Below are 56,978 nucleotides of genomic sequence, written 5' to 3'. Positions count from 1 at the left end.
TCTGCTCTTGGGCCTTTGGGATGACCATCAGCAATAGCGCCCCCGCCAGCGGCAGGAAAACCATGAGGGTCAGGCCCCATTCGGTGAGGAATTCGTTGTTGTCCATGGTCCCGTTCGGTCCTCGGATTGCGCTCGGCTAGATGACGATGATGAAAATGCCGGCCAGGATGGCGGCACCGGCAAAAAGGAGGGCGGCGTATTGCTGTACCCGCCCGGTTTGGATTCTGCGTAGACGTTGACCACTACCACCTGCGGCACTTCCGGAGGCGTTGACAATCGTGTCGACCACACCCTGATCGATGCGCTCGTACACGAACTTGCCGCTCTTCACAGCGGCCACCCCGGCGCCGTTGACCACACCATCGATCCCCTTCTGGTTGAACCAGTAAGCACCATGGGCGATCGGCCCCTTCACCGCGCCCACGATGATCCCGGTGTAGAGATGATCGAGGTAGTACTTCTCCACCAGCACCGTGTATCCGGCCTTGGCGAACTTGTTGCGACTGGTGAGACCGTGGGGTCCGCGGCCCTTCCAGTACCAGGCGTAGGCCAGGCTGATTCCGAGTAACCCGATGACCGTGGACCCAAGAGCGATGAGCACGTTGAACTCGGGGTGGTCGAACGTTTCGAAGACGGCCGGGAAATAGGACCCCTTCGGCTCGTAGAAGTGCTCGAAACGCAACGAGGCCCCATCGGGGGAACCGGAGAGCACCCCCGAATTGGGAAGGTTGGCGAAGCCGGTGATGATCGCCATGCCGCTGAGGATGTACAGGGGAACCAGAATGCGTCGCCCTGATTCATGCGGCGGGTGTTCGGCGTCGGCGGCATGTCCTTTCGCCTCTCCGAAGAACGTCAGGTAGATGCAACGGGTCATGTAGAGCGACGTGAGAAAGGCTCCAACCAGGCCCACCACCATGAAGGCCAGATAGCCGCCCTCGCCACCGAGTTGCTGGGCCCCCGAGAGGACCTCGTCCTTCGACCAGAACCCTGCCAACGGGAACAGGCCGATGAGCGCAGCCGTGCAGATGAGGAAGGTCACGAAGGTCTTGGGCATGAACTTTCGCATACCCCCCATGTGCTCGGTCATGTCGAAGGAGTGCACGGAGTGAGCCACCGAGCCGGCCCCCAGGAAGAGCCCCGCCTTGAACATGGCGTGCGTGAAGAGATGGAACAGAGCGGCGGTCCAGGCCCCCACCCCAAGCGCCATCACCATGTACCCGAGTTGGGAGACCGTGGAGTAGGCCAACACCTTCTTGATGTCCTTCTGCACGAAGGCGAGGCTCGCTCCGCCGATCACCGTGATGGCACCGATCACCGCCAGCGGATTCACCGATGACGTACCGATAGAGAATCCCTGGAAGAACACGCCATAGAGGCGCGCCACCATGAACACGCCCGCTACCACCATGGTGGCGGCGTGGATGAGCGCCGAAACCGGCGTGGGGCCGGCCATGGCGTCGGGGAGCCAGGTGTGCAAGACGAACTGTCCGGACTTGGACATGACCGCCGCCATGAGCGAGCAGGATGCCACCAGCAAGGCGAGGTGGCTGATCTCGCCGTTGAGGGCCATCTCGTTGATCGTCACGATGTCGAAACTCTGATCGGCGGCAAAGAAGAGGATGATCACACCGCAGATGAGGCCCACGTCGCCCACGCGGTTGGTGATGAACGCCTTGAGGGCCGCGTCGGAATTCGGCTTTTCCTCCCACCAGTGGCCGATCAGCGCAAAAGAACAGAGCCCCACCAGTTCCCAGCAGGTGAGGAGCTGGAGGGTGGTCTCGCTCATGACCAGACCGAGCATTGACGCGCTGAACAGCGACAGGAAGGCGAAGTAATGGGTGTAACGCCGGTCGCCTCCGATGTAGTCGGTGCTGTAGATGTGCACCAACAACGAGATCAGGGTGACGACGAAGAGCATCATCACCCCTGGGCCGTCGAGCAACATACCCACGCTGAAGGTCACGTCGCCGCTCTGCCACCAGGTCCAACTGGCCCGCGACGGTTCCACCTCAAACTCGATGGGCTCGGTAGCCGACCCGGTGGATTCCGACTCCACCACCGCCCCGGATGCCTCGCCCTCCTCCTGGGCCACTTCGGCCTCATGCTCGGCCGAATTGACGTGCGAGAACCATTGGACGTTGGTGGCCAGCGCCATCACGAAGCAGATACTCAGCGCCGTGATGCCGATCTCGGCACCCTTCTTGGGCATCCGCTTGCCAAACAGCAAGATGAGCACGAACGAAGCCGCCGCGATCAGCGGAATCAGGTAGGCATGGTCGGGGAACCACATGGTGGTCAGCCCTACCCCTTCATCTCAGCCACGTCGTCGAGGTCGACGCTCCGGCGGTTGCGATAGATGAGCAGGACGATGGCCAACCCGACCCCAACCTCGGCCGCCGCGATGGCGATGACGAAGAGCGCGAAGACCGACCCTGTGATCGAACCCCAGAAGGCCCCGAAAGCGATGAGGTTGATGTTGACGGCATTCAGGATCAACTCGATCGACATGAGCACCAACACTGCATTACGCCGAGCCAGCACCCCGTACACGCCGATGCAAAAGAGCACCGCACCGAGGAGCAAGAACTGGTTGAGGAGCAGATCGTCCACGGTCAGTCCTTCCGAGCCAGGACAATGGCGCCCACGAGGGCCGCCAGGAGGAGCACCGAAACGACCTCGAACGGTACGAGATAGGCGGTAAACACTGAGTCGCTCACCGTGGCGCTGTTCGACCCGGCCACCAAGATCAGCCTTGTGTCGGCCGGCAGGGGCGTGGCGGTCCAGTGAAACTGATCGACCAAGGCATAGCTCATCACCCCGAACATCAACACGGCCGTGGCGGCGCTGAGGGCCCAATGGGGGTGGGTGAGGTCCTGATCGCTACCCAGCTTGGCCCGGGTGAGCATGATGCCGAAAAGAAACAGCACGATGATGGCGCCGATGTACACCAGGACCTGCGTGGCCGCCACGAACTCGGCGGCCAGCAGCACATACTCCGCCGCTACCGCGGCCAACACGGCGACAAGGTAGAGGGCGGCATGCACCACGTTGTTCGAGGTGACTACTCGGAACGCGCTGAACAAGATGATGCCCGCGAACAGATAGAAGAAGACGTTCTGCGCCACCATTAGCGCGGCACCTTTCGCACCTTGGCATCCGAACCCGCTTCGTAGGGCTCGAAGTCCGGCACCGTCTCCATCCACTCGGTCAGACGGTCCATGTCGTGGAGGAGATCGGCCAGTCGGGGCTCGGAGTACTCGTATTCCGGGCTCCAAAACAGGGCATCGAACGGGCAGACCTCAACGCAGATTCCGCAGTACATACAAAGCGCGTAATCGATATCAAAGCGGTCGAGGGCGCTGACCGTACGTTCCTTGCCGCCCGGTCGACGCGGAGGGGCTTTGGTCTTATGGCCCTCAATGTAGATACACCAATCCGGGCAACTGCGCGAGCACAACATGCAGGCGGTGCAGTTCTCCTCCTTGAGGGCGATGACCCCCCGGGCCCGAGGGGCCGGCGTCTCACTCTCGTGGGGGTACTGCACGGTGACCGCCCCGAGGGAAGGGGCGGGGATCAGCGTGCGGATACCCCGCCGGGGGAACAGCGTCTTCAGAAGTTCCTTGAGGGTGATCGTGAGGCCGGTGAACAGACCGGGTAGCCGCGGCTTCGGAATGGGCACCTAGAACGCCACCTTCAGAATCATGGTGACCAGGATGTTGACCAGCGCGATGGGAATCAGGTATTTCCAGGCAAAGGCCTGGAGCTGGTCCTCCCGGAATCGGGGGAACGTGAAGCGAGCCCAGAAAATGAGGAAGCCCACCATGAGCATCTTTGCGAAGAGCACCAGCGGGCCAATGAAGTTCATCGCGTTGTCTTCAAGGGAGACGAAGGGCAACGCCCACCCGCCCAGGAACAGCGTGGCGGCAATGGCGGCGAACGCCCCGGCAGTGGCGAACTCACCGATGAAAAAAAGTAGGAAGCGCAGACCGGAATACTCAGTCATGTAGCCCGTGACAATCTCCGACTCCGCCACGGGCATGTCAAAGGGCGTCTGGGTGAGCTCGGCCTGGGTGGCCACCAAGAACACCCCGAAGGCCACGAACTGAGTGAGCAAAAAGGGGTTACCGATGCCGGAGAAACCGAAGATCTCGCCTTGATGTTGGGCGGCCACGATCCCTTGGAGGTTCAGCGTGCCGGCCTGGATGACCACTCCCACCACGGCGAGCACCATCGGCAGCTCGTAGGCAATGAGCTGCCCCGCCGCCCGGATACCGCCGATGAGGGAGTACTTGTTGGCCGAAGCCCACCCCGCGATCAGAATGCCGATCACCGAAACTGACGAGAGCCCGAGGGCCAAGAAGACGCCCGTATCGAGGTTGGTGAAGTAGACGTCCGGGCCGAAGGGCATCACCGAAAAGAGCAGGAACGTGCTCGCCAGCACGACGTACGGAGCGATGAAAAAAAGCCGCCGGTCGGCCCGCTCGGGAACGATGTCTTCCTTCTGTAGGAACTTGCCGACCTCGGCGAGGAGCTGCATCGAGCCAAACGGCCCTGCTTCCATCGGACCCAGGCGGCTCTGCATGAAACTCATCATCTTGAACAGAAAGAGATAGACAAACGCTCCGGCCGGCAGGACCACCGCCAACAGCACCCCGAGCACGCGCAGCGAGGTGACCTGCCAATAGGCAAGCTCCACCCCCAGCACCGACAAAGAAATCATCGGTCAATATCTCCCAGAATGAAGTAGAGGCTGGCGAGAATCGTGATGATGTCGGGCACGTAGACGCCGCGCAGGAGCCACGGGGCGATGGAGATGTTGTTGAAACTCGCCGAGCGGATCTTTACTCGGAACGGGCCGGTGTCGCCCTTGGACACCACGTAGTAGCCCATCTGGCCGAGCGGATTCTCCGTGGCAATGTACGCCTCCCCGGCCGGCACCTTGATGATGCGCGGCACCTTGGCCATGATGGCCCCGCTGGGCAGGCCATCGCAGATCTGGTCGACAATTTTGGTGGCTTCCCGCACTTCCTGCAGCCGCACCCAACAACGCGAGTAACTGTCGCCGTCGGGGTGGGTCCAGACCTTCCAATCCAGTTGGTCATAGACCAGCCCCACATTGGCATCACGGCGGAGATCCCAGTCCACGCCTGAGCCCCGCAGATTGGCGCCACTCAACCCGTAGGACTGCGCCACCGCGGCCGGAATAACCCCCACCCCACGAGTACGAGATTGGAAGATCTCGTTGCCGTAGACAAGGCCTTCCATCTCGTCACAGAACGCCCGTAGGCGCACCATGGCAGCTTTGGTCTCGGCGATCCACCCCTTCGGGAGGTCGTCTTTGAGGCCGCCAATGCGGTCGAAGTTGGGGTGGAAACGCCCTCCGGTGACCGACTCGATCTGATTGAGCACGAACTCGCGGTCGCGGAAGGCATAGAAAGCGGGAGTTTGGGCACCGAGCTGCAAGGCGAGGTCACCGATGAAGAGGCTGACGTTGGCGATGCGGGAGAGCTCGAAGAGCAAAGTGCGAATCCACTGCGCTCGCGGCGGAGCTTCAACCTCCATCAACTGCTCGGCGGCCAGGATGAAGGGCACCTCGTTGGCAAAGCTGCCCAGCCAGTCGATTCGGTTCACCAACGTGGTGACCTGCGGGTACGAGCGAACCTCGCACAGCTTCTCGTAGCCACGATGCATGTAGCCGCACATCACATCGGCGGAGGTCACCTGCTCCCCGTCGAGGCGGGCCACCAGGCGCAGAGTGCCGTGGGTAGCGGGATGTTGGGGCCCCATGTTGAGGACCATGCCGTCATCGGTCTCGAGCTCGACGTTCACGCGGCCGTCGGCGGCCTGCGCGTTGATGTAGCCGAGTTGCTGGGCATCGGTGAGTGTCATTCTTCGGTCCCTTCCCCCTCGGACGACTCGTCGTCGCCCGGCATGGGTTCAACATCAATAATCCCGGGCCAGGGCTTCACAACCCGAGCGAGCAGAGGGAACTCCTTGCGCAGCGGATAGCCCTCAAACTCAGAGGGCAGGTAGAGGTTCCGCATGTCGGCGTTGCCATCGAAGGAGATCCCGAACATCTCGTGCGTCTCCCGCTCATGCCAAGCCGCCCCGGCATAGGTGCGAATCCAGGTGGCCAGGCGCGGATCGTCGTCGGGCACATCAACCTTCAGCAACACGCGCAGGTCGGTTCCGGTTTTCGCCACCGATGCCAGAACCTGCAGCCGAGACTCGCCCCCTGCGTACCCCGGCACTGCCGCCGAACGCTCCGGCATCGGCGGAGGGAAGGGCACATCAAGGGCGGAGTCTTCGTAGCGCCCGTAGGGCGACGGCAACCAATCGATTGCCGAGAGGAAGTCGAAATATTTACAGTCCGCCTTGTCCTGGGCTACGCGGCCCGCCTCGGCCCACGCGTCGGTAGCCACGCGAATCCACAAACCGTCACCGGGTTTGATGACGCTGTCGAGCACCGCATCGCCCAGGTGCGCGACGAACACGGCCCGCAACTCCTCGCGGCGCTCGTCGACCACGATCTCGGGAGCCTCCGCCGACGCGGTGGCGGTGTCCTCAGCCAACGATGATCGGCTCCTGGCGGTCCTGCTCACCCCTCCAGCGCGCTGCCATATCTTCGTTCTGGATCCGTTCCTGTAACAACACGACACCTTCGAGCAGAGCTTCGGGACGGGGCGGGCAACCAGGGACGTACACATCGACGGGGATGATCTGGTCGACACCCTTCGTGACGGAATAACTATCCCAGTACGGGCCGCCGCAGTTCGTGCAACTGCCCATGGAGATGACGTACTTCGGGTCGGGCATCTGCTCATAGAGGCGCTTGATGGCCGGCACGATCTTGTCGGTAACCGTTCCCGAGATCACCACGAGGTCGGCCTGGCGAGGGCTGGCCGGGAACGGGATCACCCCGAGGCGCATCACGTCGTAGCGCGGCGACGCAAAGGCGGCCCCCATTTCGATGGCACAACAGGCAAGACCCCACTGGTACGCCCAAATGGAGTACTTGCGGCTGAGGTTCAACAGTTTGGTCAGCGGCTTGGGCATCTTGCCGCTCTCGACGAGGCCCATCAGCCCTCCACCCTCTTGCTCATACCCATCGCAGGACCTTCTTCTTCCAGGCGTAGAGAAGGCCCAAGGCCAACACAACGATGAAGATGCCCATTTCGATCAGGCCGAACCACCCGTAGGCATCCACGCGAGTGGCGAAGGGGAAGATGAATACGGCTTCCACATCGAACATGACGAAGAGGAGAGCAAAGATGTAGTAGCGGACGTTGCTCTGTCCCCAACCCGTGCCCACCGGATCCACCCCGGACTCGTAGTTGATGTATTTCTGAGGCTGCGGGCGGGTGGGCCGCAACAGGCTTCCGAGGCCGAGAAGTAAGCCCACCAGTGCCACCCCAGTGAGACCAAAAATGCCTACCGTGAGGTAGTCGCGGAGGAAGTCAGACACGAGGGCTGAGCCTAGTGAACCCCCCTCGGGCCGACCAAGACCGCCCCCCAGCGTGGATCGCGGCCGCTACTCGGTCCGCAACGGTGCCACCCCGACGGTACCCATTTCGCCCGATACCAGTGGGAAATCGACCGCAAGCCGGGCCTGTGCGGGAACGATTCGCAGCGGCCCCGCCAGCGTCGTGGCGGTGGAACCGGTGACCGATGGCCGCCCCGGTTCCGAGCGGCCGGCCACCAACGATCGGGCCGCGACCAGCACAACCACCAACGCAAGGACCACCAACGCCACGATCGCCACGTTGCCGCGATGGCGCATGGCATTCGGTAACAGAGCCCGGTCATCGTTGGTGGCCGCCACCGGGACCGACGACCCCGGCAGGGGCCGCTCCCTCGTGGGATCGGGCCGCCCCGGGGGGACCCGGGCCATGGCCCGCTCGAGGTCATCCCAAAATCGGGTCTCATGCGGAGGGATGGCGAGGCGTCGCAACAAGTCCTGGGTGAAAAGGTCGGGCCCGCCGGGCGCGTCGGGTGCGCTCACGCCTCCCCCTCGCTCAGCGCCAGACCGAGGTCGGCTCGGGCCACACGGAGACGCTCATCCAGCGTGGCGGGGTCCACCCCCAGTATCTGCTCCACCACCGACCGGTCGAAACCTTCGCCATCCACCAGCACCACTGCGACGCGCTCGTCCAATCGCAGGGCGATGAGGGCCTGACCCACGGCCTCTGACGCCGTCATGATCTTCGACCCCGGCTTCCGGGCCCGGTGCCGGGGCGTCGGTGCGGGAGTGGCGACGCCCTCGATACAGCGGTTGTAGACGATCCGATAGAGCCAGGATGCGAAATCCCCGCCGGCCCGGAACCTCCGCAGGCCGGCAAAGGCCTCCCCATAGGCCGCATGAAGAACCGCCTCCATCCGGTAGTGATCCACGAGAATCCGATACACCACGGTGCGCATGCGAGGGTCGTGGCGGCGCAACAAGGTGACAAACGCATCCCCGTCCCCCGCCTGGGCGAGTTCGATGAGATCGCTATCGGAGAGGGACGTGGGGCCTGGCGTCATGAGGAGGGAGACGACCGCCGCGCCGACATCGGGGCACGCCAGCGCATCAGGGGCCGGGCGGAACGCTGCTGGGATCGACCGCCGCCGGATCCACCGCCGCCGGAACGGACTCCTGAATCAACACGGGCGTGGCGTGTTCGGCAAGGGAGGCCAGGGTGCCCGGGAAGACGCCCACGCTCATGGTCACCGTGAGGCTCACCACCAGCGCCAACCCAGCGGCGGCGGGCAGTGGAATCGTACGGGGCGCCGGGACGTCATCACCGGCCACGTACATCGCCACGATGATGCGGAGATAGACGTAGGACGAGATCACCGCCGTGACCATGGCGATGATCGCCAGGGTGGAGGAACCCGCCTCGATGGCCGCGGTGATCACGTAGAACTTGGCGAAGAAACCCGAGGTGAGTGGCACGCCCGCCTGGGCGAGGAGGAGCACCGCAAAGGCGAACGCCAACGCGGGTCGATCACGCGACAACCCCCGGTAATCATCCAGGCTCGTGCCGATGTCGCCCTTGCGGCTCACCACTGCGATCACGCCGAAACTGCCCGCCACCATGAATGTGTAGGCGGCCAGATAGAAGAGAGCGGCTTGCACACCGGCGGCGGTAGCCGCCTGCACGGCCACCAGAATGAAGCCAGCATGGTTGATCGACGAGTACGCCAACATGCGCTTCACATCGGTCTGAACCACCGCCAACACCGAACCCACCAGCATGGTGAGGACCGCCAACACAAAGATCACGGGCTGCCAGTCGAGCCGATAGGTGGAAAAGGCCAGGTAGAAGACTCGCAGCAGGCCGGCAAACGCCGCCACCTTCACCCCACTGGCCATCCAAGCCACACTCGGCGTGGGGGCACCCTGGTACACGTCAGGCGCCCAAAAGTGGAACGGGGCAGCGGCCACTTTGAAGCCAAAGCCCACCAGCAGCAGTGCCAAACCAGCCAGCACCAGGCCGCTATCGCCCAGAACCGTGGCGGACAGATAGTTCGAGATGTGGACGAGGTTGGTCGACCCGGTGCCACCGTAAATAAGGGCAATGCCGTAGAGGAAAAAGGCCGACGAAAAGGCCCCCAGCACGAAGTACTTCACCCCCGCTTCCTGCGAGGTGATCTTGCGCAAGTGCATCGCCGCCAGCACGTACACGGCAATCGACAGGATCTCGAGACCGAGGAACATCACGATGAGATCGTTGGCCGATGCCATCATCACGCCACCCGAGGCCGACAGCAGCATGAGCACGTAGGGCTCGGCACCGTCCATCTCCTCCCGTCGCAGCCAGCCGTCAAAGGACAAGGCGGCCAGGATCACCGCCGAGAGGATCACGAACGTAGCGAAAACCGAAAACCCGTCGACCACGATGGCACCCGCCGCCGCCGAGAACGGGCCGCGCTCGGCGTCCTGAACTCGTTGCCACAGCGGGACCGCCGCCGCCATCGCGCTCGCCGCCAGGAGCACGGTAGCCAGGGCATAACTCCCCGCTCGCAGCTGACGCGGCACGAGGGAATCCACCGCCAGGATCAGCAGCGCACCCCCGATGAGGATCATGATCGGAGCCAAACCAGACCAGGCCAGGTCGACGGTGTCGATCGGCACGGGACTGTCGAGGATTTGTTGCCAGAGGCTGGCCAGCATCACTCACCATCCTCGTCGGGGGCGTCAACGCCCACCCCCCTAGTGGCCACGGCCGGCTCGGTGTAGTCGGAGTAATTCTCCACGTGGCTCACCAGACGGGCGACGGCCGGCTCGATACGGTCGAGCATCGGCTTCGGGTACACCCCCAGGAACACGATGAGCACCAGCAAGGGAGCCATTACCAGGCCCTCCCGCCAGTTCATGTCGGCCATATCGGCGTTTTCCTCATCCGGTTCGCCGTGAAACACCCGCTGGAAAGCCCAAAGGAGGTAGAGCGCCGCCAACACAACCCCGGCGGCGGCCACCACGGTGAACCATCGCCGGGTGAGGAACGACCCGACGAGGATAAGGAACTCACCCACGAATCCGTTGAGACCAGGCAGACCGATCGAACTCAGCATGACGAGGGTGAAAACGGCGGCGAGGATCGGTGCCGATTTCTGCAAGCCCTTGAGGGAGGAGATGTCACGGGTGTGACGGCGTTCGTAAATCATCCCCACCAACAAAAAGAGGGCGCCGGTGGAAATTCCGTGGTTGAACATCTGCACCACGCCGCCCTCGATGCTCACCGTGGTGAGAGCGAAAATGCCCAGGATGATGAACCCAAGATGGGCCACCGACGAATAGGCCACCAGACGTTTGAGATCTTTCTGCATCGTGGCCACCACGGCGCCGTAGATGATGCCGATGACCCCCAGCGTCACGAGCGCAGGGGCAAAAAAGACCGACGGTTCCGGCAACAGGTAGAGGCCAAAGCGGACGAAGCCGTAGGTCCCCAGCTTCAACATCACCCCGGCGAGAATCACCGATCCCGCCGTGGGGGCCTGCGTATGGGCATCGGGAAGCCACGTATGCAGCGGGAACAGCGGCACCTTCACGGCGAAGGCCAACGCGAAGGCCAGGAAGATCCACCGAGCCGCCCCCCAGTCGAAGGGACTGGCCCCGGTGGAGGTATCCGTGACGGTCTGGCTCTCGGCAATGGTGACGAGATCGAAGTTGAGCTTCGGGTTCAGCAGTCGCTCGATCCGAACTTCGCCGGCCGCCAGGCTGGCCGCAGTGGCTGGGTCCACAGGGGTATCGGGCCCGGAGAGCACCTGGCTGGCCTGCACCGTGGCCATCTCGGATTGGATGGTGGCCACCCGGGCTTGGTTGGCCTCCACCACTCCGTCTCGGTTCAAAAACGCCAACGCCACGATGCCCACCAGCATGAGCGCCGAGCCGAACATCGTGAAGATGAAGAACTTCAAGGCGGCGTACACGCGGTCGGCGTAACCCCACCCGAGGATGAGGAAGTACATCGGCACCAGCACGATCTCGAACATCACAAAGAACACAAAGAGATCGAGCGCACAGAACACCCCGATGCAGCCACCCTGAAGCACGAGGAGCCAGGCGTAATAGGGCTTGGGGTCATGGGCCGGGGTCACCGCCACCATGGCGAGCGGGAACAGGAACCCCGACAGCACCACCAGGAACAACGAAATACCGTCGATACCGAGGTGCCACGAAATACCGAAATCGCTGATCCACACGCGATTAACCTGGAACTGGAACCCGCTGTCCTGGCGATCGAACCCAGCCAACAACGCCAGCGTGAGCGCACCGGTAGCCACCGCGAACAGCAGGGCCACCACCCGATGCAGTTCGGCGCGACCACGAGGAATCAACGACACGACGATGGCCCCCAGGAAGGGCAACACCACCGCCTGCGTCAACGGCGTGGTGACCACGTTGTTGGCGCTGACCTCCGCCAGCAGGGTGGTGAGCATCAGAACGTCACCCGAGACAGGAAGTAGGCCAGCAAGGCCACCACACCCACCGCCACGCCGAGAGCGTACGTTCGCACGAACCCGTTCTGGACCTTTCGCAGATGCACCCCACTGCGGCGCACCAGCGTGGCCACGCCGTTCACGGCCCCGTCGATGACGGTGCCATCGAAGGCGGCGGTGGCCTCAAACGCCTTGCGACCCGGTCCCCCCATGAAGGCCGCGATGGACGTGTCGTACTTCCACCCCTCCGCCATGATCGCCGGCTCGATCGGCTCCATCTTGCGCTGGTAATAGATCCGATAGGCCACCGCGATACCCACTAGTGAGCACAACACCGCCAGCACCCCCAGGCCGATCTGCGCGGAGGTGGCGACGGTGACCGCTTGCTCGTTTTCCCCCACCACTGGCTCGAGCCAGCGCTCGAGGAAGTCGGAGCGGCTACCGAAGGGCGAGTCCAGAGCGCCGGCCACCGTGGCCAGACCAGCCAGCACGACGAGGGGGAGCGTCATCTTCCACGGCGACTCATGCGGCTCAGGGGCAGCGGCATGGTCGGAGTCCCTCCATCGCTCCTCGCCGAAGAAGACCATGAACACCTGACGGCTCATGTACAAGGCCGTGAGAAGCGCCGTCACCAGACCCACGAACCACAGGGCCGGGTTTTTCTCGTAGGCGTTCAGAAGAATCTCGTCTTTCGACCAAAAACCGGCAAAGGGGGGCACCCCGGCGATGGCCAGCCACCCCACGATGAAGGTGGCCGCCGTAATCGGCATGTACTTCTTGAGATTGCCCATGCGTCGCATGTCCTGCTCGTCGTGCAATCCGTGAATGACCGAGCCGGCCCCCAAGAAGAGCAATGCCTTGAAGAACGCATGGGTGATCATGTGAAAAATGGCGGCCACGTAGCCGCCGGAGCCAATCGCCAGGAACATGAAACCAAGTTGGCTCACGGTGGAATAGGCCAGCACCTTTTTGATATCCGTCTGGGCCAACGCGATGGTGGCGGCGAAGAGCGCCGTGATGACCCCCACCCAGGCAATGATGCTCGGCGCCCAGTCGTAGCTCTGCGTGAGAATGGGGCTCACGCGGGTCATCAGGTACACGCCGGCGGTCACCATGGTGGCGGCGTGGATCAGAGCCGACACCGGCGTGGGGCCCGCCATGGCGTCGGGCAGCCACACGAAGAGCGGCAACTGGGCCGACTTGCCGCACGCGCCCAGGAACAACAAAAGCGCGATAGCCGTGGCCGTGGCGGGTGCGATGCGGGGCGCCTGTTCCAGCACCACTGAGTAGTCCAGCGAACCCACCGCGGCGAAGGTGAGGAACATGGCGCACATGAAGCCCCAGTCGCCGATGCGGTTCGTCACGAAGGCTTTCTTGCCCGCCGATGCATTGGCGTCCTTGCTGAACCAGAACGCGATCAGCAGGTACGAGCACGCCCCCACCCCTTCCCAACCCAAGAAGGTCACGAGCATGTTGCTTCCCAACACGAGCATCAGCATCGAGAACACAAAGAGGTTCATGTAGATGAAGAACTTCGAGAACTTCGGATCCCCGTGCATGTAGGAGATCGAGTACAGATGGATCAGCGTTCCGATGCCCGTAATGAACAGGGCCATCGTGATCGAGAGCGGATCAGCCAGGAAGCCCACCTCAACGCGGAAACCCCCCACCTTGATCCACTCGAACAAGGTGAGCAGGTGACGACGGTCCTCTCCCTGCTCGCCGATCATCCCGGCCAACACGATGGCCGTGGCCACGAAAGCCCCGCCACACATCGCCGTCGCCAGCCAGCCGGCGCCGGGCTCGCCCATCCGACGACCCAGAACCACCAGGATGAGGAACCCGGCTAGCGGCAACGCCGGGACGAGCCACACGAGATCAAGCATCTACGCCGCTATCCCTTCAGAACCGTCAAGTCATCGGCGGTAGCCGAGGGCTGCTTGCGGAGAAGGGCCACGATGATGCCCAGGCCCACCACGACCTCGGCGGCAGCCACCACGAGGACGAACACCACCACCGTCTGCCCGTTCACGTCGTTGAGCATGCGAGAGAACGTGACAAAGGTGAGCGTCACGGCGTTCAGCATCAACTCGACGCACATGAACATGACCAGCGGATTTCGGCGCACCAACAGGCCTACCGCGCCGATAGCGAACACCACCGAGGCGAGGATGAGATACCACACAGGGGTGACCTGAGCGATGGCGATCACGTCGATACCTCGCTCACCGTCGACGCCAACGGATCCTCTACGTAGTCGGCTCGCTTCACCTTGCGGGCCAGCACCACCGCACCAACCACGGCGATGACCAGGAGGACGGAGGTCACCTCGAAAGCAAAGATATAGGTGGTGAACAGAGACTCACCGAGTTGGGCGATGTCGGGAATCGTCTTGTTGATGGCGTTGGCGGCGGTGGCGGGGGGACGGGCTCCGGTGGCCTCGCCCCCGGTGGAGGCAAAGGCCAACAACGGCAGCGCCAGTATTCCGAGACCCACGATGCACGCGGCCACCCGCTGGCCCCCGCCGAGGGCATCGACGGAGAGGTCCTCGGCCCGATCTACCCCCAGCAGCATCAGCACGAAGAGGAACAGCACCACGATGGCGCCGGCGTACACAATGATCTGCACGGCCGCCAGAAAATTCGCTTCCTGGGCCAGGAACAACACCGCCACACCGAACAGCGTGGCTACCAGCGACAGGGCGGAGTGGACCGGATTCGCATTGAGCACGACGCCCAGCGCTCCCACGATGCACACCGAGCCAGCCAGGACGAACACCACCAGTTCAGGAGTGAGGCCTTCCAAGACGTGCATCAGTGGTGCCCGCCAGTCGGCTCGGGGGCATCCGCGTTGCCCTCCAGCGGCGCCGGTGGCACAGCCTCGGGCTCGCTCTGGCCAACCTCGGGGGGTTTCACGCCAAAGCCCAACTCACCGGACCAGGCCACGACGCCCTCGTAGAGGGCATTGCCCGAAGGAGAAGTGGCGCGTACCCAGGCGGAAGATTGGGCGGCCACCTTGTCGAGGTCGCTCCAGTCTTCCCAGGGCAGTTGCTGCGGAAGGCCGTCGTCGTCCACTACGAGTTCGGCCTTCGTGTAGATGGCGTCCTGGCGATTGGTAAACGAGAACTCAAAAAGTTTCGACTCGGTGATGGCCTCGGTCGGGCAGGCCTCCACACAGAGGTCGCAGTGGATGCAGCGCAGGTAGTTGATTTCGTAAATGAAACCGAATCGTTCGCCGGGCGACACCGGTTCATCGGGCGGATTGTCGGCGCCCCGTACGTAGATACAGCGAGCCGGACATACCCCGGCGCACAATTCGCAGCCAATGCACTTCTCCATACCGTCCTCGTAACGGTTGAGGACATGGCGACCGTGCAGACGCTCGGGCTTGTGGCGCTTCGGACCGCTGTCCTTCACATACGGGACCGTCACCATCCGACCGGACTCCGTGCCCTTGAAGAGCTTCCCGAAGGTAATCTTGAACCCCTTGAGATAACTACCCATCAGCGGATGCTCCCTTCGAGTTCGGCCTGCTCGCGCCGACGGGCGGATGTGGCTATGGCCCCGGCCAGCATCAGGTAGGCCGCCAGGCCGATCAGCAGGGCGGCCCCGGCCACCACGAAGGTGGACCATCCGGCATCCTCGGCCACGTTCAGGCTCGCCAACAGCAGCATCCAACCCAATGAGATCGGGATCAGCACCTTCCACCCCAGGTCCATGAGTTGGTCGTAGCGGAACCGAGGGAGGGTGGCTCGCAACCACACAAACATGAAGAGGAACAGGAAAAGTTTGCCGGCAAACCAGATCGGACCCCACATCAACGCCGGACCGAAGAAGGTGGGACCGGCGGGACCGCCTAGGAAGAGGGTGACGATGATGGCCGACATGGTGACGGTGTTCATGAACTCCGCCAGGAAGAAAAGGGCAAACCGAATCGACGAATACTCGGTGTGGAACCCGCCCACCAGTTCCTGTTCAGCCTCCACGAGGTCGAAGGGCGGGCGGTTGAGTTCGGCCGTCCCGGCGATCACAAAAATCACGAAGGGAACGACCCCGGTGGCGATGAGGTTCCAGCGCGGCAGGATGCCGCCGAACCCCTCCCCCGCCTGCACCAGCACCATGTCGTGGGTGGAGAGCGAGCCCGTCAACATGACCACCGCGATCACCGACAGACCGAGCGCGGCTTCGTAAGAAACCATCTGTGCCGAGGCCCGCACGGACCCCAACAGCGGGTATTTGGATCCCGACGACCAGCCCGCCAACATCACGCCGTAGACGGCGATGGACGAACACGCCAGGATGAGCAGAACACCGATGGGGGGGTCGGCCAGCTGGACATACGTCTCCCGGCCGAAGACGGTCACGATGCCCTGTTTCTCGGCGGTGAACACGCCCCCCAGGGGAATCACCGAGAAGACGAGAAACGCCGGCACGAGCGACAGGAACGGCGCCAGGATAAATATCCGTTTGTCGGCGCGGTCCGGCAAGAGGTCTTCCTTGAAGAAGAACTTGATGCCGTCCGCCAGCGTTTGCAGGATGCCGAAAGGCCCCGCTCGGTTGGGGCCGAGGCGGTTCGACATGTCGGCGTGCAATTTCCGCTCGAACCAGACCATGAACAGCACCGACACGAGCAGCAGGGCGAAAGCGATGACCACTTTCCCCAGCACGATCAAAAACACCGCCATGTCGAAGTTGCCCGAGAAGAGCGGATCTAGCGCGAACATCAGACGCTGGTCACCTGTACGTCGGTCACCAGCGCATCGGCGTCGATCAGCGATCCGGTGGCGGCGCCGGGCTGATTGATGATCACGGCGGCGGCCCCCTTGGGCACTCCGGCATCCGGGAAGGCCGTGAGGGTGACCGAACCCGTGACCGCCGTGACGGTCACGATGGCCCCCGGCTCGATGCCGAGGTGGTCGAAGTCGTGGGGATGCAACCGCAGATCCGTTCCCGACGTGAGGCCCGCCAGATTCGGGGAGTGCTGGGTGCCCACACCGAGGTCATACAACTTTCGGGTGGCCACCAGCCGCAAACGGTAGGCGTTCACCGCCGGAATCCCCACCACTGCCGGGGCGCTGAAGGACAGCACCGCCGGTCGCACCGGTTCCGGGGGAAGGGCCGGTTCGGAGGCGGATTCCTCGGCCACCGCCGCTTCGTCAGCGGTCACCACCGCCAAGGCATCAGCCACCCCGGATCCCCGCGCGCTCAGCCGGCCGACCACCACTCCATCGCTCCCCGCCGGGGAGCGGAGTAGTTCTCCGCTAATACCGGCATGGCTGGGGGCAAGCCGTTCGACCTCGGCCCAGATCTGCTCGGAGGAGGTGAGGCCCAGATCGTGGCCCAAGAGGCGGGCGATCTCGGCGGCCATCATCCAATCGGCCCGGGCCGTGCCCGGCGGCGTGATCTTCTGGATCACCGCACTCACGCGGCCCTCAAGGTTGGTGGTGGTGCCCGTCACTTCGGCCGGACCGGCGGCGGCCAGCACGATGTCGGCCCGCTGGGCCGACCCGGTGAGGAAACGATCGATGGCAATCACTGTGCCCGAGCCGGCGATGGCCTGCCCGGCCAAATCGGCATCGGGGAAGTCGGCCAGCGGATCAGCCCCGAGCAAGATGAGCACATCAATCTTCCCGTGGGCGGCGGCGGCGAGGATGCCCCGAGCGTCCAGACCGGTTTCGCTGGGCAGGTGGGCCCATCCCGCCTCGCGATACCAGTCCGACCCGGCGGCCAAGGTGGTGCGGCCGGGGAGCAGACCGGGGCTCAGGCCCATGTCCAACGCCCCGTGCACGTTGCCCCGACGCAGCGCCGATAAGAACCGCACGTGGGGGTGCGCCGCGTGGATAGCAGCGGCGGCGGCCACCACAACATCGGCCGACTCACCCACACTCGGGCGACCAAGAATCACCGTAACCGGCCCGGCGGCCAGGAGAGCGGCGGCGGCGGCCAGGGCATCGGGCTCCACGCCCCCTACCGCCTGCGCCGGCGGACCGGCGAGCAGGGCGGCCACCACATCACCGGCGGTGCCGGCGAGGGGCAACAACGTGGCGGCGGCCAGGTCCGACACGGAACTTCGGCGCGGGGCAATCTCCACCACGGTCACGTTGTCGTTCGTGACGGCATGGCGCAGCCGCAGGAAAAGAACCGGCAGTTCCTCTTTGAGATCCGGGGCCAGCAGCAACACGGTGCCGCCCGGCGCGCACGCCTCATCGATGGTGGCGCGCGGCAAACCCAGGATCACTTCGGCCGGTAGGCCGTCACCGAGTTGGGCGTCAACATGGTCGGTGCCGATAACACCCTTGGCCAACTTCGCCCACGCGTAAGCCGATTCGTTAGTGAGGCGGGCGCCCCCCAGCACCGCGATACGACCAGGCTTGGCCTCCTTGATGGCCGCGGCCACCCGGGTAAGGGCGGCGCCCCAGGATGTGGTCGCCAGGGCATGGCCGTCGTTCATCAACGGAGCACCAAGACGGTCGGGATGACCGATGTCTTCGAAACCGAAACGCCCCTTATCGCACAGCCACCCCCAGTTCACCGGATCGATGTCGACACCCTGATAACGAAGGACCTCATTGCGGCTCGCCTGCACGAGCGTGCGACACCCCATCGAGCACGACGTGCAGGTGCTCTCGGCCTGATCGAGATCCCACGGGCGAGCCTTGAACCGATAGGGCTTGGCGGTGAGCGCCCCCACCGGACAGATTTGCACGGTGTTGCCGCTGAAATAGCTGGCGAAAGGATGATCGGGGAAGGTATTGACCTGCGTCTGGTTCCCGCGATCCTGGAAATGGATGAGCGTGTCGCCCGCCACGTCCTTGGCGAACCGGGTGCAACGGTCGCAGAGAATGCAGCGCTCCCGATCGAGCGCCACCAGATCGCTGATCATGATCGGCTTCTCGAAATGTCGCTTCTCTTCCACGAACCGGCTCTCGCCGGGGCCGTAGGACATGGTCTGGTCTTGCAGGGGGCACTCGCCGCCCTTGTCGCACACCGGGCAGTCCAGTGGATGGTTCACGAGCAGGAACTCGAGCACCCCGTCCTGTGCCTTCTTGGTGATGGCACTCTCGGTATCTACCTTCATCTCTGCCGCGACGGAGATCATGCAAGCCGGCTGGAGAGCGGGGCCGCGGCCGGTGTCGATCTCCACGATGCACATGCGGCACATGCCCACCGGCTCGAGCCGCGAGTGGTAGCAGAAGCGCGGAATATAGGTGCCGGTGCGCTCGGCCGCCTCGATGACCAGCTCACCGGGCTTGGCTTCCACGGCGTTTCCGTTGATGGTCAGGATCACCGTCTCGGCCGGCGCCTTGGCGATGTCAGACACCGGCGACCTCGTTCGGCTTCGGGAGGTAGGCCTTGCCGGTAATGGCAACCGGCGACTCGCCGGTACCTCCGCAGAGGGCCACAAACTCGTCACGGAAGCGCACGATGGCCGAGGCGATCGGCGACACCGCCGAGGGACCCAGGGGACAGATGGTGGTCTGCTGTGGGGGCCAGGCGATTCCGGGGCTGATGTTGTCGCAGACGTCGAGCAGCAGCGCGATGTCGTCGGGTCGACCTTCGCCGTCGAGGATGCGGCGGAGCACCTTCTCAAGCCAACTCGTGCCCTCTCGACATGGTGTGCACTTCCCGCACGACTCGCGTGCAAAAAACCGCACCACTCGCCAGCACGCCTTCACGGCATCGGTGGTGTCGTCCATGACCACGATGGCCCCCGAACCGAGCATCGAACCGGCCGCGCCCACCGCACCGGCTTCCAGCGGGATGTCGAGGTGCTCCTCGTAGAACCAGGGGGCCGACGCGCCCCCAGGTATGAAAGCCTTCAGGGATCGACCTTCGCTGAGGCCACCGCCGTAGGCGGGGTCGAAGATGAGATCACGAAACGTCGTGACGCCAAGCTCCACCTCGTACACACCTGGCTTCACTACGTGACCCGACACCGAGAAGAGGCGCATGCCGCGGCTGGTCTCGGCGCCCAGTTCGGCAAACCGTGCGCCCCCGTTCGTCATGATCCAGGGGAGATTGGCCAGAGTCTCTACGTTGTTCACCACGGTGGGCTGCAGATAGAGGCCCTTGGCGGCTGGGAAAAAGGGCGGTTTGAGGCGGGGCATCCCGCGGTTGCCCTCGAGCGACTCGATGAGGGCCGTCTCCTCCCCCACGATGTAGGCGCCGGCCCCCCAGTGAAGCACCACATCGAGTGAAAAATCGGTACCGAGGATGTTCTTCCCGATATAGCCCGCCGCGTAGGCATCGTTCAGGGCCTGAGCGATGCGCTCTTGGGCCAACGCCATCTCACCGCGCACGTAGAGAAAAGCCTGGGCGGCCCCAATGGCATACGAGGCGATCAGCACGCCCTCGATGAGTTGGTGCGGATCCTTCTCCATAAGGAGGCGGTCCTTGTAGGTACCCGGCTCGGACTCGTCGCCGTTCACCACCAAATAACGAGGCCACACTCCCGGCGGGCAGAAACCCCATTTGGTGCCGGCGGGAAAGCCGGCTCCGCCGCGGCCCAAGAGGCTCGCCGCCTTCACTTCCTGGCCCACGGCGGCGGGCGAGATGGCCAGCGCGGCGCGCAGACCTTGATAGCCGCCGGTGGCGAGATAGCCATCGAGCGTGTGCCCATTGTCGAGGGCGAATCGGGTGGACACAATGGGGGGGGCGTCGGTGACAGTCACGGGCTCACCTCCGCTCGGGCACTACGGAGCCACACGGGTTCCTCCGCCTCGCCCGGCACCGCATTGCCAGCCCGCGTGGCGGCCGGAATCTGCTGGCGAGTTCGGGCCAATACGCCGTGTTTGGGAATCTCGTCCAGGCGCCGATCGTGGAGCAGATCGTCGATGAGGGCATCGGCCGCATCGGGGGTGACCCGGTAGAAATAGCGGTAGTTCACCTGAAGGCACGGGGCCTCCGTGCAGGCGGCGATGCACTCCACGTCCTCGACGGTGAACTTGCCGTCTTCGGTCGTATTACCGGGCTTGATGCCGAGGCGAGTTTCGATGTGGTGCAGCAACTCCTCACCGCCCACCAGCAGGCAGGCGATGTTCGTGCACACGTTGACGAGGTACTCCCCCACCGGCGCCAGTTTGAACATCTCATAGAAGGAACAGGTGCCCAACACCTCCGCGGCGGTGACTCCGATCAGTTCGGCAATGTGCTCCATGGCGTCCTCGGCCACGTAGCCGTCCTGCTCCTGGGCCAGGTGCAGGAGCGGGATGAGGGCCGATTTCGGGCGCGGGTATCGGGTGATGATCTCATGCGCCAGGATCGTGTTGTCGGCGGTGAACCGGGGCATCTTTGTGAATCCTTGCACAAGTCCGTATAGGGAAGACCCGAAGGGTCGGGGGGTGCTTTGTGCAACGTAGTGGCCCACCAACACCGAGGCCGAACTGAGGGAGCCCACGAAGCACAGAAGCGGGGAAGGCGTTAGCGGTCGACCTCACCCATGATCGGGTCCACGCTGGAAATCACGGCCACCGCATCGGCGATCAGACCCCCCCGCATCATGTGCGGAAGGGTCTGCAAGTTGACGAAACTCGGACCGCGGATGTGCATCCGGTAGGGCTTCGAGGTGCCGTCGGAGACGATGTAGCAACCCAATTCGCCGCGCGGCGACTCAACGGCCGCGTAGGCCTCGCCCGCGGGCACCTTGAAGCCCTCGGTGAAGATCTTGAAGTGGTGGATGAGCGCTTCCATCGACTCGTCGATCCGGGCTCGCGGCGGCGGGGTTACTTTCTTGTCCTGAATCCGATAGTCGCCGCGAGGCAGTTGGTCGAGAATCTGCCGAATGATCTTGATCGACTCCCGAACCTCGTTGATGCGGATGGCGTAGCGATCGAAACAGTCGCCATAACTCCCCACCACCACATCGAAATCAACCTCGTCGTAGTGCAGGTACGGAAGATCGCGGCGGAGGTCCCACGGGACCCCTGTAGAGCGCAGGATGGGGCCAGTGGCCCCCAAGGCGATGGCCTCCTCGGCCGTGATGATGCCCACCCCCTGCAGACGCTCGCGATAGATCGGCTGGCCCGTGAGCAACACGTCGTACTCGGCGAGGCTCGGGGCCACGCCATCGAGGAACTTGAGTACCTGGTCGCGCCACCCGTCGGGGAGATCCGCCGCCACCCCGCCGGGGCGTATGTAGTTGTGGTTCATGCGCAGGCCCGTGATCATTTCGAGCGTGCGGAGTCCCTCCTCACGATCACGCCAGCCGTAGAGCATCATCGAGACCGCGCCCATATCCATGCCGTTGGTGGCCAGGAAAAGCAAGTGCGAGGTCATCCGGTTCAACTCGGTGAGAAGCATCCGAATCCACTGCGCTCGCGGCGGGATGTCCTCGGCGATGCCCAGGAGTTTCTCGGTGGTGAGCGCAAAGGCCAACTCACTGAACAACGGAGCCGCGTAATCCATGCGGGTCACGTTGGTGGCGCCCTGGAGATAGGTGAGATCTTCGCCCGTCTTCTCCATGCCGGTGTGCAGGTAGCCCACGATCGGCTTGGTGCGCAGCACCGTTTCCCCCTCGAGTTCCAACATGAGGCGCAACACCCCGTGCGTAGAGGGGTGCTGCGGACCCATGTTGATGATCATTGTCTGATCTTCAGAGGGTCCCTCGCTCACCAGTTCGGCTGCCTCAGACTCCGAAAGTCGCAGCGTCGCTCCCAACTCGCGGAGCAATTCCTTCGCCCCGGCGGAGGATCGAGCGGTCATCTCCTGGGCCCCCTCGGAGGTTTCTATCCCCGAGCGACGCGGCTCCACGGTGGTCATCAGCGGGCGTCCTGGCGGTCGGCGCCTTTGAACTGCACGGGGATGCGACCCATAGCGTGGTCCTTGCGGAGCGGGTGGCCATCCCAATCTTCCGGCATCAAAATACGGGTGAGGTCGGGGTGGCCTTCAAAGATCACGCCGAAGAGGTCGAACACCTCGCGCTCGCTGGCCTCGCTGCCCGGGTGCACATCAAACAGCGAAGGACAGGTGGGGTCGTCCCCGGGCACCTGCACCCGCAAACGAAGGCGCCCACGCTCCGAGTGGGACATCAAGGTGACGACAACCTCGAAGCGCTCCGGGGTGACCCCGGGGGGCAAAGCCCGATCCGGTTCATAGGTGAGGTAGTCCACGGCAGTGACGTCGAGACACATGTTGAAACCATCCTCGTCGCGCAGAAGACGCACGACGGCGGCCAGATCGGCTCGAGAGGCGTGGAGCACGGTGTCACCGTGGTGATGGGTTACGAGCGCGCCATGCCGCCGGGGTGGCTCCGGCGCAGCCTCAGCCTCGGGGCCGGGCTCGACGACGATGTCGTCGCTCACGGTCAGTTCCTCGCGCTCAGCGAAACCGGCTGTGGCTCGGGTTGGCCATCGCGCTGCTCCACGCTGATCCCCAAGCCGGTTCCCGGGCGCCGCCGCGTGAGTTCACCGTCGCGGATCTTTTCGTGCAGCGTGTTGATCGCATGGATCAACGTCTCCGGACCGGGCGGGCAGCCGGGGGCATAGACGTCGACCGGCACGATCTGGTCTACGCCTTGCACGAGGGCGTAGTTGTTGAACATGCCACCGCTGCTGGCACAGACCCCCATGCTGATGACCCATTTCGGCTCCATCATCTGGTCGTAGATCTGGCGGAGCACCGGGGCCATCTTCTGGCTGACGCGGCCGGCCACGATCATGAGATCGGCCTGACGGGGCGACGCCCGAAAGGTCTCCATGCCGAAACGGGAGATGTCGTAATGAGCTCCCCCGGTTCCCATCATCTCCAGGGCGCAGCAGGCCAAGCCGAAGGTGGCAGGCATCACCGACATGCGGCGGGCCCATTTGACAACGTCCTCAAGTTTGCCGGTGATGAAGTTGTGATCTAGCCCTTCCAGGCCCTTACTTACGTCCCACTGCATCAGGCGGCTTCCTCGTCATGGTCGACATCGCCCTCGTGGCGTCCGTCAAGACCCACCCGACGGACGGTGGTGAGCGTGGTGCGGTCGGCCGAGACCATCGGCGACAGCAACCGCGACTGCTTGGCCGGGCCCCAATCCAGGGCGCCGTTGCTGAGCAGGTAGACGAACGAGACCAGCACCGACAGCGTGAACAGCAGCACCTCGAAGAGCCCACCAGCCCCGAGATTTCGGTAGATGACGGCCCAGGGGTAGAGGAAAATGATCTCGATATCGAACACGATGAAGATCATGGCGATGAGATAAAACCGCACCGGGAACCGTTCGAGGGTTTCCCGACCGGGCACGATGCCGCACTCATACGGCGAACGCTTGGCCACCGTGGTGGCACTGGGGGCGAGGAGTTGGGAGGCGACCCTACTGATGGCGGCGAAGAGAATCGCCAACACGGCGAGCAGGAACACCGGCAGGTACTGGCCCATGGTCCCCTCAGCCCTCCGGAATGGCCAAGGATACGCCCCGGGCAGCGGCCGATCGAAGGTCGCGGCGATGGAGCATGCTCACCGTCACACCAAACATGATGCCCGAAAACAAGGTGAGCATGGCGCCGGGGAAGCGGCGATCGCCGAGATCCCGCTTCAGGATTACCGACACCACCGGTTGGGTGAGGTCGGCCTCCGGTAGCGGGGGTGCTTCGCCGGGCACCGGCTCCGGCTCCACCACCGGCCGCACCTGGATCAACGCGTAGCGAGGGGGGTGTCGAACCTGCCAGAAGGTTGTTTTTAGTTTCCGCCCGATCCGGTCGAAGCGATTGGCATTCGCCGGCAGGTCGATCTTGCCGCCGCGCTCGAAGGCGTAGACGGTGACGTAGTCCGCCGCCGAGGAGAGATCGAGTTCTACGTTGTTGTTCTCCACGAAATACTCATCCACGGTGGCTTTGGCCTCGCCGAAACTCGTGTTCGACTCCTCAAGAATCTCCCATCCCGACAGGCTGGGTTCCACCTCGCTCTTCACCGCAGACAGAGCCGCCGGATCCAGTTCTCTCAAATCATCCACGGCCGGCATCTGCGCGGTATCGAGTACTCGGGCCAACTCAAGATCAGCGTCGAGGAGGCCGGACTCATCGGTGGCCCCGCTGCTGTAGACCACCTCGGTGACCACCCAACTCGGGTCCTCCCCGATCATGCCGATGTTGCCGTAGAGCCACCAGGTCATACCCATGATGGTGCACCAGCCGAAGAAGGCCGACGCCGCCAGGAGGAACCCCAGCCGCGATCCGAGATTGGTCGTGAGGAGCAGGACGGTCGATCCCAACAGAACGACCACCCCCACGCCCACCGCCAGGAATCCCCGAAGCTGAGGGTCCCAGGCAATGCCGGCGATCGTGTGAAGCAGCATTGCTCAGCGCTCTCCGGTCATGGTCAGAGTGTCCGATGAAGGGGCGGGCGGGATGGGCAGGCTGCCCTTGCAACCCAACGGAGGCGCATCGCCTTCAAGGCTGGATTCGTAACACGCTGCCGCCCGCAGCATCCCGTCGGAGAACATGCCATCGTCGGCTTCGGGGGTATTCGGGTTGTCGCCGAGACCCGGCATACGACCGCTCCCGACCCCGCGCTGCCCGTAGAGCACGCCGTACTTGGAGCCAGAGCGCAAGAACTCGATCAGAGCATCGAGCGTGAGGAACTGGCGCGGCACCAAGCCCGAGGTGAGGGCGAACCCGTTGGCCCCGGAACCGTCCGTGAAGTCGATGTAGTTGCTGAGGTCGGCGTTGGCCGGCGATACGTCACCATCGCGGTACGACGCCCCCTTGGTATGGCAGCGGGCACAGGAGTAGGAACCGCCAGCAGTGCCGGTCTCCAGCCCCAGGTTGAAGATCGCCTTGCCCACCGCCGGGTCCGTGTAATCGATCAACGCACCGGGCTCAAGACCCAGCCGAACCCGCAGCGCCTCTTCCGACTGCGCCTTGGCCTCGGTAGAGGTGAGTTGAATCGACCCGAGATAGGCAATCAGCTCATCGATCTGCTGACTGGTGAGCGGTCCGCCGCCGAGGGCCCCCCAGGCGGGCATCGGGCTACCCGGACGGCCGTACACGAGGACGTCACGCACCTCTTCCTCGCTGAAGCGAAGCAACACCGTGTTGATGGCGGGGGCTTTCCAGCTAACGGCGGCCACGAACTGCCCCTCCGCGCCGGTGAGGGTGTACGGCGGTGCCACCCCGCCGGTGCCCTTCGGGCCGTGGCAGCCCGCACAGTTGTACCCACCGTCGGCCGTAGGGGCGAACAGGATGCTGCCTCGCTCCACGAAGGTGGCATCGAACTGAGCGATGGCGCCCTCTTGACGAGAAGGCTCGTTGAGCCAGTAGAGCGGCAGTCCGAGCGCTGAGATCGCCAGCAGGACCAACCCCGTGCTCAGGGCCCGAGTGAGGCGGGGGCCCTCGAGAACCTCATCGGGGTAATAGGGCTTGCGATTGGGTGCGAGTTCGATCTCGGAACCGATCTCCTCACGACCGGAGCGGATATTTACGACTACGTACACCACAAAGCCGATGAGGGTAAGAACCGCCACGACAGCACCGACGGACTTCACGGTGCTAGCGGCCAACAGCGAGGGGAGGACGGCGATCATGGCGTCATTCCTTCTCCGCGCTACCAACGCAATGCGGACCCTCGGCCTCTTGGCCGGTCGTGTTGGTCCCGATCGCCGGGCCGATGATCACGATGCTCGTGTCCACCTCGATGTTTCCGTTGCTGACCGCCAGCGGGAAGCGGTCGAGACCACGGGGGGCGGGGCCACCCTTCTTCTCCCCGGCGCGGTTGTACTGCGAGCCATGACACTGGCACTCGAACCACTGGGAGGTCTTGCACTCCGGGACACGGCAGCCAAGATGCACGCACTTTTGGTAGAGCGCCGTGTAGCCGGCCTCCATGCCCGGTAGTTCTTGCTTATAGACCAAACGAGCGGCCGGGAGCGCGGCGGCGGGGTACTTCGTTACCCACATGCGGCCTTCGGGGAAATAGGCGAAGCCGGCGCCCTCGGCAATCTTGGTATCCACGCTGGCAGTGCTCCCGATGCCGATCACCGATCCGAAACCCACCCCCAGCTGCGGCCACAGGAACGCCAGGGCGCCGGCTCCAAAGCCCGCCAGCCCGAGGCCGAAGAACGTAACGATGCCCCGGTTGAAAAACTGACGCCGACTGATATCGAGCGCCTCAGGATCCGGCGGCACCCAGGCCACCGGGGCCTTGGCGCCAACGGTGGCCAACGCCCGCGATGCTTCCTCGCGCTCAACGACCGAGGCTCGCTCAACCTCTTTGCCGGTGACCGGGGCGTCGTCGTCGCTCGTGAGCGCAACGGCACCACGATCGCGACGCCGAGTTTCCCGAGCCAGTGCTCCGATGGCTTCGCCGGTATCGCGACGACGAGCACTGGCGAACAACAACACCCCGGCTAACAGCACAAGCACGGGAATGGCAATCAGTAGTGCGGTGGTGGTTTGCATAGTCGTCTCAGAGCTCCACGAACAGTCCGGCGTTCCACGGGAAAATGAAGTTGAAGCCAGGGCCTCGGAAGAACGTGCCCATCATGACCAGCACCGCCCAGTACATCAGGAACATCGTGAACAACGAGATCGCGAACTTTCGGTTCTCGGGCTTGTTGCTCGGATTGCGGTCGATGTAAGGCGACAAGATCAGGCCGACCAGCGCCATCCCGGGAAGCAGCACCCCCGCCACCATCGGATGGAACCACTTGAGCAACTCCTGCAACCCGAGGAAGTACCAGGGAGCCTTGGAGGGGTTCGGGGTTTGGTTGACGTTGGCCAACTCCAACAGCGGAGCGTTGACGAAGACGGCGAAGATGAGCAGGAAGGCCGTGACGGAAAGGGCCGCTACGAACTCGACCACGAGTAGGTGGGGCCATACGTGGACCTTGTCCTGCGGGGTGGCCTTCACATCCTGGATCGATCCCGACTTGACCACCGTGAGCAGGCGCTGGGTATGCCCGCCGGGACCGGTGACCACCGGGAGCGGAGATGACCCCACCGCCGTGGCCACGCCACCACCAGAGGTTGCCACCTCCGTGGATGCCGGGGTATCGCCCTCGGCCTTGGCCTTGGCAGCCTTGGAGCGCTGGAGGAGGTGAGCGGGGATCTTGCTCTCCGCCTCCGTGGCGGGCGCGTCGGGGGTGGCTTCGGCGCTTCCGCTGGCGGCGGCCGCCTTGGCCCGCGCTTCTTCGGCTCGTTTGCGGAGGTGTTCGGGTATCTCAGCCATCGGTGTCAGCCCCCTTCATCACAAAGGTCCTGAGATTCCGCCGTCTTTGCGCACCCGCCAGAAGTGAATCGCCATAAAGATCACGATCACGAAGGGGAGCAACAGAACGTGCAACACGTACCAGCGCAGCAGGGTGTCGGTGCCGATCTCGGCCCCACCGAGGAGCACAAAGCGCACTTGGTTCCCGAACACGGGGGTGTAGCCCATCATGTTCGTGCCCACCGTCACCGCCCACAGCGCCAGCTGATCCCACGGCAGGAGGTATCCGGTGAAGGACAGCAGCAGGGTGAGCAACAGCAGGACGACGCCTATCACCCAGTTGAACTCGCGCGGCGGCTTGTAGGCCCCGTGATAGAAGACGCGAGCCATGTGGAGAAAGACCGCCAGCACCATGAGGTGCGCGCCCCAACGGTGCATGTTCCGCACGAGCAAACCAAAGGTGACTGAGGTCTGCAGGGTGTAGATATCCGACCACGCCGAGACCGCCGTGGGCCGGTAGAAGAACATCAGGAAGATGCCGGTGATCGTGAGATGGATAAAAAGGAAGAACGAGAGGCCACCGAGGCAGAGCGTGTAGCTCACCTTCACGGCGTGGCGCTTCACCTTCACCGGGTGCAGGTGGTACAGCACCGAGTTCATGATCACATAGGAGCGGTTCCGGGGGGAGTCGGTGTACCCGTTGCGGAAGATGGACCCGGGCCGGAAGATCGAGTTCCACGCCTGGCTGGATTGGACGTTGTCCGGGAGTTTCTTCAGCGACTCGATCGCCCGCTCGGCGCCGCGCTTGTCGTTCATGGTGTCTGACACGTTGCCCTTCCTACCCCAGCCTCATGCCATAGCCATAGCCATGGGTGTTGGTGCGCTGATGAAAGTCGCCGCCGGGATCGGGGTCGCTGATCTTCCCCATGATGATAACGCCCGTGGGACACCGATCCACACAGAGCGCACAGCGGGTGCACACGTCGTCGTCGATGAGAAACACCACCTGATCGCTCGGGTCCATCCCGGGCTGATCAACACCGATCGCTTCGTCCACCGCGTCGGTGGTGACCATGTGGATGCACTTCCACGGGCAGATGTCGACGCACCCCTCGCAGAGGATGCACTCGGACTGATCGATATGGATGAACTGCTTGGGCTTGACGGCCTTGCCCAACCATGCAGCATCCACTTCCTGCAGGACGTAGTCGTCTCGGAACTCCGGCATCGGCGGGTTGGCATCGGTGCGGGCCATGGCAGCGCTAGCTCTTCCTCGCCAACGGGCGTCCGTAGGCCGTGGTCGCAACGACCTCAGCCTTGGGCTTGGCCCGGTTTTGCCACTGGGCCCAGTGATACACGTGCAGGGTGAGCGCCACGCCGTAGATACCCACCACCACCAGATCCCGGATCACCTGATAGTTGATCGTGATGGGGAGGAATCGGTTGGGTTCGAAGATGTTGGCCGGGCCGTACACGAGCCGATCGGTGCGCCAGCCCCACTCCTTGTCGGCCAAGGTGATCCACTGATGGGGGATCACGCCATACCAAAGGTTGAAGAGAATAAAGGCGAAGACGGCGGCGGCCATAGCTTCGCCCCACGTGAGGTAGCGACCGGGGGCGCGGCGCTTGCTGTATCGGACTACGGCAAGATCGCCCAGTAAGGCGACGATCACAGCTGTGGCAAACGCAACCACTCGCAGCGACTCCCTCGTGAAATTGTTCACATTGGGTCCGGCAGCACACCGAGCACTCCGGAAGGACCCCTTCGGTCTAGCACGATGACCCGACGGCGAGCACATCGCGCCACTCGGGGCAACCGCCGCCGCGCTTGGCTTGGAGTGGGGCAGAGAACGCGCCTAGGTTCGGCTCTCGATACCCCCCCGCCTGCGGAGGACCCACCCGCGTGACCGAGATCCCCGATCACCTTCTCAAGCGCTCCCAAGAGCGCCGTGCCGCCCTGGATGGCGACGCCGGATCCACCGACGCCGCGCCCCCGGTTGGACAAGCCGTGGAAACAGTCGCCACCGCCGCAGTGGCGACGCCGGTCGCGGCGGCGATCGACTTGGCCCCCGAGCCCCCCAAGCCCGAGCGTCCCGAGGTCACCGCGGCACGGCACCGGCGGAAGATTCCGATCTGGGCCATCCCGGTACTCGCCGCCCTGCCGTTGTGGGCGTACGTGTATCAAGGCACCCTGGAACCCCCTCCGGCGGGTGAGAGCGACCCCATGGTGCTCGGCGGCGAGCTCTACGCCACCCAAGGCTGCAGTGGCTGTCACGGGGCCGACGGCGGCGGCGGCATCGGTCCCGCCTTCGCCGGGGTACGGGAAACGTGGGTCGACCCACTCGACCAGATGATGTGGGTACGCCTCGGCTCAGCCGGTTGGCCTGGCACCACCTACGGCAACACCGACAAACCGAAGAAAGGCGGCATGCCCCCCTACCCCGACTTGAACGATCAGGAACTGGCGCAGGTCATCCTCTATGAGCGCACCGAGTTTGGTGGTCTCGACCCACTGAGCGAGGAATATGCCCTCCTGGTGGAAATCGCCGACGGCATGACCACCTTCGCCGATGCTGGCCTCGGTGAGGTCTCCACCACGGTGGCGGTAGACGAAGCCAACCTCGCTGCGGGCTGACCCGCCCCGGTGGCATCGACCCTTTCGCCCGGCAGACTGAAGACGTGACCAGCCCTCACCGCCACGACGTCCTCATCATCGGCGGTGGCCCCGCCGGTGCCGCCGCCGGACATTGGCTGGCCCGCGCCAACCGTGACGTGGTGATCGTGGAGAAGAAGACCTTCCCCCGCGAAAAGACCTGCGGCGACGGCCTCACCCCTCGAGCGGTCACGCAGATCCAAGCTATGGGGCTGGAGGAGCAGGTAGCGGCCAACCACCACCGCTACGACGGCCTGCGCTGTATCGCCCACGGTAAGACGCTCGAGATGACCTGGCCGGAACATCCGGTGCACCCGAGCTATGGCTATGTGGTTCGCCGCCGCGACCTCGACACCATGGTGGCCGCCGAAGCGGTTACCCGAGGCGCCACCCTGCTGCAGGCCACCGAAGCCCTCCGACCCATTCTGCGCGACGGACTACTGGCAGGCGCCGTCGTGAAAGACAAAGAAACCGGCGAGGAACGCGAGATCCACGCCCGCTACGTGGTGATCGCCGACGGTTCCCTGTCGCGATTCGGACGGGCCCTCGGCAACCAGCGCGACAAACGTCTTCCCCAGGGCATGGCCATCCGGGGCTACTTCGAAAGCCCGATGCACGACGAACCCTGGATCGAGTCTGCCCTCGATGTGCGCGACCGCAACGGCGATGCCATGCCCGGCTACGGCTGGATCTTTCCCTGCGGCGACGGCACCATCAACGTGGGCATCGGGTTGCTGTCCACCTTCCGCGGCTGGCGGGACATCAACACCTCCTACCTGATGAAAGAATGGGCCGCCACCGCCCCGGAGCACTGGGGCATCGACCCCGAGGCCATGCTCGGCGAGGCCACCGGCGGCCGTCTGCCCATGGCGGGATCGATCAACCCGAAGAGCGGACCGACCTGGATCGCCATCGGTGATGCTGCTGGTTCGATCAACCCGTTCAACGGTGAAGGCATCGACTACGCCTACGAGACCGGCCGGATGGCGGCCGGCCTGCTCGTGGAAGCTCTCGAGACCGGCTCCGCGATGCCGTTGTCGCGCTATCCCGATCTGCTCGAGGAGGAGTACGGCCTCTACTTCCGGGTCGCCCGTGCCTTCGCCATCGTGATCGGACAGCCCGAACTCATGCAGCAACTCACCCGGGTGGGGGTGCAGTCACAGTCGCTCATGGAATGGGTGCTGCGCATCATGGCTAACCTCCTGCGCCCCGACGAACTCGGCCCCGCCGAGTTGGCCTACAAGGCCGTCGCCCGGATTGCCCGCATCGCTCCGGAGCGCATCCCCGCCTAAGTGGGGATCGGGGCATCCAGCGTCGCCCCGCCACGCCGTACACCCCCAACCCCAGGTAACAACCAAGCTTCGATCACTACGGCGAGGACAGGGCGGGTGCATCAGGAGCGAGGACGGCAACATCTTCGAGCGCCGCGAGGTCGATCACTCGCAAGGGCGTGGCCGCTGACGGGCGCCGCCGGAAGAGGTGCTTGGCATCGGTGGGGGTGGTGACAAGCGCCCACAGCCCAAAGATGGTGGCCACCACCAGGGCCCCCGTCATGGTTTCAGCTTCGCCCACGGCACTCGCCGACAATCCCCCCAGAGCAGCCCCGAGGGCCTGCGAACCCATCAGGAGCCCCACGGCGATCCCCATCGCCGAGGCGCGATGGTCGCGTTCCAGGCGCAGGCCGATCACCGTGTTGGAGGGAATCGATACTGCGAAAATCCCCCCGGTCACCAGGAAGGCCGCGAAGGCCAGTGGGCCCCCCGCCCCCAGCCAGAACAACGGAGCCGCCACCCCGGCCGCCACCACGCAACAGCGGGCGGCATTGCGCAACAACGAGGCATCCGAACGAGCTCCCGTCGCTACCAAAGCCGTTCCGAACAACGTGCCGATGGGCACCAAGGCGGCGAGGAGGCCGAGCAGATGAGGGGAGAGATCGTTGGAGAGCGCGTAGGGCACAATGAGCGCCTCCACCACTGTCCCGGCGGCGCCCGCCACACAAACAATGCTGAGGGCGCGCCGAACCATCCGGTCGTGGAACAACGCCGAGCCACCCTCGCGCAGCGAACCACCCACGGTGGCGCGTCGAGCGGCGGGACGAGCCGCCGCCGTATCACGCAATCCGAACAGGATGACCGCCGACACCAAAAAACTGATCGAGTTGAGCAGCAGTACGGCACGGACATCGAATACCGCTAACAGCAGACCCCCCAACGCGGTTCCGAGGACCAGCGATGACTGCACCGAAATCCCCGCGAGGGCCAACGCGCTGCCGTAGCGATTCGCCGGTACGAGATCAGGCATGGCGGCGGCGCGGGCGGCTTCGAACGGCGGGGTGGCCAGACCGGCCAAGAACGCCAGGACGAGCAACCCCACCACCGGCATCGAAATCAGCATCGCCGCGAACAACCCCGCTCGCAGGACATCGCTGACCACCATCACGGTGATCCGCCCAAAGCGATCGGCGAGGGTGGCCAAGACCTGCCCAATCCCCACGAAACCAGCCAGCGATACGGCCGTGACCGCAGCGGCCCAGGCCGACGATTGGGTTTGCTCGTAGATCAGCACCGTGAGGGCGATTCGGCCCACCCAGTCGCCGAGCAGCGAAACAATGTCGGCGGCCCAAAGACGGCGAAAGGCGGGGATCGACAACGGGGAGAGCAGCAACGCGGCGCGCCGTTGAACGATACCCATCCATTCGCCAATCATACCGAGAAGGATATGGCTACCATGACCCTGCGCACAAGGATGAACACGCAGAGTGGTGCTATGATGGGGTGTCCCCGGAGGCGACTACGGGATCACCCGCCCCAACGCCCGACGGCATTCCGTCCCGCACATCCTGGGCCAGAGCCTTTCGTACCCAGAACCAAATCCAGATGCTCACTGGCATCAGTACGAGACACAGGAACTGTGCCCCGGTAAATCCGAAGGTTCGAGCATCGTTGACCCGCAGCGAGTCGCTGGCGAATCGGGCCACGCCGTAGAAGCCACAAAAGATCGCCACCGCCGTGCCCGGGCCGACGCGCTCCTTACGGATGTAGAGAAGCCAGGTCAAGATCGCAAACAACACGATCATGTAGAGCAACTCGTACAGCGCCGTTTGGTGGAACACCAGTCCCGGCTCTAGAGGAATGGCCCCCAGCGTCGGCTCTCGGAAAGTGCCGCCGTCGTAGCGCACCGCCAACGGGAACGTGGTGATTCGTCCAAAATGCTCACCAACGGCGTAACAGCCGATACGTCCGATGCCAAGACCCGCGGTGAGGCCGTAGGCACAGCCATCGAGACTGTTCCAACGAGTGAGCCGATTCCAGCGGCTGTAGACCGGGTAGCCGACGATGATGGCCAGTACGAAGCCCCCCGAGAACTGCAAGCCGCCCTGCCAAATCGCCACGGCATCAAGCGGTGACTTCACCTGATCGAGGTGGGTGAGCACCCAGGTGATCCGGGAACCGATCACCCCAGCTACCACCATGCGCATCGCCAGCGAGTAGGTAACGTCGCGAGGAATGCCGTACTCCTCGCCGTAGCGACCGGCCAGGAACGCACCGACGATCACGCCGACCGCCACGGCCAACCCGAAGACGCGTAACGAGATAGGCCCCAGCGCGATGGTAGGGAACGTGGTGTAGGGAATAGCCGCCAAGGAACTCAGCATCTTGTCAGTGTGCCGTGTCTATCGTGGCTCGTGCCAGCCACCGAGGGGGGCCGCTAGCGCGTGGGCGGGATCGGTTCCCCAAGTACCCTGGTCGTAAAGGCTCACCGGCTGCGGAGCCGCGATCACCTTCTCGAAGATGCGCCATTGCTCATCGAGCGCGTCGCCTCGCCCAAAACGCCGCCCGTCCCCGATGAAGGCATCTTCGAGGAGCCGCTGGTACGCCTCTTGACGGTGGCCAAAGACCTCCTCGAAGTTCACCTCCAAATCCACGGGACGACTGGCCAGATCGTCGCCCGGTGCCTTGGTCTGCAGGTGGAGCAACACACTGTCGTTCTGGTCGAGGCGGAACCGGAGCCGGTTGGGATCCGGTTGCGCGGCCCCCTCCGGCGTGAAGAGCAGGCGCGGCGGCGCCTTGAACTCGACGACCGCCTCGGTGGCGGTGACCGGGAGGTGCTTGCCCGTGCGGATGAGCCAGGGGACCCCCGCCCAGCGCCACGAATCAATCTCGAGGCGAAAGGCCACGAACGTCTCCACGTCGGAGCCGGCGGTGGCCCCCGCCTCATCGGCGTAGCCGCGGTACTGCCCGCGCACCACCTCGTAGGGTTCGACCGTACGGATCTGACAGAACAGTCGCTTGCGCTCATCACGAAGCGCGTTGGCATCCGCCCTGAGGGGGGGATCCATGGCCAGAAGCGCCACGATCTGCAGGAGATGGTTCTGCACGACATCGCGCAATGCCCCAACCGATTCGTAGAACGCGTGGCGACCCTCCACCCCAAAAGATTCCGCCATAGTGATCTGAATGTTTGAGATGTAGCTCCGGTTCCAGATCGGCTCCAACATCGAATTGGCGAAACGAAACACCAGTAAGTTCTCCACGGCCTCCTTCCCAAGAAAGTGGTCGATCCGGAACACATCGTCCTCGGCGAACCTGCGTTCCAGAATCTCGTTGAGCTCTCGGGCCGAGGCGCGATCTCGACCGAAGGGCTTCTCCACCACCACCCGCGCTCCGGTGGTCAGGTCATGTTGCTCAAGGCCCAGCACCACCCCGTTGAACAGCTCCGGAGGGACGGCGAGGTAGAAGATCGGGTGCTGCGAGCCAAGGGCGGCGAGGCTGGCCGCCAACGCCCCGAACGACGCTGAGTCCCGGTAATCGCCCTGCACGTAATGCAGCTGAGGGGCCAAGCGTTCCCAGGCCATTTCGTCCACCGCCCCCTGTGCCTCGATGGCCTCCCGTGCGATGCGGACAAGCCCCTCGTCACCGCCACCGGAAGACGCGAAGCCCACCACCGGCAGGAAAAAGTCGGCGGCTTTGGCCATCTCGTAGATAGCCGGAAAGATTTTCTTTCGGGCAAGATCGCCGGTGGCCCCGAAGAGCACCAACGCGTCAGACACGACCGGCGTAACACTCACGGAGTGGCCGCACGCGGGGACCCGTCGGCAGAAACGGCATGCCCGCCAAACTGCTCGCGTAGGGCGGAAACCGCCCGCATGGCGAGGCGATCGTCGTCCTGGCTCACGAAGCGGGCATAGAGCGCCGCGGAGATCACCGGGGTGGCCACCCCGCGTTCGATGGCCTCTTGCACCGTCCAGCGACCCTCGCCGGAGTCCTGCGCAATTCCTTCCAGTCCTTCCAAGCCCGGTCGCTGCTCCAGCGCCCGCACCAACAATTCCAGCAACCAGGAGCGCACCACACTCCCCTCCCTCCAGGCGCTGAGCGCACCGGTGACATCAATATCGAGGCCCGATCGAACCAATAGTTCGTACCCCTCGGCATAGGCCTGCATCAGGCCGTACTCGATACCGTTGTGCACCATCTTGGTGAAATGGCCGGTGCCCGCGGGGCCGGTGTGCACAAAGCCACCGGCCGGCGCCAGAGCATCGAAGATGGGCTGCGCCACCGCCACGTGGGCTGGCGTACCCCCCACCATGAGGCAGTACCCCTCGCTCAGACCCCACACGCCGCCGCTCGTACCCGAGTCGATGAAACCCACTCCACGCTCGGCGAGCGCGTCGGCGCGACGGGTGCTGTCACGCCAGTTGGAGTTGCCGCCTTCGATCACCACGTCATCGGGTGCGAGTAACGCGGCGAGAGTGGTGACGGTCTCCTCGGTGGGATCCCCGGCGGGCACCATCACCCACACCAGTCGGGGGGAGGGCAGCGCCGCCACCAACTCCTCCAGTGTCGCTACCTCCGAGGCCGAACTGAAGGGATCGAACCCCACCACCTCATGACCATGTTGCCTCAGGCGCTCCGCCATGTTCGCGCCCATCTTCCCGAGTCCGACCATGCCCAACTTCACTGCGCCACCTCCACTAGCTCAAGCCAAGGTACCCGACCGGCTCGGACACCGATGCTCCGCAATGTTCGCAAATCGCCGGCGGCTTGGGCGTGCTTCAGGTGCCCGAAACCGAAGTTTTGTCCGGGGATCGGAATCTCCTGCTCGTCCACCGACACGGCCTGCACACACACAATCGCCGACGGGCCTCCCTTGTGTAACTGGCCGGTGGAATGGAGGAACCGGGGCCCAAACCCAAGGCTCACCGCCACCCGAAGACGATCGCGTAACGCCACCCGGGCTGCCTCCAGCAACGTCACATCATGGCCACCGGGATCGCCGAAGATCTGGAGCGCAAGGTGGTCTCCCGGTTGGACCAGCAGGAGCAGGTCAGCGAGCGACTCCTCCGCCACCGCCGCACCGCCCTCGGCCAGCACCGCGTTGGTGGCCGCTTTGGCGGCGGCCACGTTGGGCTGATCGAAAGGCTGCACGCCAATCGCCGCCCCCACCCACGCGGTGGCCAGTTCCATGGTCACCACTAGGTGCCCAACGTCGCGCGGCGAGGACCCCGAAGGCACCACGATCACCGGGTGACCAGCCGCCACCAGTTCCGGCTGCGGCTCCCCGGCGAGAAAAAGCCGGTCGGGGCCGTACACCTCGGGCGGGCCGAGGGGTTCTCCCACAATGGGCACCGCGCCGGTGCCCCCCTTCCCGAGCGACTCCGCCAGTAGCTGCTCGATCCATCCACCGAGGCTCTCGACGGTCGGATCGAGCAAGAGAGTCACTTTGTCGCGGCCCACTCGCACTCCCGCCGCGATGGCACTGGCGATGCGCAGCGCCGGGTTCTCCCCGGGCGGCACCGCCGGGCCACTATCGGCCAACGCCTCCAGGCCACCCCGCAGCAAGGCGGCCACATCAACCCCCATCACCAGACCGGGGACGATGCCGAAGAGCGACAGGGCCGAATACCGGCCACCGATATCGGGCCGGTTCTCGAAGACCTCGGCAAAGCCACGCTGGCGCGCCAAGTCACCCAGGGCGGAACCAGGGTCCGTGATGACGGCGAATCGACCCGCGCCGTTGGCGCGCGCCCAGGCCCACTCGAGGTGACTGCGGGTCTCAATGGTCGACCCAGACTTGGACGAGGCGATGTACAGCGTGCGTTCCGGTCGGCACGAGGCGGCGATCCGCCCGATCGCCGCCGGATCGGTGGTGTCGAGCACAGACAGACGGGGGCGTCCCGGGGCGGACTCATAGGTACAGGAGAGCACCTCGGGGAACAGGCTTGAGCCACCCATGCCCATGACCACCACATCGTCGATGTTCCCGACAAGGGCGTCGCACCGAGCCCGCAGCGCAGGCAAGGCGGCCAACCCTTCGGCCACCACCGGTATCCATCCAAGACGGTCGGCTACCTCGGTGGGGTCCTCACTCCACAAGGTGTAGTCGGCCGCCAACGCACGGGCGATGGCGTCGCGCGCGATGAGTTCAGCGGCCACCCCTGCTCTGACGGTGTCAAAGGTGGTCATCAAAGGTGGCCTGGCCCCGAAGAGGGGTCCATGGCGGCAGCCGACGCGTGGGCGATGGCACCAACTTCGTCGATGTCATCGTCGCTATGAGCCAGGCCGGGGAACATGACTTCGTACGGCCCCGGCGCCAACGCCACCCCCCGGGAAAGCATCTGATGGAAGAACTCGGCATACCGGACGCTGTCGGTGCGTTGTGCGCTCGGATAATCGGTGGGGGCTTCATCACCGAAGAACAGACCCACCAACGAGTCGACCCGGGGCACGATGGCCGCAATGCCCGCGTCGGCAAAGGCCGCGCGCAGGTGGCCCGCCAAGCGTTCGGCCCGAGTGCGGAGGAGCTCATAGGCGGCATCGTCGAGCATGCCCAGCGTGGCCAAACCGGCCGCAGTAGCCAAGGGGTTCCCCGACAACGTGCCGGCTTGGTACACCGGACCCAACGGTGCCACCTGGTGCATGACATCGGCACGGCCCCCGTAGGCCCCGATGTTGAGGCCACCCCCGATGACCTTGCCGAAGGTCGTGAGGTCGGGCGTCACCCCCGCGGTGTGCTGCGCGCCTCCCCTCGCCACCCGGAACCCGGTGATCACCTCGTCGAAGATCAACAGCGCCCCCACGCGGTCACACTCGGTCCGCAGAGCCTGAAGGAAGCCAGCCTGCGCCGGCACCAGACCCATGTTGGCCGCCACGGCCTCGATGATCACGCACGCCGTATCGGTATCGAGTTCCGGAACTTGGTTGTAGGACACCACCCGGGTGTCGGCCACCGCGGCGGCGGTCACCCCCGCCGAGCCCGGTAGTCCGAGGGCAGCGAGACCGCTGCCCGCTTCGGCGAGGAGGAGGTCGCCGTGGCCGTGATAGTTGCCCGCAAACTTCACGACCGTGGGGCGACCGGTGTACCCACGCGCCACCCGCACCGCCGACATGGTGGCTTCTGTCCCCGAGGCCACCAATCGCACCATCTCCACCGAGGGCACGCACGCCGAGATGGCTTCGGCGATCACCACCTCCGCTTCCGTGGGAGCGCCGTAGGAGGTGCCATCCACCGCGGCCTTTTGGATCGCCTCGACGATCACCGGATGCGCATGACCGTGAATGATGGCCCCATAGGACTGCACGAGGTCCAGGTAGCGGGTGCCTTCCACATCCCAGACGTAAGCCCCTTGTGCCCGCGCCACGAAGTAGGGAGTTCCCCCCACACTCCGAAAGGCCCGGACCGGGCTATTGACCCCCCCGGGGATCACGCGCGTTGCCCGCGCGAACAGGGCGTCGTTGGTGCGGTCGCTAGCCACCGCGAAGCCCCTCGGCAACCTCGCGGGCCAGGTAGGTGAGGATGATGTCAGCGCCCGCTCGCTTGATCGCTGTGAGGTGCTCCAATGCCACCGCATCGCCATCAATCCAGCCACGTTCCGCCGCCGCCTTGATCATGGAGTACTCCCCGGAAACGTGATACGCCGCCACGGGCCGATCGGTGATGGCGCGGGCGGCGGCGATCACATCGAGATACGCCAAGGCCGGCTTCACCATGATGAGATCAGCCCCCTCGGCGATGTCGGCGCGAATCTCCGCTTGGGCCTCGCGGTGGTTACGCGGGTCCTGCTGATACCCCTGCCGGTCGCCCCCATCGGCAATCGACACGTTCACTGCGTCGCGAAAGGGCCCGTAGAGCGCCGAGGCGTACTTGGCGGCGTAGGCCAGGATGGCGGTCTGCTCATGGCCGGCGCCATCCAGCGCCCCTCGGATGGCCCGCACCTGGCCGTCCATCATCCCCGACGGTGCCGTGATGTCCGCCCCCGCCTCCGCCTGGGCCACCGCCACCCGCTCGTAGAGACGCAGCGAGGCATCGTTGTCCACCTCACCGCCATCGGTGACGATTCCGCAGTGCCCGTGGTCGGTGTATTCGTCGACGCAGAGGTCGGCGATCAACACCACGGCGTCGCCCACCTCCGCCCGCAGGTCCTGGAGCGCCAGTTGCACAATCCCTTGCGGGTCCCATGCCCCTGAGCCCTCGGCATCCTTGTGGGCCGGTATGCCAAAGAGCATGACGGCGGGCACACCGAGAGCGGCCAGTTCCAGAACCTCTCGGCGCAGCGATTCCCGGGTGTGCTGCACCACTCCAGGGAGGCTGGCAATGCCCTGGGGGTCGCTGATTCCCTCCCGCACGAAGAGCGGGGCCACCAGGTCGTCCACGGTCAGTCGCGTTTCGGCCACCAGGCGTCGCAGGGCCGGAGTGCGACGGAGCCGACGGAGTCGTTGCTCGGGGAAAGCCACCACCGGAGGCTACCGGGGAGCGTGCTCCACCAAGGAAGCGAGTCGTTCCAGCGGGAGGTTTGTGAGGCTGTCCACCACGAGATCGGCCGTGGCGAAGTTGTTGTGCAATGTGATCCGACTCGGCACAGCCACCGCCCACATCCCCGCCCTCTGGGCGGCGCTGATGCCGTGGGCGGAGTCCTCCAGAGCCACACAAACGCTCGGCTCCACGCCGAGATCGGCGCAGGCCTTGAGATACACATCCGGCGCGGGCTTACCGATTCCACCCACTTGATCAGACCCCACGATCCCTCCAAAGCGGGCCAGCAGACCGAGGCGGGCGAGGTTTGTCTGCAGCCAATCGGTCGACGACGACGACGCCACCCCTAGAGCCACCCCGGCGGCGGTGGCGGCATCGATCAGTGTCTCCACTCCCGGCAGCGCGGGCAGGGCCAGCAGCGCCGAGCGGCGCGCCGCTGCTTCGACGGGGCCGTTGTAGATTCGTTCGAACGCCGATCGCTCGAAGCCGGTAACTCCCGCCGCTGCGCACAGGCGGGTCCACGAGGCCTCGTCAGCTTTGCTGTTGGTTCCGACGATGGTGGCCCACGCCGCAACACTCAGCGAATGCCCTTCCTCCGCAAAGGCGGAGGCCGCCGCTTCATAGATGATCCACTCGCTGTCCATCACGAGGCCGTCGAAGTCGAAGACCACTGCCTCCAGCATCACGGTGTCGCCCAACGCAAGAGCGCCGCCACCAGACCGTCGATGGTGTGCTCGGACGCGGCTACCTCCACCGAGAGTCCGTGGCGATGAGCGGTAGCGGCCGTGACCGGACCGATACAGGCCACCACCGGCGGCAATCCGCCCGGACCCACCGCGTCCAAGCAGCGCTCCACCGAGGAGGACGAGGTGAAGGTGATCACGTCGGCAGCCGCGATAGCGGCGCGCTGCTCTTGGGATACCGCCGCCGCCACCGTGGCGTAGGCGTCGGCCACCTCCACCTCCCAGCCCCGGGCCCGAAGGCCCTCAGGCAGCACATCGCGCGCCACTTCGGCGCGCACCACCAGGAGGCGGCCGGGCCCGTCGGGGAGCGACTCCAGTAAGGCTTCAGCCACAAACTGCTCCGGCACGAGATCGGCGCGAATGTTCCCGACCGCCAAGGCGGCGGCGGTGCCGGGGCCAATGGCCGCCACCTGAGCGGCGCCGAAGGCGCGTGCATCCGGCAGGGCCGCTAGAAGCCGCTGCGCTCCGTTGGGGGAGGTGACCACCACCCAGTCGAAGGAGCCGAGGCGACCCACGGCGGCGGCCAGGCTGGCCCCGCCGTCGGAGGGCGCCACGATATCGATCAGCGGCACTTCGATCGCGTCGGCGCCCAGCGCGCGCAGGGCAGCCGACAGTTGCGAGGCCTGTCCCCGAGTGCGGGTCACCACCACCCGGCGGCCTGACAGCGGACGACCTTCGAACCAGGCCAGGTCGAGGCCGGCCACCTCACCCACCACGATCACCGACGGGGCCAGGAGATCATGATCGGCCAGGGTGGCGAGGGTGGCGCGCACGGTGCGCTGGTTGGCTCGGGTGCCCCAACGCACCGCCGCCGCGGGGGTGAGCGGCGACAACCCCCCCGCCATCAACTCCGCCGCAATACGGCCGATGCGGGCCACCCCCATCAGGATCACAATGGTGCCGCCGAGGTGAGCCACCGCCCGCCAGTCGACCGATCCGTCCTCGCCCACGGCGGGGTCCTCATGGCCGGTGACCACCGTGAAGGAGGTGGAACTGTGCCGCAGGGTGAGAGGGATGCCGGCGTAGGCGGGCGCGGCGATCGCCGAAGTGATCCCCGGCACGATCTCAAAGACCACACCCGCCGCCGCCAGGGCCGCCGCCTCCTCTCCCCCTCGCGCGAACACAAACGGGTCGCCTCCTTTGAGACGCACGACAGTGGCGTGCTGACGACCCTTCTCCACCAGGAGGGCATTGATCTTGTCCTGGGTCATCGTCACCCGGCCGGGAGCCTTGCCCACACTGATCCGCTCCGCATCAGCGGGCGCCAACTCCAACAGGGCCGCCACCGACAGTCGGTCGGAGATCACCACATCGGCCCGGCGCAGCACTTCGGCGGCCCGTACCGTCAACAGACCAGGGTCGCCCGGACCGGCCCCGACCAGGTAGACGGTCATCGACTCACCCCGCCCCCTGAAGGGCAACCGAACGCAGGATCACCATGGCCCGCACGGTAGACCGCCCCCTCCCCCCAACGGGCCGGGAACGCCCCTCCCCCTCGACGAACCCTCACCGGCCCAGGAGCTCGTGACCACCGTGGGCGAGGAGATGGCGCGCCACCGCAGCGCCGTCCCGGCCGGTCTGGCGAAGGACCGTGCCACCATCCACCGACAGCAGACGCCCCTCGATGGTCACCTCACCGCCGGAGATCGTGGCGTAGCCCGCCGCCGGCAAGGAGCAGTCGCCACCGAGTGCAGCGAGAAAGGCGCGCTCGGCATCGACGCACCGTCGGGAGTCGGCGTGCTCGATGGCGGCCAGCACGTCGGCGAGGTTCTCGCCCGCCCGGCACTCGATGGCCAAGGCACCCTGGCCCACCTGGGGAAGCACCACGTCGGTGGAGATCCGTTCGGCGATGTGCTCGGCCAAGCCCAAACGATCCAGCGCGACGGCCGCCACCACGATGGCCGCGTGATCAGCCGCCTTGGCGAGGCGCGTGTGCATGTTGCCTCGTAGACCCACAAAGCGCAGATCCGGGCGCGCGGCGGCAAGTTGCGACTGGCGCCGAAGCGATCCCGTGGCCACCTCGGCCCCGACGGGCAAGTCAGCCAGGCGGCACCCCACCAACGCATCGCGGGCGTCGCCGCGCTCAGGCACCGCCGCCATCACCAGACCCGGTGCGCTCAGGGAGGGGAGGTCCTTGGCGCTGTGCACCGCTAGGTCGGCGCGTCCATCGAGCACGGCGGCCTGCACCTCTTTCACGAACACACCCTTGCCCCCGATTTCCCAGATGGGACGGTCGAGTTGACGATCGCCCTGTGTCTCCACCACCACCAATTCCACGGTGATGCGGGGGTCGGCCGCACCGAGCAGGGCCGCCACATGCTCGGCCTGCCACCGGGCCAAGGGACTTCCGCGCGTAGCCGCCCGGAGGGGGCGCACTATTGCGGCGGCGCGGCGTTGTCGTCGAGACCGAAAAGCTCGCGCAATGATGCCACCAAGCGATCACCGCGGGGTGAACCGGCGGCGTCTTTCAGAACCACCGAGGGGTCGTGCAACAACTTGCTGATGATTCCCCGGGTCAGACCCTCCACCGCCTCGGCCTGCGCGGCATCAAGGCCGTTGAGCCGACCACCGAAACGACCAAGTTCGGCTTGGCGGAGTTCCTCAGCCCGCTCGCGCAGGGCCACGATCATGGGGGCCACCTGCCGAGCGGAGGTGTCGCCGAGGTAGCGGTCGAGTTCGTTGTCGAGAATCTCCTGGACCAACGCCGCCGCCGAGCGACGGGCGGCAATCCCGGCGTCGGCAAACCCGCGGAGGTCATCCATATCAAGCAAGGTGACCCCGGGGAGGTGCCCTACTGCGGGATCGATGTCTCGAGGAACGGCAATGTCCACGATGAGTAACGGCCGACCACCCCGGGCGGCGACCGCGGTTTCTACGTCATCGGCTCCCAACAGCGGGGCGGCCGCCCCGGTGGAGGAAAGCAGCACGTCGATGTTGGTGATCGCGGCGGGCACGTCGATGAGCAGGACGGACCGCCCCCCCACGCGGGCGGCCAACTCCGTGGCCTTCTCCTCGCTCCGGTTGGCCAGCAAAATCTCGCTGCCGGCCTTCGCCAGCCCGAGCACCATCGCCGCTCCCATCTCCCCCGTTCCGAGCACCAGCACCCGGCGACCAGCCAGGCTCCCGAGGCGGTCAGCGGCCATGGCGACGGCGGCCTGGGACACCGAGGTGATACTCCGGGCGATACCCGTATCGGTGCGAGCGCGCTTGCCAGCTTCCAGCGCGTGGCGGAACAATAAATTGAGGACGGGACCCGAGGCGCCTTCGTCGCGGGCAATCTCCCAGGCAGCCTTCACCTGGCCGAGGATCTCGCTCTCCCCCAGTACCGCTGAGTCCAGGCCCGCCGCCACCGCAAATAAGTGAGAGGCGGCGCTGGCATCGTGATGGACGTAGAGGTGGTCGGCGAAATCCTCGGGAGCCAGGAACGCCACTTCGGCGAAGAATTCGCGCACATCCCGGTAGGCACCGTGGAACCGCTCCGCCGCCACGTAGACCTCGGTGCGATTGCAGGTGGAGAGCACCACCGCCTCGGAGACGTCTTCACGGGTGATCAGGTCGTGGAGGGCCTTGGGAAGCCGGGCATCGCCGATTGCCATCCGCTCGAGCAGGTCGAGAGGTGTGCTGCGGTGGTTAAGCCCGATAACAACGACGGACACGCGGCGATCTCCTAAGGATGGAAGACCGGGGGAGACGGTTCGGCGGGGGCGAGAGCATTCTGCAACTGCTCACGCGCCTCGTCGATACGACCAGCCCGGACGAGCTCAAGCATTCCCGAATCGAGAGCCGATCGCCAATCCGCGCCCAGGGTGGGTCGTCCCTGCGCCACTAGGCCGGCACGGCCCTCCGCCAACAGGTCGATCAGGATGTCGTATTCCGGTCCGAGTTGCCCCGCCAGTTGGTCGCGGAGCCAACTAGCCAGCGCCGGGCTATGCCCGGCGGTGGAGACGGTTACCAAGAGCCGTCCCTGGTCGAGCCGGGCCGGCAGCGTGTAGGCGCAGCGCTCCGGATCGTCGGCGGCATTCACCCAGATACCCGCCGACTCTCCGTCGTCGAACACGGCCTGGTTAGCGGCGGGATCGTCGGTGCAGGCCACCGCTAACCGGTACCCCACCACCTCATCTCGCTGGTAGGGCCGCTCCTCCCAGGTCACCGCCAGGTCGCGTACCGCCTCCGACACCACGGTGGCCACCACATGCACCACCGCCTCGGCCGCGAGTAGTCCCTGGATCTTCTCCACCGCTACGGTCCCGCCGCCCACCACCAGCACGCGCCGCCCGGTAAGGAGCAAGTTCACGGGGTACGCCGGCCCGCTGACCGGCATCAGCCCACCGCCCCAACGACCGGCGGCCCCCCCGCCTTGCGCTGCTGATAAAAGCTGAGGATCTGCAATTCGATGGCGAGATCTACCTTTCGAAGCGACACCTCTTCGGGTACCGCGATCATGGTGGGGGCGAAGTTCAAGATGGACGACACCCCCGCCGCCACGAGACGATCGGCCACCGACTGCGCGGCGTGAGCGGGGGTAGCGATGATGCCGATGGACAGCGCTCGCTGTTCGGCGATGTCGGGGAGATCATCGATTGAGCGCACCAGCACTCCTTGGACGTGGGTCCCGATCACGAGCGGGTCGGCATCGCACAACCCCACGATGGGAAAGCCGCGTTCGCCGAAGGCGCCGTAGTTGGCGAGGGCTTGCCCAAGGTTGCCCACCCCCACGATGACCACGGGCCAATCCTGGGTGAGCCCCAGTTGGCGGCTCATCTGAAATATCAGGTAGTCAATGTCATACCCCACACCGCGCGTGCCGTAGGACCCGAGGTACGACAGGTCCTTGCGGACCTTGGCGGCGTTCACGCCCGCCAACTCGGCCAGACGCTCCGATGAGATGGTCCCGCCGCCGTCCTGCTCCGCCTCGTGGAGGCTGCGCAGATAGATCGGGAGGCGGGCGACGGTGGCTTCGGGGATCTTCCGGCGGTCGGTGGGCGACATGGCGCCCCCACACTAGTGCCCAATTCACATGGTCACGAACACCCTCGGGGGCTAACGCAGCGCCTTCCGGAGCACCTTGCCGATGGCACTCTGAGGAATCTCGTCCACGAACATGACCTTTTGGGGACACTTGTAACGAGCGAGATGGGCCTCGCAATGGGCGATGAGGTCGTCTTCCTCCACGGCGATTCCCGTGGTCACCGCCACATACGCCTTCACCGCCTCCCCGGAGTGCGGATGGGGTACGCCGATCACCGCCGCTTGGTCCACGGCGGGATGGGCCAGGAGTACCTCCTCGACCTCATTGGGATAGACGTTGAAACCCGAAACGATGATCAGGTCCTTCACGCGGTCGACCAGGAACAGGAAGCCGTCGTCATCCACCACCGCGATGTCTCCGGTGCGTAACCAGCCATCAGAAGTGAGGGCGGCGTTGGTGGCTTCGGCGTCATTCCAGTACCCCGCGAAGACGTTCTTCCCCGCCACCCATACTTCGCCCGCATCGCCCACGAGGGTGTCCTCCCCGTCGTCGTCGACCAGGCGCACCCGCAACCCCGGCAGGGGAACGCCGATACTGCCTTCGGGGGCCTCGACACCGGTACCGCTGGTCACCACCGGGGCCGCCTCGGTGAGCCCATAACCCTCCATGATCGCCACCCCAAAGCGGTCACGGATGGCGCGCTGCACCAGCGGATCCAGCTTGGCGGCCCCCGAGGTGCCGACCCGCACCGATGCCATCGCGCCGGGACCGCTACCCGGCAGCGCGGCCCATGCTCCCCACATCGTGGGGACCCCGCTGATCACGGAGACCTGGTGTTTCTCAACGGTCTCCAGGGCGCTCTGCGGGTCGAATCGTTCGACCAACACCATGGCCGCGCCCGCCATGAAGGACAGACCGAGCACCACGTTGAGGCCAAAGATGTGGGAGAAGGGCAATACCGCAAACGCCACATCGTCGGCCTGCTGCGATCGACCAGGATGCGCCTGACACTGCTCCAGGTTGGTCAGAAGGTTTCCGTGGGTGAGCATCGCCGCCTTCGGTGAACCTGCTGTACCGCTCGTGAAGATCAATACGGCAAGGTCATCCTCATCGCGATGGACCACCGGCGCGGGGGGGGCGGCGAGGAGACCGTCGAGCAACACGGCGCCGGGCAACTCATCGCCTTGGCTGGTGATCACCATCTCCAGCGCGGGGAGCGCGGCACGGTCGAGCAGGGCCACCACGGCGGTTGCCGCCGGCCCCACGATCACGGCGCGGGCGCCGATGGCCGCGAGTTCTCGCTGCACCTCGGGCCCGGGACTGGCCGGGTTGAGCGGCACGGCCACGCATCCCACCCCCAACACGGCGAGGTAGGACACCACGAAGTACCAGTTGTTGGCCGCCACGATGCCGACGCGATCGCCCGGCTCCAGACCGAGGCCCACCAACCCCCCCCGCAGGCCCGCCACCTGCTCTCGCAACTGCCCGTAGGTCGTGACCTTCCCGCGAGAGATCAACGCGGTGGCGTTGGCTGGGTGAGGATCGATGATCGAAGCCAGGTTCACAAGACCTAGTCCAGCACATCCCCGGGAGGTGGCGCGCCTTGCAACCTCGCTGGCCCCTCAAGATGTGCTCCGATGCTGCCGATCATCACAACATGACCCTCCGCCGCTGGTGTTCTGGCCTCGCGATCGCTCTGCTCGTAGGTGCAGCGGGAACCGCTCCGGCGGTTAGCGCCCAAACCGCCATGCCGCAACGGCCCGCCCTTGGGGCCGCCCCGACGGCGCTGAGCGCCTCGGCTTCCATGGAGGCGGACTTCGTCAACCGCATCAACAGCCTGCGGGCCTCCAAGGGCCTGAGTCAGCTCCAAGTGTCGGGCGAACTGGTGCGCGTGGCCCGAAACTGGACCGACCAAATGACCGCCGCTCATTCCATTTCCCACAACCCGAACCTCGCCGGACAGGTCGGCGGGGCCTGGACCATGCTCGGCGAGAACGTGGGCACCAGCGGCCCCACCAACAGCGTTGATGTACTCATGCAAGCCTTCATCAACAGCCCCGGCCATTACGCCAACCTCCTCAAGCCCAACTGGACGCACGTGGGGGTGGGGGTGACGGTCAGCGCAGATGGCAAGACCGTGTTCACCACCCACAACTTTATGGAGTTGGATACCCCTGCTCCGGCCCCGGCCCCGGCCCCGGCTCCCGCCCCGCCGCCCTCGACCCGCCCCCGCACCGCGGCTCCCGCGGCAGCCCCGGCCCCTGCTCCCCCGGCCCCTGCTCCCGTGGCCCCCGCTCCCCCGGCCCCGCACCCGAGCGCCAGCCGGATCACCGCCATGCTCAATCCGTTGCGGTCCATCGAACAAGGTTGATCAACGCCGGCACCGCGACGTCGGCCTACGAACTCCCCCTCGAGCGCTAGCCCGACTAGCGCATGAAGAAGAGTTGACCTGCCGCGGCGAACAGAATGATGGCCAGCAGGAGGGCGACGACGAGGGTGGTGCCTGGTCTCATGGTTCCTTCCTAGCCGCAAGGCTGACCGGGGTACCCGTAGGCGCATCCTCATCGGTGGGCGCACACAGCGTCACCTCGGTACCCAGCGGCATCGCCAACTCCACGGCGGCGGGGCGCTGACCCATACACACCGACAGCATCCCGTAACTATCCAGGACCAGACCGATCTGACCAGCGGCAATGCCTGCGTAGGTATCCGCTCGCTCGGCGGTGCGCACATCCTCGCCCCAGCGCATCTGGATGCGGGGCCCTAGGTGAGCCACATCGTCAGGATCCACGTTGAGTTGGCAGTTCCCGTAGTGGTCCACCCACAGCACCTCGGCGATCAGGAGACCGCCATCCTCCTCGCGCATGATCGGCATCAGACCGGGCAGTAATGCGAGGGGGTCGATAGCGGGTCCGAAGGCATCAAGCGGTACCCCCAGGCACAGGTGGGCCGCCGCCGGAGCGAACACATCGCGCCCGGCGAAGGTGGCCCCGGGGGCCAGCAGTTGGAACTCGGGGTTGGTGAGTTCGACCGCAGCCGATGCCCCACCGCTCATGGCCACCGCCGAAGCAAGCAGGCCGTTGTCGGGTCCCACGAGGTAGCTCTGGCCGCCCCCCACCTCTACCGCCACCGCTCGACGTTGGCTCCCCACTCCAGGATCAACCACGGCCAACACCACGCCAGGGCAGAGGTACTGCGCCGAACGACCGAGGGTGAGGGCACCCCCGCGCACGTCATAGGGCCTGATGTCGTGGGTGAGATCAATCACCGACACCGCCGGAGCGATCGAACGAATAACCGACTTGACCACGCCAACGAACTCGTCGGCGGTGCCATAGTCGGAAAGAAAGGTGATGGTGTCGAAGCGGGCGCCCATGACACCCATGACGGTACCGGCGCGACAGCGCGGGCCGCCTATCCAGCGTCGCTGAAGCGATCCTGGAGGTAGGCGTCGACGTCGTCCTCTCGGATTCGGTACGACTTCCCGATACGAACCGCCCTCAGATCGCCGGACTGAATCAAGCGATACACGGTCATCGATGACACGCGCAGATGGTCGGCGACCTCTGCCGGTGTCAGGAACTGAACTCGCGGTGCTGTTGCCAAGGAAGGCACCCCTCTCCAAAGGTGTGGGGGCAGCGTACGCATCTGTGGCTCGTGTGGCTAGTGGGGATGTGGAGAGCCCCTCAACTCTGGCCCAATTCCCCGCTGCGGGCGGCCGCCGCCGCCACCGCTGCGACAAAGGCGGCACGCACCCCGTGGTCCTCCAGCACCCGCAGACCCGCCGCCGTGGTGCCACCGGGCGAGGTGACAGCGTCCCGCAGGGCTTCGGGGCTTTGTTCGCCGCGGGCCAGCAGGGTGGCGGCCCCCAGCAGCGTCTGGATGGACAGCGCCCGGCTCACCTCGGTGGGGAGACCACTTTGCCCGCCCGCCTCGATCAGGGCTTCCGCCACCAAGAAGACATAGGCCGGTCCCGAACCCGAGAGACCCGTGACCGCGTCGAGCATGGCCTCCTCGACGCGCACCACGGTGCCCACGGCACCCAGAAGTTCCTCGGCCCAGACCAGGTCCTCTTCTCGGGCGCCGCTCCCGGGCGCGATGGCTGAGGCGCCGAGGCCTACCACGGCGGGTGTATTGGGCATGGCGCGCACCACAGCGGTGCCATCGGGGAGGTGGGTTTCCAACGCCGCAAGGGTGACTCCGGCGGCAATCGACAGCACCCGGCCCGATCCGGCAGCCCCGGCGATCCGGCACACGCCGGCTACCTCGCCCGGTTTCACCGCGATCACCGTGCCCGCTGCCTCACCGGGGGTGCTGGCGAGTTCCACGCCGGGAAAGATCTGCACCAACGCCTCGCGTCGGGCGACATCCGGTTCCACGATGCGAAGGTCGATGGCTCGGTGCCCGCCCGCCCGGAGCAAGCCGGCCGCTAGGGCCTCACCCATCCGGCCACCACCGATGATTTGGAGGTCAATCATGCGGTCAACCTACCCGCCCGTCGGGGGCATCACGGAGCGTGGGGCCCACCCCTCGGCCGCCGCCTGGGGTGGGGCGGTGATCGCGGCGGACGGGAGGAGGCCTCGCTCACCCCTTCCCCGATCGGGTGCTGTCGGGGCCACTCCCGCCGCCGAGAGTCAACGTAGATCAGAACAACATGAAAGGCAATGAATCAGTCTGAGAACCGTGAAGCGAAGCCGATCCGCAGGGCGGGCCGAAAGTACTGCTCGACCCAGGCGTACAAGGAGCCCAGCACCCGATCGAGTTCCTCGGTGGTGACAGAGCGATTGTCGAGTTGGCCCAGCAGAAAGATCGCCTCTTCATCGCCGATACAGAACGCCGCGCCATAGAGCCGCCGATTACGGCGCAGCAGGTGCTCGTAGAACAACGCGTGGTTCTCCTCTGGCCCCGGCATGACGTACGTCTCGTAGTGCAGGGTGCGCTGACGCAGGTGAAACCACACCGTGAACACGTCCTTCGCCTCCCCGGTCACCCGCACAAACCAGCGGCGTTCGCCCGATTCGTGATCTCGCTCGACGGCCACGACCAGGGGGTTGTTGCGCAATTGTTCGGCTAACCAATCGCTGATCCGATGGTCGAGAATCTGGAGATCCTCCGGCGAGGACGGCATGGACATGCCCTGAACCTACCGGCGAAGTGGGCCCGGCGGCACCGCCGCGATCAGCGGCAGTCGACCAGGGTCCGGGCGGTAATGTCGCTGTAGATGCGTCGCAGCCGAGCCGCCGCGGTGGACCAGGTGTAGCGCTGGGCGCGACGGGCGGCGCGTTCGGAGAACTCAGCGGCGAGCCCCGGCGAGCGGAGGATCTGACCCGCCCGAGCGGCGAACATGGCTGGGTCCCGCCCTTCCACGAGAAACCCGGTACGACCGTGTTCGACGAGGGTTCGCAATCCGCCGACATCGGCGGCCACCACCGGGGTACCGCAGGCGGCGGCTTCCAGCGCCACCAGCCCAAAAGACTCGGATCGACTCGGCACCAGCACCACATCGGCGGCCCGGTAGTACGTGGAGAGGAGGTGATGCGATACGGGCTCGATGAACCGCAACTGCTCCGCCATCCCCAGATCGGCGGCGAGGCGGTGAATGCGTTCGACCTCAGCACCGCCGTCGACGCCGCTGGACCCGCCCACGATCACCAAGGTCGCATCGGGACGTTCCAGCGCCGCCAAGGCGCGCACCGCCACGTCCAAACCTTTCAGCGGCTGGATGCGCCCCACAAATAACAGCACCGGCCCGTCTTCCAACTTCAGGTGCGCCAGCGCCTGCCGAGCCCCCACCCGGTCGCCCGGAGAGAAAAAGGCGTGGTCCACGGCGGGGGCCACGATCTCGATGCGCTGTGGATCGGCACCGTAGAGCCGTACCAGCTGGTCCACCTCCGCGACGTCATTGGCCACGATGGCGTCGGAGCAGCCGATGACGGCAGCCTCGGCCCGCACCCGCCGCTGAGGCTCGGGATCACCGGTCTCCGCCTTCGCCCGGGCCAGGGTGTGAAAGGTGGACACCAAGGGCAGACCGAGTTCGTGTTTGAGTTGATGGCCTGCCAGCCCCGACAGCCAGTAATTGGCGTGGAGGGCATCGACATCGCGGCGAGCGGTGAGGTGAGCCCGCACGCCGGCGGCAAAGACCTCAACTACGTCGGGCAGTTGCTCCTTGGCCGAGTCGAGCGGACCAGCCTCGATGTGCACCACCCGGAACCCGGGCTCTACCTCGACGATCTCAGGGCCGTCTGCCCACCGACGCGTGAACACATCGGCCTGAACCCCCGCCTGGGCCAGCGCCGACACCATCTCACGGACGTACACGTTCATGCCGCCGCTGTCGCCCTGGCCGGGCTGGGCTAGCGGCGACGTGTGCAGCGAGAGGACGGCGAGACGGCGCATAGAAGGTACCGCCGATCTCTAACGCTGGAAATCGGCGAGTTCTTCCACGCCGTTCCCAAAACTGTTTTCGTTCTCTCGTCGGAACGAGTCGTAAATCCTGATCAGGGTCTTCTTTTGCTCCTCGGAAAGCTCCGGGGTTCGGCGGATCTCGGAGACGAGATCGGTGCCATCCCGCTCGTCGAGAATGCCGGCCCGGATATAGAGCGTCTCCGAGGAGATCTCCAGCGCCCGGGCGATCTGCTGCAGTATCTCCGCCGACGGCTTGCGCAGGCCCCGCTCGATCTGGCTCAGGTAGGGGTTGGAGATCCCGGCCATCTCGCTCAGCTTTCGCAGCGAAAGATGATCACTATGACGCTGGTCGCGGATGAACTCGCCCAGGTCACGCCAGCGATTCTCCAGTTCTTCCTTCACCCCCTAGACGCTACGCGACCAGCGCTAGCAACCCATAGTTGAGGGTTAGCAGCCGGGTCAGAGGAGCGATTCCACCGAGGCCTCGCCGGTCTTGTAGCGACGGGTGATCTCGGCCTGGAGGGCATCGATCTTCCCGAACAACGCGTGGCGTTGACCCGACACCTTCACCTCAAGTTCCGCCAGCCGGTCGGTGATGCTGCGGAGTTGTTCGTCGGTCTGGGTCGACAACTGCGACAAAGCACTGCCGCCAATGATGGCATCGAGTTCGGCTTCGAATTCGGCGGGGAGATCACCCGGCGACATCATCTGGGGGAGCCGCCCCAGGCCGGGCGCGTGAGTGCGATCGGAGAGGACCTCCGGCAAGCGGGCAATGAGATCGGCAAGGTCAGCAGGATCGTCGCCGTTGGCCCGACGCGTGAGTTCGATCCCCACAATGTCCAGCCGGCCCTGCACCAGACGACGGAGCAGTGACAGGCCCGTCTCCACCTGTTGGCACTCAGCCCGCATCGCCCGCACCTCCTCCATGGGCCGCGCCGGCAGATCGCCGAGGTAGCCGGGATCAAGGAGAAGGGCGAGATCTACTGCCATGGTGCCGATGCTACTCCCCTAGTGGAATCGACTGAGGCACGACCTACCATTAGGGCCATGCACCGCCGTCTTACTTACCTCGCCGCCCTTGCGACCTGCAGCACCGTCCTGCTCGGATGCAGCAGTTCGTCAGAAGACAGCGCCAGCGGGTGCACCCCCACGTCCCGGGTGTCGGTAACCGGCAACGACGCCTTGCAGTTCGACCAAGAGCGTTATGAAACAACGGCGGGCTGTGTCGAGTTCACCTACCTGAACGAGGGCGGCATCCCGCACACGCTGCTGATCAAGAATAACGATGAGTTCCTGCTCCAGATCGGCGAGTCGGATGAGGGCACCGTCGAACTTGAGCCAGGCCAATACACGCTCTACTGCAACATCACCGGCCATGAAGCCGGCGGCATGGTGGCCGAACTCGTCGTTACCTGAACCCTGCGGGGTCAGAGCGGGAGCAGGAACTCCCATCCGATGATCCAGATGACCGCCAGCAGTGCGAAGGCGGCGATGATGGTGTGACGGTGCTTGTCGAAGACCAGAGTATTGAAGGGGCTGTCGAAGCCGCCGATGAGCCCCAGGGCAGAAGCCTCGATAAACCCGAACAGCGCTAGTACAACGACCCAGTAGACGATGGTGCTGCCGATTTGGGCAGGGTAGAACCCGCCGCCGTGGGCCGCGAACACCATGAACCAGAGCATCGAGACGGAGAACAACGTGTTACAGCGCGAGGCGCGGGCAGCCTTCTTGGCCGAGGCGGGGGCGTCTGGATTGGCAGCACCACCGGCGGCCACCGTCTCGGCGTTGCCAATCACGATTTTCTGGTTGCGCCAAATCACACCCCACACATTGAGGAACATGGTGATGCCAAAGAGCATGCCCGTGAGGATCGCCACGCCGGACGGGCCAGCGAGGTAGTTCGAGTTCGTGTCGCTGCTCGCTACCCCCACCAGGATCAGGCCCGTGGCAAAGGTGAGCAGCGCGGCGTACCGGAACCACCACAACGCCCGGAAGGTCACCTTCCGCAGTGCCTCGGATCGGGCCCCATCGGACAGTTCGGCGAACGCGGGTACCTGGACGAAGTTGAAGAAGTAGAGCAGGCCGATCCAGGTGATGCCGAACAGGATGTGCGACGACCGCCCCAATACCGAGAGCGCCCCACCAGTGTCGAAGAAATTATTGAAAAGTTGCACGATGCACACCCTGTTGTTGTTTGACGGACCCGCAGAAACCTAGCGACCCAGACACGCCGGCTCAACCATCGCGGGTCACTCCCGATCCATGGATGACCAACCTGCTCCCCATGAGCCCACCCCCACTGATCTCCCGTGGATCCATCCCACCCCGGCCATGCCGATCACCCCGGAGGAGCCGCCGGGGCCGCCGACGCCCCCCGAACCGCCCAGCGCAACCCCCCACCGGCGGGTTTGGATCATCGGCCTGCTCGTGGCCCTCGTGGTGGTGATAACGATCCCGGCCCACCCAAGGGTTAGCCGCGCCGGGCCGGACCGCCTACTCAGAGAACGAGCCCGATCCCCCAGCACCACACCGGCGCCACGAGCAGCAGCGAGTCGATCCGGCGAAGTGCCGAAGCCGGACCGGTCGCAGTGGGGAGCAGGGCCGAAGCCAACACCTGCCCCCCCGGAGCCCCCACGGCCACCACTAGGCCGAAGATCCACGAATCGCCGAAACTCAACGCAGAAATCGGCGTGGTCGACACGATAAACGTGATCACCACTACCGCCACGAGGCCCGCCGCCGGGCCCTCATAGGGAGTTCTCGCCCCTGAGCCCACGATGTAGTCGCCGATCTCATAGGCCGACACCAGCAACAGCAGCACCAGGGCCGAGCCCTGATCAATCCCATCCAGCAACACCATCGACAGCCCCACCAGCCCGGGGAACAACCCACACTGAATCGTCCAGCCAACATCGACGGCGATGGGATGGGGCGACTTCCGATCACCCCCCGCCACCACGCCCGCCACCACCACGCCCGCCAGCAGGGCGACTCCGGCAGCAGCGGCTCCGAGACAGGCGCCCGCCGCCATGGCCCCGGCCATTCCAGCGGCCACTACTTTGTGGGGGCGAGCGCCTTGTCCCCGCCAACAACGGGCCAATTGGGCGGCGGCGGCGGCCGCCGCTCCCCCGTACACGATGGCGGTGGGAAGCGGGCCAATCGTCAACGCCCCCGCCGCCGCCAGGAACCAGACGATCCCCAGGCGAACGCGCGGGCCGTCGGTGTCGTAGGGCACGGCGTAACGACGCGTCACCCGTCGAGATCGCGGGCCAGGACTGGCCCGACGGGCGCCGGCGGGCTTCGCCATCAGGCCATGCCTCCCGACACCGGTGGCAGCACAGCCACCTCGTCGGCATCTCCCACCGCATCGCTGGCGGCACACGGCTCGCCGTTGCGCCAGATCTGACAATGGTCCAGAACCGCCGTGAAGGCCTCACCGTAACGATCTTGGGCCGCCTTGAGCACCGCCTCCACGGTGGCGCCCGGCACCTCATCGCGGCCCGTGCCCGCAGCGTCTCGGGCACCGGCGAACAGTCGTAATACGGCCATCGCAAGCGCCTCCTCGGGTCCGGTCGCCATCGGTGATCGTAGCGAGACCACGGGGCGGCCCAATCACCCATCGGGGAACGGCGAAGGTTGAGACAGATCCCACCAGCCTTGTACGTTTCCCGGCATGACAAGAGTGCTGCTGGTACGCCACGGCCAGTCGGAGTGGAATGCCAGTGGCCGTTGGCAGGGGCAGGCCGACCCGCCGCTCACCGATCTCGGACGCCGGCAGGCTGCCCACGCCGTGGCCGGCGTGCGCGAGGCCCAGGTGGGGGCCATCGTGGCGTCCCACCTACAGCGAGCCCAGGAAACTGCGGCGATCATCAACCTCGGGCTCAACATCGGGGACGTGGCGACGGAACCCGATCTCTGCGAGCGCGACGCGGGCGAATGGACCGGCCTCACCAGAGTGCAGATAGAACAGGCCTGGCCCGGTTACCTCGACCGGCCCAACCGGGGCCAGGAGGCCACCTACCCCAACCCGGCACCCCCTCGTCGACCACCAATGTGGGAATCGGATCAGGCGCTCCTCCAGCGAGTAACCAGCGCCCTAGCCAACCTCTACGACCAGGCGCCCGATAGCCGGGTACTGGCGATCACCCACGGCGGAGTCATCTACGCCGTCGAACAGAGCCTGAACGGCGGATTCAAGCCAATGGCCAACCTGATGGGCCGCTGGGTCGAGGTTGGCTCGGGTGGGACACTGATCGCCCTCGGCAAACGGGTGACCCTCGTCGATCCCGACGAAATCACTGTCCCCGCCGGCATCTAAGGCGATCCCCGCCGGTGTCCTACCCCCGTCGGTACTGTCGACGATGTGGATTCCCTGTGGTCACTCGACGAATGGCCCAAGAGCGAGCCAGTCG

63 protein-coding genes (1 of these 63 running past the window's edge) are annotated in these 56,978 nt (G+C 65.3%); 6 read left to right on the top strand and 57 right to left on the bottom strand.

What is annotated here, in order from left to right:
• The 33 genes from EXQ71_09735 to EXQ71_09575 form a co-directional block, all read right to left on the bottom strand.
• Positions 1–64 carry the 5' portion of an NADH-quinone oxidoreductase subunit M gene (locus tag EXQ71_09735; GenBank protein MSO87786.1) on the bottom strand. 1,448 nt of this gene lie to the left of the window's left edge, so 64 of the gene's 1,512 nt are visible here — the first part of the coding sequence; its start codon is at positions 62–64; the stop codon falls past the left edge of the window.
• A gap of 72 nt (positions 65–136) precedes the next feature.
• Positions 137–2,290, bottom strand: a complete 2,154-nt coding sequence (locus EXQ71_09730; GenBank protein ID MSO87785.1) for an NADH-quinone oxidoreductase subunit L — start codon at positions 2,288–2,290, stop codon at positions 137–139.
• A gap of 11 nt (positions 2,291–2,301) precedes the next feature.
• Positions 2,302–2,601, bottom strand: a complete 300-nt coding sequence (gene nuoK, locus EXQ71_09725) for an NADH-quinone oxidoreductase subunit NuoK (protein ID MSO87784.1) — start codon at positions 2,599–2,601, stop codon at positions 2,302–2,304.
• An 11-nt stretch (positions 2,602–2,612) separates the two neighbouring features.
• Complete coding sequence (locus EXQ71_09720; GenBank protein MSO87783.1) at positions 2,613–3,128, bottom strand: NADH-quinone oxidoreductase subunit J; 516 nt, start codon at positions 3,126–3,128, stop codon at positions 2,613–2,615.
• Positions 3,128–3,679 carry an NADH-quinone oxidoreductase subunit I gene (locus tag EXQ71_09715; protein ID MSO87782.1) on the bottom strand — a complete coding sequence of 184 codons (552 nt, stop codon included), beginning with the start codon at positions 3,677–3,679 and terminating at the stop codon, positions 3,128–3,130. The genes EXQ71_09720 and EXQ71_09715 overlap by 1 nt, the downstream gene beginning before the upstream one ends.
• Positions 3,680–4,720: an NADH-quinone oxidoreductase subunit H gene (locus EXQ71_09710; GenBank protein ID MSO87781.1), complete on the bottom strand. Its 1,041-nt coding sequence runs from the start codon at positions 4,718–4,720 to the stop codon at positions 3,680–3,682. It abuts the gene before it with no gap.
• The gene (locus EXQ71_09705; GenBank protein ID MSO87780.1) at positions 4,717–5,889 is read right to left on the bottom strand and encodes an NADH-quinone oxidoreductase subunit D; all 1,173 of its coding nucleotides are present in this window, start codon (positions 5,887–5,889) and stop codon (positions 4,717–4,719) included. The genes EXQ71_09710 and EXQ71_09705 overlap by 4 nt, the downstream gene beginning before the upstream one ends.
• Positions 5,886–6,707, bottom strand: a complete 822-nt coding sequence (locus tag EXQ71_09700; protein MSO87779.1) for an NADH-quinone oxidoreductase subunit C — start codon at positions 6,705–6,707, stop codon at positions 5,886–5,888. Before EXQ71_09700 ends, EXQ71_09705 begins: the two co-directional genes overlap by 4 nt.
• A complete protein-coding gene (locus tag EXQ71_09695; protein MSO87778.1) occupies positions 6,565–7,080 on the bottom strand; it encodes an NADH-quinone oxidoreductase subunit B in 516 nt (171 codons plus the stop codon). The genes EXQ71_09700 and EXQ71_09695 overlap by 143 nt, the downstream gene beginning before the upstream one ends.
• 19 nt (positions 7,081–7,099) lie before the next feature.
• Entirely contained in the window at positions 7,100–7,465 is a 366-nt protein-coding gene (locus EXQ71_09690) for an NADH-quinone oxidoreductase subunit A (GenBank protein MSO87777.1), read from the bottom strand.
• A 66-nt stretch (positions 7,466–7,531) separates the two neighbouring features.
• Positions 7,532–8,002 carry a hypothetical protein gene (locus EXQ71_09685; GenBank protein MSO87776.1) on the bottom strand — a complete coding sequence of 157 codons (471 nt, stop codon included), beginning with the start codon at positions 8,000–8,002 and terminating at the stop codon, positions 7,532–7,534.
• Positions 7,999–8,523, bottom strand: a complete 525-nt coding sequence (locus EXQ71_09680) for a hypothetical protein (protein ID MSO87775.1) — start codon at positions 8,521–8,523, stop codon at positions 7,999–8,001. Before EXQ71_09680 ends, EXQ71_09685 begins: the two co-directional genes overlap by 4 nt.
• Before the next feature lie 46 nt (positions 8,524–8,569).
• The gene (locus tag EXQ71_09675; protein ID MSO87774.1) at positions 8,570–10,156 is read right to left on the bottom strand and encodes an NADH-quinone oxidoreductase subunit N; all 1,587 of its coding nucleotides are present in this window, start codon (positions 10,154–10,156) and stop codon (positions 8,570–8,572) included.
• Positions 10,156–11,592, bottom strand: coding sequence for an NADH-quinone oxidoreductase subunit M (locus EXQ71_09670; GenBank protein MSO87773.1), 1,437 nt, complete (start codon positions 11,590–11,592; stop codon positions 10,156–10,158). The genes EXQ71_09675 and EXQ71_09670 overlap by 1 nt, the downstream gene beginning before the upstream one ends.
• A 332-nt stretch (positions 11,593–11,924) precedes the next feature.
• Positions 11,925–13,811, bottom strand: a complete 1,887-nt coding sequence (locus EXQ71_09665; GenBank protein ID MSO87772.1) for an NADH-quinone oxidoreductase subunit L — start codon at positions 13,809–13,811, stop codon at positions 11,925–11,927.
• Between the two features lie 8 nt (positions 13,812–13,819).
• A complete protein-coding gene (nuoK, locus tag EXQ71_09660) occupies positions 13,820–14,137 on the bottom strand; it encodes an NADH-quinone oxidoreductase subunit NuoK (GenBank protein ID MSO87771.1) in 318 nt (105 codons plus the stop codon).
• Positions 14,134–14,739, bottom strand: a complete 606-nt coding sequence (locus tag EXQ71_09655; protein ID MSO87770.1) for a hypothetical protein — start codon at positions 14,737–14,739, stop codon at positions 14,134–14,136. The genes nuoK (EXQ71_09660) and EXQ71_09655 overlap by 4 nt, the downstream gene beginning before the upstream one ends.
• Positions 14,739–15,428: an NADH-quinone oxidoreductase subunit I gene (locus EXQ71_09650; protein MSO87769.1), complete on the bottom strand. Its 690-nt coding sequence runs from the start codon at positions 15,426–15,428 to the stop codon at positions 14,739–14,741. The genes EXQ71_09655 and EXQ71_09650 overlap by 1 nt, the downstream gene beginning before the upstream one ends.
• The gene (gene nuoH, locus EXQ71_09645) at positions 15,428–16,648 is read right to left on the bottom strand and encodes an NADH-quinone oxidoreductase subunit NuoH (GenBank protein ID MSO87768.1); all 1,221 of its coding nucleotides are present in this window, start codon (positions 16,646–16,648) and stop codon (positions 15,428–15,430) included. The genes EXQ71_09650 and nuoH overlap by 1 nt, the downstream gene beginning before the upstream one ends.
• Positions 16,648–19,338 (bottom strand): NADH dehydrogenase (quinone) subunit G, encoded by a 2,691-nt coding sequence (gene nuoG / locus EXQ71_09640; protein ID MSO87767.1) that lies wholly within the window; start codon positions 19,336–19,338, stop codon positions 16,648–16,650. Before nuoG ends, nuoH begins: the two co-directional genes overlap by 1 nt.
• Positions 19,238–20,596 carry an NADH-quinone oxidoreductase subunit NuoF gene (gene nuoF, locus EXQ71_09635; GenBank protein ID MSO87766.1) on the bottom strand — a complete coding sequence of 453 codons (1,359 nt, stop codon included), beginning with the start codon at positions 20,594–20,596 and terminating at the stop codon, positions 19,238–19,240. The genes nuoG and nuoF overlap by 101 nt, the downstream gene beginning before the upstream one ends.
• Positions 20,593–21,213: an NAD(P)H-dependent oxidoreductase subunit E gene (locus EXQ71_09630; GenBank protein ID MSO87765.1), complete on the bottom strand. Its 621-nt coding sequence runs from the start codon at positions 21,211–21,213 to the stop codon at positions 20,593–20,595. Before EXQ71_09630 ends, nuoF begins: the two co-directional genes overlap by 4 nt.
• Positions 21,214–21,344: 131 nt before the next feature.
• On the bottom strand, positions 21,345–22,625 hold the full coding sequence (locus EXQ71_09625) for an NADH-quinone oxidoreductase subunit D (protein ID MSO87764.1): 1,281 nt from the start codon (positions 22,623–22,625) through the stop codon (positions 21,345–21,347).
• Positions 22,626–22,681: 56 nt separating this feature from the next.
• A complete protein-coding gene (locus EXQ71_09620; GenBank protein MSO87763.1) occupies positions 22,682–23,122 on the bottom strand; it encodes an NADH-quinone oxidoreductase subunit C in 441 nt (146 codons plus the stop codon).
• 104 nt (positions 23,123–23,226) lie between these two features.
• A complete protein-coding gene (locus EXQ71_09615) occupies positions 23,227–23,802 on the bottom strand; it encodes an NADH-quinone oxidoreductase subunit B (GenBank protein MSO87762.1) in 576 nt (191 codons plus the stop codon).
• Positions 23,802–24,281, bottom strand: a complete 480-nt coding sequence (locus EXQ71_09610) for an NADH-quinone oxidoreductase subunit A (GenBank protein MSO87761.1) — start codon at positions 24,279–24,281, stop codon at positions 23,802–23,804. The genes EXQ71_09615 and EXQ71_09610 overlap by 1 nt, the downstream gene beginning before the upstream one ends.
• A gap of 7 nt (positions 24,282–24,288) precedes the next feature.
• On the bottom strand, positions 24,289–25,197 hold the full coding sequence (locus EXQ71_09605) for a hypothetical protein (GenBank protein ID MSO87760.1): 909 nt from the start codon (positions 25,195–25,197) through the stop codon (positions 24,289–24,291).
• A 3-nt stretch (positions 25,198–25,200) separates the two neighbouring features.
• A complete protein-coding gene (locus EXQ71_09600) occupies positions 25,201–26,424 on the bottom strand; it encodes a cytochrome c (GenBank protein ID MSO87759.1) in 1,224 nt (407 codons plus the stop codon).
• 4 nt (positions 26,425–26,428) lie between these two features.
• Positions 26,429–27,298 carry a hypothetical protein gene (locus EXQ71_09595; GenBank protein MSO87758.1) on the bottom strand — a complete coding sequence of 290 codons (870 nt, stop codon included), beginning with the start codon at positions 27,296–27,298 and terminating at the stop codon, positions 26,429–26,431.
• Between the two features lie 7 nt (positions 27,299–27,305).
• Positions 27,306–28,067 (bottom strand): menaquinol-cytochrome c reductase cytochrome b subunit, encoded by a 762-nt coding sequence (locus EXQ71_09590; GenBank protein ID MSO87757.1) that lies wholly within the window; start codon positions 28,065–28,067, stop codon positions 27,306–27,308.
• Between the two features lie 18 nt (positions 28,068–28,085).
• A complete protein-coding gene (locus EXQ71_09585) occupies positions 28,086–28,862 on the bottom strand; it encodes a cytochrome B6 (protein ID MSO87756.1) in 777 nt (258 codons plus the stop codon).
• Between the two features lie 22 nt (positions 28,863–28,884).
• Complete coding sequence (locus EXQ71_09580; protein ID MSO87755.1) at positions 28,885–29,301, bottom strand: 4Fe-4S dicluster domain-containing protein; 417 nt, start codon at positions 29,299–29,301, stop codon at positions 28,885–28,887.
• Between the two features lie 7 nt (positions 29,302–29,308).
• Positions 29,309–29,719 carry a hypothetical protein gene (locus EXQ71_09575; protein ID MSO87754.1) on the bottom strand — a complete coding sequence of 137 codons (411 nt, stop codon included), beginning with the start codon at positions 29,717–29,719 and terminating at the stop codon, positions 29,309–29,311.
• Between the two features lie 230 nt (positions 29,720–29,949).
• On the opposite strand from EXQ71_09575, the gene EXQ71_09570 reads away from it, so the two are divergent.
• Both EXQ71_09570 and EXQ71_09565 read left to right on the top strand, forming a co-directional pair.
• Positions 29,950–30,681: a c-type cytochrome gene (locus tag EXQ71_09570; protein MSO87753.1), complete on the top strand. Its 732-nt coding sequence runs from the start codon at positions 29,950–29,952 to the stop codon at positions 30,679–30,681.
• Complete coding sequence (locus EXQ71_09565; protein MSO87752.1) at positions 30,678–31,991, top strand: geranylgeranyl reductase family protein; 1,314 nt, start codon at positions 30,678–30,680, stop codon at positions 31,989–31,991. The genes EXQ71_09570 and EXQ71_09565 overlap by 4 nt, the downstream gene beginning before the upstream one ends.
• Before the next feature lie 76 nt (positions 31,992–32,067).
• On the opposite strand, the gene EXQ71_09560 is transcribed toward EXQ71_09565, so the two are convergent.
• The 14 genes from EXQ71_09560 to EXQ71_09495 form a co-directional block, all read right to left on the bottom strand.
• On the bottom strand, positions 32,068–33,405 hold the full coding sequence (locus tag EXQ71_09560; GenBank protein ID MSO87751.1) for an MFS transporter: 1,338 nt from the start codon (positions 33,403–33,405) through the stop codon (positions 32,068–32,070).
• A 58-nt stretch (positions 33,406–33,463) separates the two neighbouring features.
• On the bottom strand, positions 33,464–34,354 hold the full coding sequence (locus EXQ71_09555) for a prolipoprotein diacylglyceryl transferase (protein ID MSO87750.1): 891 nt from the start codon (positions 34,352–34,354) through the stop codon (positions 33,464–33,466).
• A gap of 18 nt (positions 34,355–34,372) precedes the next feature.
• A complete protein-coding gene (gene zwf / locus EXQ71_09550; GenBank protein ID MSO87749.1) occupies positions 34,373–35,767 on the bottom strand; it encodes a glucose-6-phosphate dehydrogenase in 1,395 nt (464 codons plus the stop codon).
• Positions 35,764–36,657: a decarboxylating 6-phosphogluconate dehydrogenase gene (gene gnd / locus EXQ71_09545; GenBank protein MSO87748.1), complete on the bottom strand. Its 894-nt coding sequence runs from the start codon at positions 36,655–36,657 to the stop codon at positions 35,764–35,766. The genes zwf and gnd overlap by 4 nt, the downstream gene beginning before the upstream one ends.
• Positions 36,654–38,162 carry a glucose-6-phosphate isomerase gene (locus tag EXQ71_09540; protein ID MSO87747.1) on the bottom strand — a complete coding sequence of 503 codons (1,509 nt, stop codon included), beginning with the start codon at positions 38,160–38,162 and terminating at the stop codon, positions 36,654–36,656. The genes gnd and EXQ71_09540 overlap by 4 nt, the downstream gene beginning before the upstream one ends.
• On the bottom strand, positions 38,162–39,547 hold the full coding sequence (hemL, locus tag EXQ71_09535; GenBank protein ID MSO87746.1) for a glutamate-1-semialdehyde-2,1-aminomutase: 1,386 nt from the start codon (positions 39,545–39,547) through the stop codon (positions 38,162–38,164). Before hemL ends, EXQ71_09540 begins: the two co-directional genes overlap by 1 nt.
• Positions 39,444–40,430 carry a porphobilinogen synthase gene (hemB, locus tag EXQ71_09530; protein ID MSO87745.1) on the bottom strand — a complete coding sequence of 329 codons (987 nt, stop codon included), beginning with the start codon at positions 40,428–40,430 and terminating at the stop codon, positions 39,444–39,446. Before hemB ends, hemL begins: the two co-directional genes overlap by 104 nt.
• Positions 40,431–40,439: 9 nt before the next feature.
• Positions 40,440–41,147 carry an HAD family phosphatase gene (locus EXQ71_09525; protein ID MSO87744.1) on the bottom strand — a complete coding sequence of 236 codons (708 nt, stop codon included), beginning with the start codon at positions 41,145–41,147 and terminating at the stop codon, positions 40,440–40,442.
• Positions 41,132–42,586: a uroporphyrinogen-III C-methyltransferase gene (cobA, locus tag EXQ71_09520; GenBank protein ID MSO87743.1), complete on the bottom strand. Its 1,455-nt coding sequence runs from the start codon at positions 42,584–42,586 to the stop codon at positions 41,132–41,134. Before cobA ends, EXQ71_09525 begins: the two co-directional genes overlap by 16 nt.
• Positions 42,587–42,698: 112 nt before the next feature.
• A complete protein-coding gene (hemC, locus tag EXQ71_09515; protein ID MSO87742.1) occupies positions 42,699–43,568 on the bottom strand; it encodes a hydroxymethylbilane synthase in 870 nt (289 codons plus the stop codon).
• Positions 43,568–44,848, bottom strand: coding sequence for a glutamyl-tRNA reductase (locus tag EXQ71_09510; GenBank protein ID MSO87741.1), 1,281 nt, complete (start codon positions 44,846–44,848; stop codon positions 43,568–43,570). Before EXQ71_09510 ends, hemC begins: the two co-directional genes overlap by 1 nt.
• A gap of 11 nt (positions 44,849–44,859) precedes the next feature.
• Positions 44,860–45,513, bottom strand: a complete 654-nt coding sequence (locus EXQ71_09505) for a bifunctional precorrin-2 dehydrogenase/sirohydrochlorin ferrochelatase (GenBank protein MSO87740.1) — start codon at positions 45,511–45,513, stop codon at positions 44,860–44,862.
• Positions 45,513–46,181, bottom strand: coding sequence for a redox-sensing transcriptional repressor Rex (locus EXQ71_09500; protein ID MSO87739.1), 669 nt, complete (start codon positions 46,179–46,181; stop codon positions 45,513–45,515). Before EXQ71_09500 ends, EXQ71_09505 begins: the two co-directional genes overlap by 1 nt.
• Positions 46,182–46,232: 51 nt before the next feature.
• A complete protein-coding gene (locus EXQ71_09495) occupies positions 46,233–47,726 on the bottom strand; it encodes a hypothetical protein (protein ID MSO87738.1) in 1,494 nt (497 codons plus the stop codon).
• A gap of 38 nt (positions 47,727–47,764) precedes the next feature.
• Here EXQ71_09495 and EXQ71_09490 point away from each other — a divergent pair, with 38 nt between their 5' ends.
• Positions 47,765–48,532, top strand: coding sequence for a CAP domain-containing protein (locus EXQ71_09490; GenBank protein ID MSO87737.1), 768 nt, complete (start codon positions 47,765–47,767; stop codon positions 48,530–48,532).
• A 138-nt stretch (positions 48,533–48,670) separates the two neighbouring features.
• Here the strand turns inward: EXQ71_09490 and EXQ71_09485 are convergent, their stop codons facing one another.
• From EXQ71_09485 to EXQ71_09455, 7 genes are all read right to left on the bottom strand, one after another.
• Entirely contained in the window at positions 48,671–49,546 is an 876-nt protein-coding gene (locus EXQ71_09485; GenBank protein ID MSO87736.1) for a hypothetical protein, read from the bottom strand.
• A 29-nt stretch (positions 49,547–49,575) separates the two neighbouring features.
• Positions 49,576–49,809, bottom strand: a complete 234-nt coding sequence (locus tag EXQ71_09480; protein MSO87735.1) for a DNA-binding protein — start codon at positions 49,807–49,809, stop codon at positions 49,576–49,578.
• A 38-nt stretch (positions 49,810–49,847) separates the two neighbouring features.
• Positions 49,848–50,639: a pyrroline-5-carboxylate reductase gene (gene proC, locus EXQ71_09475; GenBank protein MSO87734.1), complete on the bottom strand. Its 792-nt coding sequence runs from the start codon at positions 50,637–50,639 to the stop codon at positions 49,848–49,850.
• A 191-nt stretch (positions 50,640–50,830) separates the two neighbouring features.
• On the bottom strand, positions 50,831–51,295 hold the full coding sequence (locus EXQ71_09470) for a hypothetical protein (protein MSO87733.1): 465 nt from the start codon (positions 51,293–51,295) through the stop codon (positions 50,831–50,833).
• 44 nt (positions 51,296–51,339) lie between these two features.
• Positions 51,340–52,557, bottom strand: coding sequence for a glycosyltransferase family 1 protein (locus EXQ71_09465; protein ID MSO87732.1), 1,218 nt, complete (start codon positions 52,555–52,557; stop codon positions 51,340–51,342).
• A gap of 18 nt (positions 52,558–52,575) precedes the next feature.
• Positions 52,576–52,956: an XRE family transcriptional regulator gene (locus EXQ71_09460; GenBank protein MSO87731.1), complete on the bottom strand. Its 381-nt coding sequence runs from the start codon at positions 52,954–52,956 to the stop codon at positions 52,576–52,578.
• Positions 52,957–53,025: 69 nt separating this feature from the next.
• Complete coding sequence (locus EXQ71_09455; protein MSO87730.1) at positions 53,026–53,556, bottom strand: aerial mycelium formation protein; 531 nt, start codon at positions 53,554–53,556, stop codon at positions 53,026–53,028.
• A 57-nt stretch (positions 53,557–53,613) separates the two neighbouring features.
• On the opposite strand from EXQ71_09455, the gene EXQ71_09450 reads away from it, so the two are divergent.
• Positions 53,614–53,982 carry a hypothetical protein gene (locus tag EXQ71_09450; protein MSO87729.1) on the top strand — a complete coding sequence of 123 codons (369 nt, stop codon included), beginning with the start codon at positions 53,614–53,616 and terminating at the stop codon, positions 53,980–53,982.
• An 11-nt stretch (positions 53,983–53,993) separates the two neighbouring features.
• Here the strand turns inward: EXQ71_09450 and EXQ71_09445 are convergent, their stop codons facing one another.
• Positions 53,994–54,740: an antitermination protein NusG gene (locus EXQ71_09445; protein MSO87728.1), complete on the bottom strand. Its 747-nt coding sequence runs from the start codon at positions 54,738–54,740 to the stop codon at positions 53,994–53,996.
• A gap of 323 nt (positions 54,741–55,063) precedes the next feature.
• Positions 55,064–55,453, bottom strand: coding sequence for a hypothetical protein (locus EXQ71_09440; GenBank protein ID MSO87727.1), 390 nt, complete (start codon positions 55,451–55,453; stop codon positions 55,064–55,066).
• Positions 55,454–55,487: 34 nt separating this feature from the next.
• On the opposite strand from EXQ71_09440, the gene EXQ71_09435 reads away from it, so the two are divergent.
• On the top strand, positions 55,488–55,796 hold the full coding sequence (locus EXQ71_09435) for a hypothetical protein (GenBank protein ID MSO87726.1): 309 nt from the start codon (positions 55,488–55,490) through the stop codon (positions 55,794–55,796).
• A gap of 76 nt (positions 55,797–55,872) precedes the next feature.
• Here EXQ71_09435 and EXQ71_09430 read toward each other — a convergent pair whose 3' ends face one another.
• Positions 55,873–56,145: a MoaD/ThiS family protein gene (locus EXQ71_09430; GenBank protein MSO87725.1), complete on the bottom strand. Its 273-nt coding sequence runs from the start codon at positions 56,143–56,145 to the stop codon at positions 55,873–55,875.
• A 94-nt stretch (positions 56,146–56,239) separates the two neighbouring features.
• On the opposite strand from EXQ71_09430, the gene EXQ71_09425 reads away from it, so the two are divergent.
• Complete coding sequence (locus tag EXQ71_09425) at positions 56,240–56,884, top strand: histidine phosphatase family protein (GenBank protein ID MSO87724.1); 645 nt, start codon at positions 56,240–56,242, stop codon at positions 56,882–56,884.
• Positions 56,885–56,978 lie beyond the last annotated feature (94 nt).

This window comes from Acidimicrobiia bacterium (assembly GCA_009694375.1).
Taxonomy (GTDB): Bacteria; Actinomycetota; Acidimicrobiia; order Acidimicrobiales; family VFJN01; genus VFJN01.
The sequence above is the reverse complement of the archived record's forward strand: the minus strand, read 5'-3'. Positions and strand labels throughout refer to the sequence as shown.

Bases quoted from the DNA above. Each gene is read 5' to 3' on its own strand.
- EXQ71_09730 (MSO87785.1), bottom strand. From the start codon at position 2,290: ATGTGGTTCCCCGACCATGCCTACCTGATTCCGCTGATCGCGGCGGCT.
- EXQ71_09720 (MSO87783.1), bottom strand. From the start codon at position 3,128: ATGGTGGCGCAGAACGTCTTCTTCTATCTGTTCGCGGGCATCATCTTG.
- EXQ71_09710 (MSO87781.1), bottom strand. From the start codon at position 4,720: ATGATTTCTTTGTCGGTGCTGGGGGTGGAGCTTGCCTATTGGCAGGTC.
- EXQ71_09705 (MSO87780.1), bottom strand. From the start codon at position 5,889: ATGACACTCACCGATGCCCAGCAACTCGGCTACATCAACGCGCAGGCC.
- EXQ71_09700 (MSO87779.1), bottom strand. From the start codon at position 6,707: ATGTGTACGTCCCTGGTTGCCCGCCCCGTCCCGAAGCTCTGCTCGAAG.
- EXQ71_09695 (MSO87778.1), bottom strand. From the start codon at position 7,080: ATGGGCCTCGTCGAGAGCGGCAAGATGCCCAAGCCGCTGACCAAACTG.
- EXQ71_09680 (MSO87775.1), bottom strand. From the start codon at position 8,523: ATGACGCCAGGCCCCACGTCCCTCTCCGATAGCGATCTCATCGAACTC.
- EXQ71_09675 (MSO87774.1), bottom strand. From the start codon at position 10,156: ATGCTGGCCAGCCTCTGGCAACAAATCCTCGACAGTCCCGTGCCGATC.
- EXQ71_09670 (MSO87773.1), bottom strand. From the start codon at position 11,592: ATGGTGGCGGTGACCCCGGCCCATGACCCCAAGCCCTATTACGCCTGG.
- EXQ71_09665 (MSO87772.1), bottom strand. From the start codon at position 13,811: ATGCTTGATCTCGTGTGGCTCGTCCCGGCGTTGCCGCTAGCCGGGTTC.
- EXQ71_09655 (MSO87770.1), bottom strand. From the start codon at position 14,739: ATGCACGTCTTGGAAGGCCTCACTCCTGAACTGGTGGTGTTCGTCCTG.
- EXQ71_09650 (MSO87769.1), bottom strand. From the start codon at position 15,428: ATGGGTAGTTATCTCAAGGGGTTCAAGATTACCTTCGGGAAGCTCTTC.
- nuoH (MSO87768.1), bottom strand. From the start codon at position 16,648: ATGTTCGCGCTAGATCCGCTCTTCTCGGGCAACTTCGACATGGCGGTG.
- EXQ71_09630 (MSO87765.1), bottom strand. From the start codon at position 21,213: ATGCCCCGGTTCACCGCCGACAACACGATCCTGGCGCATGAGATCATC.
- EXQ71_09625 (MSO87764.1), bottom strand. From the start codon at position 22,625: ATGACCGCTCGATCCTCCGCCGGGGCGAAGGAATTGCTCCGCGAGTTG.
- EXQ71_09615 (MSO87762.1), bottom strand. From the start codon at position 23,802: ATGCAGTGGGACGTAAGTAAGGGCCTGGAAGGGCTAGATCACAACTTC.
- EXQ71_09610 (MSO87761.1), bottom strand. From the start codon at position 24,281: ATGGGCCAGTACCTGCCGGTGTTCCTGCTCGCCGTGTTGGCGATTCTC.
- EXQ71_09605 (MSO87760.1), bottom strand. From the start codon at position 25,197: ATGCTGCTTCACACGATCGCCGGCATTGCCTGGGACCCTCAGCTTCGG.
- EXQ71_09600 (MSO87759.1), bottom strand. From the start codon at position 26,424: ATGATCGCCGTCCTCCCCTCGCTGTTGGCCGCTAGCACCGTGAAGTCC.
- EXQ71_09595 (MSO87758.1), bottom strand. From the start codon at position 27,298: ATGCAAACCACCACCGCACTACTGATTGCCATTCCCGTGCTTGTGCTG.
- EXQ71_09590 (MSO87757.1), bottom strand. From the start codon at position 28,067: ATGGCTGAGATACCCGAACACCTCCGCAAACGAGCCGAAGAAGCGCGG.
- EXQ71_09585 (MSO87756.1), bottom strand. From the start codon at position 28,862: ATGAACGACAAGCGCGGCGCCGAGCGGGCGATCGAGTCGCTGAAGAAA.
- EXQ71_09580 (MSO87755.1), bottom strand. From the start codon at position 29,301: ATGGCCCGCACCGATGCCAACCCGCCGATGCCGGAGTTCCGAGACGAC.
- EXQ71_09560 (MSO87751.1), bottom strand. From the start codon at position 33,405: ATGATTGGCGAATGGATGGGTATCGTTCAACGGCGCGCCGCGTTGCTG.
- EXQ71_09555 (MSO87750.1), bottom strand. From the start codon at position 34,354: ATGCTGAGTTCCTTGGCGGCTATTCCCTACACCACGTTCCCTACCATC.
- EXQ71_09540 (MSO87747.1), bottom strand. From the start codon at position 38,162: ATGACCACCTTTGACACCGTCAGAGCAGGGGTGGCCGCTGAACTCATC.
- hemL (MSO87746.1), bottom strand. From the start codon at position 39,547: ATGCGGTGGCATTGGAGCACCTCACAGCGATCAAGCGAGCGGGCGCTG.
- cobA (MSO87743.1), bottom strand. From the start codon at position 42,586: ATGACCGTCTACCTGGTCGGGGCCGGTCCGGGCGACCCTGGTCTGTTG.
- EXQ71_09505 (MSO87740.1), bottom strand. From the start codon at position 45,513: ATGCCGGTCAGCGGGCCGGCGTACCCCGTGAACTTGCTCCTTACCGGG.
- EXQ71_09500 (MSO87739.1), bottom strand. From the start codon at position 46,181: ATGTCGCCCACCGACCGCCGGAAGATCCCCGAAGCCACCGTCGCCCGC.
- EXQ71_09485 (MSO87736.1), bottom strand. From the start codon at position 49,546: ATGGGTGTCATGGGCGCCCGCTTCGACACCATCACCTTTCTTTCCGAC.
- EXQ71_09480 (MSO87735.1), bottom strand. From the start codon at position 49,809: ATGCGTACGCTGCCCCCACACCTTTGGAGAGGGGTGCCTTCCTTGGCA.
- proC (MSO87734.1), bottom strand. From the start codon at position 50,639: ATGATTGACCTCCAAATCATCGGTGGTGGCCGGATGGGTGAGGCCCTA.
- EXQ71_09470 (MSO87733.1), bottom strand. From the start codon at position 51,295: ATGTCCATGCCGTCCTCGCCGGAGGATCTCCAGATTCTCGACCATCGG.
- EXQ71_09465 (MSO87732.1), bottom strand. From the start codon at position 52,557: ATGCGCCGTCTCGCCGTCCTCTCGCTGCACACGTCGCCGCTAGCCCAG.
- EXQ71_09455 (MSO87730.1), bottom strand. From the start codon at position 53,556: ATGGCAGTAGATCTCGCCCTTCTCCTTGATCCCGGCTACCTCGGCGAT.
- EXQ71_09450 (MSO87729.1), top strand. From the start codon at position 53,614: ATGCACCGCCGTCTTACTTACCTCGCCGCCCTTGCGACCTGCAGCACC.
- EXQ71_09435 (MSO87726.1), top strand. From the start codon at position 55,488: ATGGGATGGGGCGACTTCCGATCACCCCCCGCCACCACGCCCGCCACC.
- EXQ71_09430 (MSO87725.1), bottom strand. From the start codon at position 56,145: ATGGCGACCGGACCCGAGGAGGCGCTTGCGATGGCCGTATTACGACTG.
- EXQ71_09425 (MSO87724.1), top strand. From the start codon at position 56,240: ATGACAAGAGTGCTGCTGGTACGCCACGGCCAGTCGGAGTGGAATGCC.